At 68.9% G+C, this 41799-nt stretch carries 41 protein-coding genes and 2 pseudogenes; 19 read left to right on the top strand and 24 right to left on the bottom strand.

The genetic code is table 11. The features are described 5' to 3' along the window. The coding region (locus DM816_RS14745) for a glycosyltransferase family 2 protein (RefSeq protein WP_170318819.1) at window positions 1–317 on the bottom strand (317 nt) is incomplete at its 3' end. Between the two features lie 92 nt (window positions 318–409). Between DM816_RS14745 and DM816_RS14740 the strand changes: the two genes are divergently transcribed. Next, window positions 410–1444: an NAD-dependent epimerase/dehydratase family protein gene (locus tag DM816_RS14740; protein WP_117210800.1), complete on the top strand. Its 1035-nt coding sequence runs from the start codon at window positions 410–412 to the stop codon at window positions 1442–1444. On the opposite strand, the gene DM816_RS14735 is transcribed toward DM816_RS14740, so the two are convergent. From DM816_RS14735 to DM816_RS14705, 7 genes are all read right to left on the bottom strand, one after another. Continuing rightward, window positions 1380–2699 (bottom strand): glycosyltransferase family 87 protein, encoded by a 1320-nt coding sequence (locus DM816_RS14735; RefSeq protein WP_162907481.1) that lies wholly within the window; start codon window positions 2697–2699, stop codon window positions 1380–1382. The genes DM816_RS14740 and DM816_RS14735 overlap by 65 nt on opposite strands. After that, window positions 2696–3484: an S-methyl-5'-thioadenosine phosphorylase gene (locus DM816_RS14730; RefSeq protein WP_117210798.1), complete on the bottom strand. Its 789-nt coding sequence runs from the start codon at window positions 3482–3484 to the stop codon at window positions 2696–2698. The genes DM816_RS14735 and DM816_RS14730 overlap by 4 nt, the downstream gene beginning before the upstream one ends. Next, the gene (locus tag DM816_RS14725; RefSeq protein ID WP_246001943.1) at window positions 3481–4131 is read right to left on the bottom strand and encodes a class I SAM-dependent methyltransferase; all 651 of its coding nucleotides are present in this window, start codon (window positions 4129–4131) and stop codon (window positions 3481–3483) included. The genes DM816_RS14730 and DM816_RS14725 overlap by 4 nt, the downstream gene beginning before the upstream one ends. Beyond that, entirely contained in the window at window positions 4128–4784 is a 657-nt protein-coding gene (locus DM816_RS14720; protein WP_246001942.1) for a TIGR04282 family arsenosugar biosynthesis glycosyltransferase, read from the bottom strand. Before DM816_RS14720 ends, DM816_RS14725 begins: the two co-directional genes overlap by 4 nt. A 47-nt stretch (window positions 4785–4831) precedes the next feature. Beyond that, on the bottom strand, window positions 4832–5323 hold the full coding sequence (locus DM816_RS14715) for a DUF4383 domain-containing protein (RefSeq protein ID WP_117210797.1): 492 nt from the start codon (window positions 5321–5323) through the stop codon (window positions 4832–4834). A gap of 51 nt (window positions 5324–5374) precedes the next feature. After that, window positions 5375–6262, bottom strand: coding sequence for an alpha/beta fold hydrolase (locus tag DM816_RS14710; protein ID WP_162907480.1), 888 nt, complete (start codon window positions 6260–6262; stop codon window positions 5375–5377). Window positions 6263–6381: 119 nt separating this feature from the next. Further along, complete coding sequence (locus DM816_RS14705) at window positions 6382–6696, bottom strand: STAS domain-containing protein (RefSeq protein WP_162907479.1); 315 nt, start codon at window positions 6694–6696, stop codon at window positions 6382–6384. 368 nt (window positions 6697–7064) lie between these two features. Between DM816_RS14705 and DM816_RS14700 the strand changes: the two genes are divergently transcribed. The 9 genes from DM816_RS14700 (at window position 7065) to DM816_RS14660 (ending at window position 14365) form a co-directional block, all read left to right on the top strand. Beyond that, a complete protein-coding gene (locus DM816_RS14700) occupies window positions 7065–7361 on the top strand; it encodes a DUF3040 domain-containing protein (protein ID WP_162907478.1) in 297 nt (98 codons plus the stop codon). Then, on the top strand, window positions 7355–7729 hold the full coding sequence (locus tag DM816_RS14695; protein WP_162907477.1) for a hypothetical protein: 375 nt from the start codon (window positions 7355–7357) through the stop codon (window positions 7727–7729). The genes DM816_RS14700 and DM816_RS14695 overlap by 7 nt, the downstream gene beginning before the upstream one ends. A 206-nt stretch (window positions 7730–7935) precedes the next feature. Further along, complete coding sequence (locus DM816_RS14690) at window positions 7936–8895, top strand: IPT/TIG domain-containing protein (protein ID WP_117210792.1); 960 nt, start codon at window positions 7936–7938, stop codon at window positions 8893–8895. Next, the gene (locus tag DM816_RS14685) at window positions 8892–9770 is read left to right on the top strand and encodes a hypothetical protein (protein ID WP_117210791.1); all 879 of its coding nucleotides are present in this window, start codon (window positions 8892–8894) and stop codon (window positions 9768–9770) included. The genes DM816_RS14690 and DM816_RS14685 overlap by 4 nt, the downstream gene beginning before the upstream one ends. Window positions 9771–9828: 58 nt before the next feature. Next, window positions 9829–10083, top strand: coding sequence for a DUF6289 family protein (locus tag DM816_RS14680; protein WP_162907476.1), 255 nt, complete (start codon window positions 9829–9831; stop codon window positions 10081–10083). 102 nt (window positions 10084–10185) lie between these two features. Continuing rightward, window positions 10186–11055, top strand: a complete 870-nt coding sequence (locus DM816_RS14675) for an MEDS domain-containing protein (RefSeq protein WP_117210789.1) — start codon at window positions 10186–10188, stop codon at window positions 11053–11055. A 76-nt stretch (window positions 11056–11131) separates the two neighbouring features. Beyond that, complete coding sequence (locus DM816_RS14670; protein WP_117210788.1) at window positions 11132–12502, top strand: ABC transporter substrate-binding protein; 1371 nt, start codon at window positions 11132–11134, stop codon at window positions 12500–12502. 7 nt (window positions 12503–12509) lie between these two features. Further along, window positions 12510–13493 (top strand): carbohydrate ABC transporter permease, encoded by a 984-nt coding sequence (locus DM816_RS14665; RefSeq protein ID WP_117210787.1) that lies wholly within the window; start codon window positions 12510–12512, stop codon window positions 13491–13493. After that, on the top strand, window positions 13490–14365 hold the full coding sequence (locus tag DM816_RS14660) for a carbohydrate ABC transporter permease (protein ID WP_211588696.1): 876 nt from the start codon (window positions 13490–13492) through the stop codon (window positions 14363–14365). Before DM816_RS14665 ends, DM816_RS14660 begins: the two co-directional genes overlap by 4 nt. 24 nt (window positions 14366–14389) lie before the next feature. On the opposite strand, the gene DM816_RS14655 is transcribed toward DM816_RS14660, so the two are convergent. Next, entirely contained in the window at window positions 14390–15772 is a 1383-nt protein-coding gene (locus tag DM816_RS14655) for a pyridoxal phosphate-dependent decarboxylase family protein (RefSeq protein ID WP_117210786.1), read from the bottom strand. Between the two features lie 58 nt (window positions 15773–15830). Beyond that, on the bottom strand, window positions 15831–16508 hold the full coding sequence (locus DM816_RS14650; RefSeq protein WP_211588695.1) for an acetoacetate decarboxylase family protein: 678 nt from the start codon (window positions 16506–16508) through the stop codon (window positions 15831–15833). Between the two features lie 80 nt (window positions 16509–16588). Between DM816_RS14650 and DM816_RS14645 the strand changes: the two genes are divergently transcribed. Continuing rightward, window positions 16589–17239, top strand: a complete 651-nt coding sequence (locus DM816_RS14645; protein ID WP_246001941.1) for an MFS transporter — start codon at window positions 16589–16591, stop codon at window positions 17237–17239. Beyond that, window positions 17236–17823: a TetR/AcrR family transcriptional regulator gene (locus DM816_RS14640; RefSeq protein ID WP_117210783.1), complete on the top strand. Its 588-nt coding sequence runs from the start codon at window positions 17236–17238 to the stop codon at window positions 17821–17823. Before DM816_RS14645 ends, DM816_RS14640 begins: the two co-directional genes overlap by 4 nt. Here DM816_RS14640 and DM816_RS14635 read toward each other — a convergent pair. Further along, on the bottom strand, window positions 17772–18263 hold the full coding sequence (locus tag DM816_RS14635) for a DUF2269 domain-containing protein (RefSeq protein WP_117210782.1): 492 nt from the start codon (window positions 18261–18263) through the stop codon (window positions 17772–17774). The two genes, DM816_RS14640 and DM816_RS14635, sit on opposite strands and share 52 nt — an antisense overlap. Window positions 18264–18463: 200 nt before the next feature. On the opposite strand from DM816_RS14635, the pseudogene DM816_RS14630 reads away from it, so the two are divergent. The 4 genes and pseudogenes from DM816_RS14630 to DM816_RS14615 form a co-directional block, all read left to right on the top strand. Beyond that, window positions 18464–18871 (top strand): annotated as a pseudogene (locus DM816_RS14630) (response regulator transcription factor); the annotation flags it as partial. 11 nt (window positions 18872–18882) lie between these two features. After that, window positions 18883–19014 (top strand): ATP-binding protein, encoded by a 132-nt coding sequence (locus DM816_RS44435; RefSeq protein ID WP_117210780.1) that lies wholly within the window; start codon window positions 18883–18885, stop codon window positions 19012–19014. A gap of 201 nt (window positions 19015–19215) precedes the next feature. Further along, window positions 19216–19740 carry a hypothetical protein gene (locus DM816_RS14620; RefSeq protein WP_117210779.1) on the top strand — a complete coding sequence of 175 codons (525 nt, stop codon included), beginning with the start codon at window positions 19216–19218 and terminating at the stop codon, window positions 19738–19740. 2 nt (window positions 19741–19742) lie between these two features. Next, entirely contained in the window at window positions 19743–20834 is a 1092-nt protein-coding gene (locus DM816_RS14615; RefSeq protein ID WP_117210778.1) for a hypothetical protein, read from the top strand. Window positions 20835–20955: 121 nt separating this feature from the next. Here DM816_RS14615 and DM816_RS14610 read toward each other — a convergent pair whose 3' ends face one another. Next, window positions 20956–23691 carry a beta-L-arabinofuranosidase domain-containing protein gene (locus tag DM816_RS14610; protein ID WP_117210777.1) on the bottom strand — a complete coding sequence of 912 codons (2736 nt, stop codon included), beginning with the start codon at window positions 23689–23691 and terminating at the stop codon, window positions 20956–20958. Between the two features lie 279 nt (window positions 23692–23970). Here DM816_RS14610 and DM816_RS14605 point away from each other — a divergent pair, with 279 nt between their 5' ends. Next, complete coding sequence (locus DM816_RS14605; protein WP_117210776.1) at window positions 23971–24651, top strand: cation diffusion facilitator family transporter; 681 nt, start codon at window positions 23971–23973, stop codon at window positions 24649–24651. 6 nt (window positions 24652–24657) lie between these two features. Here DM816_RS14605 and DM816_RS14600 read toward each other — a convergent pair whose 3' ends face one another. From DM816_RS14600 to DM816_RS14565, 8 genes and pseudogenes are all read right to left on the bottom strand, one after another. After that, window positions 24658–26073 carry a hypothetical protein gene (locus DM816_RS14600; protein WP_211588694.1) on the bottom strand — a complete coding sequence of 472 codons (1416 nt, stop codon included), beginning with the start codon at window positions 26071–26073 and terminating at the stop codon, window positions 24658–24660. Window positions 26074–26565: 492 nt separating this feature from the next. Then, window positions 26566–29391: an AAA family ATPase gene (locus tag DM816_RS14595; protein WP_117210775.1), complete on the bottom strand. Its 2826-nt coding sequence runs from the start codon at window positions 29389–29391 to the stop codon at window positions 26566–26568. A gap of 24 nt (window positions 29392–29415) precedes the next feature. Then, window positions 29416–29652: a hypothetical protein gene (locus DM816_RS14590; RefSeq protein ID WP_117210774.1), complete on the bottom strand. Its 237-nt coding sequence runs from the start codon at window positions 29650–29652 to the stop codon at window positions 29416–29418. A gap of 231 nt (window positions 29653–29883) precedes the next feature. Next, window positions 29884–30711, bottom strand: coding sequence for a hypothetical protein (locus tag DM816_RS14585; RefSeq protein ID WP_162907475.1), 828 nt, complete (start codon window positions 30709–30711; stop codon window positions 29884–29886). Continuing rightward, window positions 30704–33019: a WD40/YVTN/BNR-like repeat-containing protein gene (locus DM816_RS14580; RefSeq protein WP_117210772.1), complete on the bottom strand. Its 2316-nt coding sequence runs from the start codon at window positions 33017–33019 to the stop codon at window positions 30704–30706. Before DM816_RS14580 ends, DM816_RS14585 begins: the two co-directional genes overlap by 8 nt. Window positions 33020–33136: 117 nt before the next feature. Then, window positions 33137–33937, bottom strand: a complete 801-nt coding sequence (ccsB, locus tag DM816_RS14575) for a c-type cytochrome biogenesis protein CcsB (RefSeq protein WP_117210771.1) — start codon at window positions 33935–33937, stop codon at window positions 33137–33139. Between the two features lie 43 nt (window positions 33938–33980). Next, entirely contained in the window at window positions 33981–34823 is an 843-nt protein-coding gene (locus tag DM816_RS14570) for a M56 family metallopeptidase (RefSeq protein ID WP_246001945.1), read from the bottom strand. A 23-nt stretch (window positions 34824–34846) separates the two neighbouring features. After that, window positions 34847–35185 (bottom strand): annotated as a pseudogene (locus tag DM816_RS14565) (BlaI/MecI/CopY family transcriptional regulator); the annotation flags it as partial. A gap of 200 nt (window positions 35186–35385) precedes the next feature. On the opposite strand from DM816_RS14565, the gene DM816_RS14560 reads away from it, so the two are divergent. Continuing rightward, window positions 35386–35895: a hypothetical protein gene (locus DM816_RS14560; protein WP_117210769.1), complete on the top strand. Its 510-nt coding sequence runs from the start codon at window positions 35386–35388 to the stop codon at window positions 35893–35895. Here the strand turns inward: DM816_RS14560 and DM816_RS14555 are convergent. From DM816_RS14555 to DM816_RS14540, 4 genes are read right to left on the bottom strand one after another with little or no spacing between them, the layout of a single operon-like run. Next, entirely contained in the window at window positions 35859–37067 is a 1209-nt protein-coding gene (locus tag DM816_RS14555; protein WP_117210768.1) for a zinc-dependent alcohol dehydrogenase, read from the bottom strand. The genes DM816_RS14560 and DM816_RS14555 overlap by 37 nt on opposite strands. Continuing rightward, window positions 37064–37651, bottom strand: coding sequence for an SRPBCC family protein (locus DM816_RS14550; RefSeq protein WP_117210767.1), 588 nt, complete (start codon window positions 37649–37651; stop codon window positions 37064–37066). Before DM816_RS14550 ends, DM816_RS14555 begins: the two co-directional genes overlap by 4 nt. Before the next feature lie 39 nt (window positions 37652–37690). Further along, on the bottom strand, window positions 37691–38254 hold the full coding sequence (locus DM816_RS14545) for a zinc metalloprotease (RefSeq protein WP_117210766.1): 564 nt from the start codon (window positions 38252–38254) through the stop codon (window positions 37691–37693). Beyond that, window positions 38224–39387 (bottom strand): PLL family lectin, encoded by a 1164-nt coding sequence (locus tag DM816_RS14540; protein WP_162907474.1) that lies wholly within the window; start codon window positions 39385–39387, stop codon window positions 38224–38226. The genes DM816_RS14545 and DM816_RS14540 overlap by 31 nt, the downstream gene beginning before the upstream one ends. 87 nt (window positions 39388–39474) lie before the next feature. On the opposite strand from DM816_RS14540, the gene DM816_RS14535 reads away from it, so the two are divergent. Next, window positions 39475–41748: an RNA polymerase sigma factor gene (locus DM816_RS14535; protein ID WP_162907473.1), complete on the top strand. Its 2274-nt coding sequence runs from the start codon at window positions 39475–39477 to the stop codon at window positions 41746–41748. Window positions 41749–41799 lie beyond the last annotated feature (51 nt).

Below are 41799 nucleotides of genomic sequence, written 5' to 3'. Positions count from 1 at the left end.
CGCCCGAGCACCAGGTCGGCCCGGCCGGCGAGCACCGGGCCGGACACGCGCGGCAGTTGGGCCGGGTCGAGCGAACCATCGGCGTCCACGATGCACACCAGGTCGCTGGTCGCGGCCTCCAGGCCGGCGTGCACGGCCGCGCCGAAGCCACGCCGCGGCACGTGCACCACGACCGCGCCGCGCTCGGCCGCGATCTCGGCCGAACCATCGGTCGAGCCGTTGTCGGCGACGATGGCCCGGTACCCGGAAGGAAGGCGGGAAAGCACCCACGGCAGGGCGGCGGCCTCGTCCAGGCACGGCAGGACCACATCGATCACGTCCTCAAACTACGCGCAAGGACGGCTTTGCGGTCATTAACACTCTCTTACGAGTCACGCGGCTGAGGCGGTTCGGCGCATAGGCTGGCCGGGTGAGAGTGCTTGTCACCGGGGCCGCCGGGTTCATCGGCGCGCATATTGCCGAAGCGCTGCGCGCGGGCGGCCATGACGTGGTGGGGTTGGACATGCTGCATCCGGCGGCCCATCGCACCAACGCATCCAGCGACCCGGACGTGATCGTGGGCGATGTGCGGGACGCGGGAGTCGTGCGTGCGGCTCTGGCCGGGGTCGGCGCGGTGTGCCACCAGGCGGCGATGGTGGGCATGGGCGTCGACCTGAACGACGCGCCGGAATACGCCTCGTGCAACGATTTTGGCACGGCCGTCGTGCTGGCCGAGATGGCGCGGGCCAATGTGGACCGGCTGGTGTTGGCGAGCTCGATGGTGGTCTACGGCGAGGGCGGGTATTCGTGCCGGGCCCACGGCGCGGTGCCGGCCCCGCCCCGCGCGGAGACCGATCTGGCGCAGGGCCGGTTCGACCCGCGCTGCACGCACTGCGGGTCCACCTTGGACAGCGAGCTCGTGGACGAGTCGGCCCGGCTGGAGCCGCGCAGTGTGTACGCCGCGACCAAACTCGCCCAGGAGCATCTCGCGGGCGCGTGGGCGCGAACCACCGGCGGCACGGCGATAGCCCTGCGATACCACAATGTGTATGGCCCACACATGCCGCGGGACACGCCCTACGCCGGTGTCGCCGCCATCTTTCGGTCCTCATTGGAGCGTGGGCAGCCACCGCAGGTGTTCGAGGACGGTGGGCAGATGCGTGACTTCGTGCACGTGACCGATGTGGCCGCGGCAAACGTGCTCGCGCTGGGTCACACTGACCCCGGCACGATAACGGCATACAACATCGCGTCCGGCGAGCCGCACACCGTGCTGGACATGGCACGCGCGCTAGCCGAGGCGATGGGCGGGCCGCAGCCCGAGGTCAACGGGCGGTTCCGGGCCGGCGACGTGCGGCACATCGTCGCCTCGCCGCGCCGGGCCCGCAAGGAGCTCGGGTTCACCGCGCGAGTCTCATTCGCCGAAGGGATGACCGATTTCGCCAAAGCGCCGTTGCGACAATGATGACCGCGGCGGCGCCGTACCCGTAACGCTGCGCTTCCCTGCCTGTGAGGTCCACATTAGACGCGTACTGCGCCAGGTATCCGGCCACCACGACCGTCAGATATTCCAGTCTGCCGCTGAACCCGACCAGCATCACGAGCAGCAGCGCATACCACGAGTATCCCGGCGTCGCGAGCAGCAACGCGGTGCCGACGAGCACCACGGCCCCGGCCCACGGGCGGTCGGGGTCGGTGCGCCACCACACCGCCACCGCCACGGCCGCGAGGATGAACGCGGCCACAAAGGTGGCGGCCTCGCTCGGTACCAGTAAAGTCAGTAGAGAAAATCGACTGCCACTGGTGTAACCCTCGTCGTTCAGATAGGTCGGCAGGAAGCCGAGCACCTTGGGCCCGACCGCGAGCACGTGCGGCAGATAGACGACCACAATCGCGCCGATAGCGCCGACCGCGACCGCCAAAGGCTTGCGGCGCAACAGCGCCGGCCCAAGCAGTGCCGGCGTGAGTTTGGTGGCGAACCCGAGCCCGAGAAACACTCCGGCCACCACGGCACGCTTGCGCGCGGCCGCAATCAACGCGACCGCACCCAAAAACGCGGCCAGCACATCGACATGCGCGTTGTTGCCGGTCTCCAAGGCAACAAACGGGCACCATGCCCAGGCCACCGCCATGCGCGGATCGAGCCCGAGCCGGGGCAGCATCACCACCAGCAGCACGGTGAGCGCAACGGCGAAGAACGCCGCGGCGAACTGGATCGGTCCCTCACGCGCACCGGCGGGCGAAAGCGCATGCACGGCAACGAAATACGCCTGAGCCACGGGCGGATAGATGGTGTTCACGGTCGGCCGGTTGATCAGCGAGCAGCCGTCGGACGGCACGCACCAGTTGGTCTCGTGCGGTGGCCACAGGAAGTCGTCGCGCAGCGGACGCAGCTGCGGGCTCGCCGGCGCATAGCTGTACGGGTCGATCCCGGCGGCCTGCACGCGGCCGTCCCAGATGTAGCGGTAAAGGTCGTCGCTGCTGCGCGGCGGCGCGAACCCGGCGGCGAGCGGCAAGCCTATGCCCGCCAACAGGATCAGCACGACGGCGAAGCGCTGCGGCAGGCGCAGCACGAGCCACACGCCCACGGCGAACAGGATCCACGCCGCCACCATGAGCGCCATCCAGCCCGCAACGTCCATCCACGACGGTGTGTGCGTCAGCCACCAGACCGCCAGCCCCAGCAGGCCGAGGCACACGCACGCGGCGACCCTCCTCACGGCAGCTCAAACGGGAGGGTCATGCCGTCAAGCGCGTTGCCACACCCGCAATTCCTCATGGGAGAAGCGGCGGCGACGGTTGCCAACAACAGTTCACGCATGCGCTCGGTGTTGCGGGCGAACACCGCGAACACCTCGTCCTGCGTGACACCGTGGTCGCCCTCCGCCCCAGCGTCCAAATCGGTCACGAGCGCGATTGTCGCGTAGCACAGCGCGAGTTCGCGGGCGAGCGCCGCCTCCGGCGCGGCGGTCATGTTGATGATCGTGCCGCCGGATGCGGCGTGCCAACGGGACTCCGTGCGGGTCGAGAAGCGCGGGCCATCGATGACCACGATGGTCCCGCCGTCGTGCAACGGCTGGCCGTGCGCCGCTGCCGTGCGCACGACCGCCGCACGCAACTCGGGACAGTATGGGTCGGCGAAGTTCACGTGCACCGCACCCTGGTCGTAGAACGTGCGCTCGCGGTTGGTCGTGCGGTCGATGAGCTGATCGGGCAGCACGAAACTGCCCGCGCCGAGCTCTCGTTTCAGCCCGCCGACCGCGCACGGCGCGAGGATGCGCCGGCAGCCCACCGCCCGTAACGCCCACAGATTGGCCCGGTAGGGGATGCGGTGCGCCGGGAACCGATGGCCCGCCCCGTGCCTGGCCAGGAACGCCACCTGCCGCCCGGCCACCTCGGCGACCGTCACCGGACTGGACGGCTCGCCGAAGGGCGTGCTCACCTTCTCCTGCCGCGCGTGTTCGAACAGCTCGTACAGCCCCGAACCGCCGATAATGCCAATCATCTGGGTACCTCTCCTACTTCAGCGAACGCGCGTTCGTGCACTGTCCACATGCGCAGCACCCGACCGCCGGCCCGATCCGCCACCGCCGCGAGGTCGTCGGCGTCGACGGCGGCCCACCAGAACAACGGGCTGCGCGCGGCGCCGTGGCGCAGCCGCACCTGGCCGCGCCACGATCCCGTGCCGGGCGGGCCGGTCTCCACGACCACCGTGCCGTCGTCTGCCGTCAACTCCAGGCAGCGGCGCAGCAGGCGCACCGGGTCACCGCCGATGCCGATGTTGCCGTCGGCCAGCAGCACGTGCTGCCACGTCCCGCCGCCCGGCACCGGCTCGAACACGTCGCACACCACGGCTGGTGCGCCCCGCTCCCGCGCCTGCCCGACCGCGACCTCGCTGATGTCGATGCCCAGCGCGGGCACCTGCCGCCGGTGCAACTCCGCCACCAGCCGACCCGGGCCGCAACCCACGTCCAGCGTGGCGCCCGTGCACGCATCCAGCATCGCATCGTCGCCCGCCAATGGGTCCGACCAGTCGGCGACATCCATGCGGGCCAGTGTGACACCGGCCGGAGTCAGCAGATCGATCGGTGCCGCCCTCCCCAGCGCCGCTTGGCGCAGTGCCCGGCCAAACGTCGGCAGCGCCGCCCTCAACGCAGCTCCAACCGGCGCACCGCCTGCGCGAACCGGTTGCCCGGTTGGCACTGCGCCGCGACCTCCGCCAGGTCATCGGCCGTGTCCACGTCGCGCAGGGCCGGCGCCATGGCCACCGACAACCCGGCGCAGCGAAGCGCTTCAAGCGTGCGGACTCCGGTGTCGGGTCGCGACATCGGCACGTCGGCGAGCAGGCCGCCGTGCGCGGGCTCGCGCAGCGCGAGCGCCCACCAGCCCCCGTCGACCGCTGGGCCCAGCACAGCGTCCACATCGGACAGCCGGTTGCACAGGTCGCGCAGCAGCGCCGCAGTGACCTGCGGCGTGTCCATCCCGATCAGCAGGGCCGGCTTGCCCCCGCCGGGATCGCGCGCCGCGTCGGCGAAGCCGTTGGCGAGCCGGTCGCCCAGGCCGTCGCCGCGCTGCGCGACCACGTCCCAGCCGTCGGGCGCGTCAAACTGCCCATCCAGCAACAGAATCCGCCGACCGGCGGGCGTCGCCGAGACAGTGTCCAGTGTGTCTTCAAGCGCCGCCAACGCCAGGCCCGACGCCTGCTCGGGGGTGCACGGCGGGCACAGCCGCGTCTTGACCTTGCCGGGCACGGGCTGCTTTGCCACGACCAGGAACTGAATTCGCGGCGGGTCTGCGGAATGCACCCCTACACGCTATGTCCCCTACCCGGGCATAGGTTCTTAACACACTCTTACGGATTGCTCCTGTATTGCTGCGTCGTCGCCGCGGTGCGACTGCGGCGGGCACTGCGTGGCGCCGGCAGTAGGCCCAGGGCCACCATGCCGAGCGCGAGCGCGAAGTGCAGCCAGTTGTCGGCGTTGTTCATCGGGACGAAGTTGGCGGCCGAGTCCTTGTCCACAATCAACCCGTAAATCCACAGGATGGCGTAGATGATGCCGCCGCCGATGAGGAAGCTTCGCGCGCCCGCGACGGTGCGGGCCATGGCGAGGCCGATGAGGCCGAACAGCAGATGGACGATGTTGTGCAGGATCGATACTTGGAAGATCCCCAGCAGTTTCGCCTGTGACTCGTGGCCCGCGAACCTCATTTCGCCATAGTCAGTGGTGATTCCCGGAATGAACCCGAGCACCCCGATGAGCAGAAACAGGAGGCTGACCAGGAGCGCGGCCGTTTTGACCGGCGAACGGGCATCCGACGTGTCCAGCTCGTGAGCTGCGGACATGATGTACTCCTTCCCCCGTGCAGGAGACCTGTATGCCCTGTTCAGCCGGGGTTAAACCCTGGCCGGATGCTCCGCGATGTGGGCGATGTGCGCGGCGATGATGGCGGCGACCCGTTGCGGCGCCTCAAGCTGCGGCAGGTGCCCCGTGCCGCGGACGACCGCCAGGCGCGCGCCCGGGATGAGCCTGGCCAGCCGGCGGGCGTGCCGCACGGGCACGGTCGCGTCACCCTCGCCCCAGATGATCGCCGTGGGCACCGTGATGCGCCTGGCCACGCGCCGCAGCGACGAACCGCCCGGGAAGTGGAAGCGCATCAGCGTGGCCGCGAGCGCCCGGAAGCTGCGCGACTCGGCCGTGATGCGCGCGGGATTCCGCAAGGCCTCACGCACATCGGCCACCGCCACATCGAAAACTGTCGCATCGATGCCTGACGAATCCATGCAGCATTCTTTCAGTACGGCGTCGGTGAGCGCCCGAGCGTCCTTTCCCGACAGTTGGCGACGCAGACCCGCGCCCCCGGCGCACAACCGGTACAGCACTGTCAGGCACTTGCGCATGGTCAGCCCGGCCGGAGACAGTGAGACGGCCGGGCTGATCAGCGTGAGCGAGCGCACGAGCTCGGGGTGCGTGGCGGCGAGCCACAGCGCGATCGTGCCACCGTAGGAGTTCCCGATGACGTGCACCGGCTCGTCGCTGATGGCCTCGGCCACCGCGGCGACGGTGTCGCCCATGGCGGTCGTGGAGTAGCACGCGGGCGGCGGCGTACGGCCAAAGCCGGGCAGGTCCATCGCCACGCATTCGAGCTGACCCGACAGCAACGCGGTCAGCCCGGACCACGTGCGCGACGAACCGAAGTGGCCGTGGACGAACAGCGCCAACGGTTTGCGGTCGTCGCCCGCACCGCTGTAGCGCACATGCACCGGGAGCCCCGCCGCCCTCACGAAAGCGCCTTCACGCCGGGGCGAGGGTACGAACCACCGCACAGCCGAGATTCCGACGTCCATGCGGCGAGAATTCCCATCCGATCTGCCGTTGAAACGAGTCGCTCGCGGGCGCCACGTCAGGTGGCTGGGCGGGTTTCGAGCACGCCGACGACGGTCAGCACGGTCCGGACCATGTCCCGGGCGTTGGTGACCCAGTAGGCCACGCCGTGTTCCTCGGCCAACCGGCGCCCGATCACCAGGGCACGTATGCCGGTGGAGTCGAGAAAGCCGACCGCGCCGAGATCGATGATCAGCTCGGCGGCGTTGCACGTGACGATCGCGTCGTGGATGGCCTCCGCGACCTCGTCGCAGGTGGTGAGGTCGACGTCGCCGGCCAGCTGCAGGCGCAGCACCCCGTCGTTGACCACATGGCGCGTCAATGTGAAGTCCACCGCATCCTCCCCGGGCGGGCACGACGTGGGCATGAGGTACCCGCTATTTGATCTGTGAAACCGGCTCGCGCGCTGGGTATCCCCTGGAAATGGCGAACCGGCTCGGCGTCGCCGCTCCCGCTCGCGGTCGTGCCCCTGCTCGCCGCCAGCCGGCACGCTGAGCAACGGCGGCTCAAGCGCATCGCGAAGCAGTCGCCCGCGTGGTGGAACCGGCGCCTGCAAACGGGCAGAAGGTCTCGTCTACTTTGGAGGACCGGCAGAAGCCGGCCGCGCTGCTGCGCGAGCGCGGATAGATCCGAAGTCTCCGTAGCGGCCCGGTGCGCCGGCCAGGAATTGGTCGCGGTTATTGCGGGTATGGAGGTGAGGTGTTGAACGAGTACGAGCGCTGCCGCCTCGGCGAGATCGAGGAGGCGCTCCGGGCGAGCGATCCTCGGCTGGATCGGGCTCTGCGCACGCTGCGGCCTCCCCGCCGGCGCACGCTGGGCTGGCTTTCGGCCGGCTGGCTGAGCGCCGTCGGCGCCGGTCTGGCCGGCTGGTGGATCATCGTCGTGGTCATGCTCGGCCCGCTGCTGGCCGCCACCCTCCTCGTCCTCAAGCCAGGCTTAACCGTCGCCGACATGGGTAGCTATACGGGCGAGGGACCCCAGTCGTGGCCTCGATGGTAAAGCAGGTGAGGGCCATGGATACGGATGACGGCGACCGTCAGGACAGCGTGGATCTGGTGGCCCTGGCCCGCCGGCAGGCGGAGCCCTATGTCGGCCCGACCGAGACCGTGGACGAGCTCGTCGCCGGCATCACCGAACTGGCCGGCACGGAACCCAGCCGGGCCCGGCAGTTGGTCGAATCGATCGCAGCCGCCGCGGACGACGCCACTCACGGCAAGCACACCGAACAACTCGACAGCGTGGAACAGCTGGTGCTGGACACCCTCGGCCTACAGGCCGAAAGCCTTGCGCACCCGCAACGCACCCCTCCGTGCACCCCTCCGTCCGATCCGGACAGCGGCGCCGAGGTGATCGACGAGGTCGATTGAAGAAGGCACATCCGTGGTGCGTCCCGGCACGGTACGCACCGCCGCGGCCGGTGTCCACTCCGCAAGCGGCAGCGTGGCATCATCGGCCGGCGGACCCTTGTGGGTGCGCGGTGACGGGACACCCTGCCGGGCAGGGCCAGCCCCATAGCCGCTCGGATTGGCCGAAAACGCGCCGCCGCAAGCGACTATGGTGCTGTACTGGAGCCATGGCCCGGCGGATGGGTTGGTACGCGGCCGCTTGCGCCGCCCTGGTGGCTCTTGCCGCAGCCCAGGGTTGCGTCAGGGCGCCCGGCCCGGAGGCCGAGCCGACCGTCACCGCCACGGAGACCTCGCCAGGCGCGTCCCCGTCGCCCGGAACCACGCCGGCACCGCCCGCGCCACCTGCCCCACCGGCCCCACCAGCTCCGCCCGGCGACGAGGGGTTCGCCTGGATCCCGTTCGGGCCCGCCGACCCGGACAGCCCCGGCGGCTGGTACCGCGGCCTGGAAGACGGCGAATGCGAGAAGGTGTCCAAGAACGAAGACGACACGCTGGTGAATGCGCTGGCCGCAGTCTGTCAGGTCGTGTTCAATCGGGACTCGTCCAAGTGGGCGAAGGCTCAGGAGCAGGCAGCGCTGCCACGTCCACAGCAAACCGACAGCCCGGAGTGCCTGCTGCAGGCGGCAGAGGAATTGCTGGCACGGGCGCTGGCCTGGCATGCGCGCCACCCCAACGGCATTCCCCGTGTGGCGAAGCCGACCAGCGCCACAGGCGTGGCCTGCAGCTTCGAGCTCGAAGGCGTGAACCCGGCGCAAGGCTCGGTCAAGGGCGGGGACACGGTCGAGCTCACCGGCAGCGGATTCAGCAACATCACCGTGTTCTTCGGCGACAACGCGGTTCAGGGGGAGATCCGATACCTCGGCAAGACCGGTGTCGGCACCAACGCCGTCGCGGTGGTCACCCCCGCGGCCACGCAGGCCGGAAAGGTCGACGTGAAGGTGCGCGGCCGTGCGGGCGAGCGGGTGTTGCGCTCGGCGTTCACCTACACCGGAGAGTCCACAACGGACAGTCCGTCGCCGTCCGGTCCACCATCGCCCAGGACTCAGTCGCCGCCACCGCCCCAGTCGCCACCGCCACCACCGCCGCCCCCGCCTGACGGCCCACCGCCGCCAGTCGAACCGTCATGACCCAACCGAGGCGGCGCGGGGCCGGGCAGCCGCCCGAGTCGGCGGTCAAGGCCCTGCTGTCGGTGTTCGCCTCGGTCGGCCTTCCGGTGACCGTGGTGTCCGCGCTGATGCTCTACTTCGGCTGGGCACGGACCAACGAGCAGGCCCGCTACATGGGCCTGCACGTGAGCCTGTTCGGATACACGGGCCAGGATTACATCCTGAGCAGCGTCAGCACCCTTTTCGTGCCGTTGATGGCGTTGGGCGTGCTCGGGTTGGGCTGGCTGGGCCTGCATCAGGGCATCCTGGGCTGGCTGGCGGTACCGCGAAAGCGCCCGGCACTGCGCACCGCGGGCCGCATCGCATTCGTGGCCGGGCTGGCGACCGCGGCGTGCGCTCTGCTCATAGCCGTCGTCAAGCGGCCAGCCACGCCGATGTTCATCCCGCTGGCGCTGGCGGTCGGCACGGCGATCGCCGGATACGGGCTGTGGCTCGCGCGTGCCGCGTCGCCGCCGTCGGCAGATCGCCCGCTGCCGGTGGGACACCGCGCGTTGCGGGCCCTGTTCATCGCCGGGATCATCGCGCTGGCACTGTTCTGGGAGCTGTCCAGTTTGGCCGCGGTGGTCGGCCGGGGCCACGCCCTGCGGCTGGCCTCGGGTGTGGGGTCGATGCCGCGGGCCACGGCGTTCAGCGGCGTGCCGCTGGGCATCGACGTGCCCGGCGTGCGCGAGGAGCGGATCGACGTGGATCCGCCTCGGTGGCGCACGACGGGCCTGCGCCTGCTCGCCCGCTCGGGTGGGCGCATCTTCCTGCTGCACGACGGCTGGACCCCGGTGCGCGGCACGGTCGTCGTCGTGCCCGACGGCGAAGGCGTGAGCTGGCAGTTCTCCCGCTGACCACATTGGACAGTTCGGTGGATGGCGCGCCGCCGTACCATCGCATAGATTCGAATTCATGATTCGTCGGGTTCTCATGGCGGCCGCATTGGCCGGCGCGGCCATCGTCGTGCCGGCCAGTCCGGCCCAGGCGCTCTATCCCTGCGCCGCCGGCAACTACTGCCTGCACACGTGGTACACGGACTCCAGCCGGACCCAGGTGCGCGGCACTTACAGCATCAACTGCGAAGGCACCGCATACCGGTGGGGCGTCCAGCAGGGCTACCTGGTGTACTCCGCCCGCCCGTGCAACGACCCGCCTCCGGAGGTGTGATCGCACCCGAAACTTCCGCCCCGCAACAGGTTAGAAGGCCCGCGAAGTTGGGTAGCGCGGCATTCGCCGCTGACGTGCTTCGTAACCTGTGAGGAGGCCCGGATGATCGCCGAGATCGTGGACCGTGTCCGGCTCGGCGATCACGTGTGCGCGTTTGCGGCCGGCGCCGACGATCTGGTCGACGCCGCCGCGGCGATGATCGGTGCCGGGCTGCGCTCGGGTGAGCAGGTGCTGGTGTTCACCGGCTCGCTCGTGCCGGCCGAGCTGCGCGCCGGGTTGCAGGCCCGGGGGCTCGACGTCGACGCGGCCGCGCGCGCCGGGAGCGTCCGGCTGATCCCCGCCCAGCAGGCGTTCCTGCCCGACGGGCGGTTCGACCCGCGGCGCACGCTCGACCGCGTCGGCCGTTACGTCGACGATGCCGCCGCGGGCGGATACACAGGGCTGCGCATGCTGCGTGACATCGCCTGGACGCCGTACACGCCGGCGGACGCCGAGCAGCTCACATGGTTCGAGGCCCAGCTCAACACCATCTACATGGAGGCACGCGCGCTGGGCGTGTGCCTGTACGACCCGAGCCGGCTGGACCGGGGCGTGCTGCAACGCGTGATCAGTGCCCACCCGACGACATCTCGTGCTCCGGCCAACGGCGCGGGATGGTCCCCGCTGTTGCAGATCCGCCGCACCATGGAGCCGCACGGGCTCCAGCTGATCGGCGAATGCGATTTCAGCAACCGGCGGGCGGTGCGCGCCGCCGTCGACGCGGCGCTGCGCGACCGGCCCGCACCAAGCGTGCCCATCGTCATCGATGTCTCGCAGCTGACCTTCGCCGACGCCGCCACGGGTGCGCTCCTGCTCGGGCATGCCTGGCACTCCCCGCCCAACGCGGCCATCGTCGGGGTCACGGGCACCCTGGCCACCGTGATCAGGTTGCTCGGCGGGCCCAACCCGCCGAATGTCCAGTTCGGATCATAGGGCCTGAGCTAGTAGCCGTTTGGCCCGGTGGGCTTCATGGGTATCAATGCGCCGCCCATGAGAGAAAGGACCCCACATGAGACACAACGGTGTGACCCTCGTGGCGGTGAACCTCGTCGCGGTGCTCGTCGCCGCCGCAGGCTGCGGTTCGGGTGACAACGGCGGCGGGCCCGAAGGCCCGGACTTCTCCGCCACACCGGCAGGCACGCTGCGGGCGTGGGGTTTCAACAGCACCGACGACGTCGGCCGGGCACGGCTCGCGCACGCCCAGGGCCTGCTCGGCGGGGTCACCATCGAGATCGACCAGACCGGCTTCGACGCGCAGAAGTTCACCACGCGCATCGCCAGCGGCAACCTGCCCGACGTGGTACAGATGGACCGGCAGTATGTGGCGACCTATGCCGCGCAGCGGCTCATCCTCCCGATGGACAGGTGTTACTCGGCCAAGAACGTCGATCCGAAGGCGCGCTTCTATCCGGCCGTGATCGGCGATGTGACGTATGAGAATCAGGTGTGGGCGGTGCCGCAGTTCTTCCAGCCGCCGACAATCCTGATCAACAAGAAGCTCACGGGCGCGGCCGGAGTTGCCGACGCCGAGTTCGACACGTCCAACCCGACCGCACTGCTCGGGGCGATTGCCAAGCTGTACAAGGAAAGCGGCGGTGTCCCGGCGACGCTGGGCTTCCATCCGGTGGCCACGGGGCAGACCAACCTGTGGATGCTGGGCCTCGGCGGCAGGCTGATCGATGAGAAGGGCGCACCGACACTCGACGACCCGGCCAACGTCTATCCACTTGAGACACTCAAGCGGATCCTCGACGCGCAGGGCGGTTTCGCGAAGGTCAAGAGCTTCGGCGATTCGTTCGACGTGTTCGGGCAGAGCAACCAGTTCGTCACGGACAAGGTTGCGGCCGAAGTGAACTTCCAGTGGTACGTTAACGTCCTCGCGCCCTATAAGGATCGGCTGGAGCTCAGCGCGGTACCCTTCAAAGGCAAAGATGGCAAGCCCGTAGCGATAGCCGCCGGCGCAACAGCGTTTGTCATTCCGGCCGGCGCGAAAAATCCAAGTGCCGCATGTGCTTGGGCGCTCGCGCTCACCAGCCAGGACAACTGGATGGCGGCAGCCGAGGCCCGAGCGGCAACGGTGCAGCAGCGCAACAGCATCTTTACCGGGCTGTTCACCGGTTCGCCGGACGCCGACCGGGCCATCCGCGAAAAATACGTCAAGCCAAGCGGCAACGCCGGATTCGACCAGGTGATCGCCACGTACTACGACGTCGTCGGCGCCGGGCGCAGCTTCGGCGCGTCGCCCGCCGGGCAGCAGATCCAGCAGGAGCTGATCAACGCGATCACGGCCACCAGCCTGGGTTCGAAGTCGGCTCAGCAGGCGCTCGCCGACGCGCAGGCGGCCGCCAAACGGGCCTACGACACCGTCGTACGCGGCTGAGATTGACATGAAGCGCCGGGAGGCGGGCGGCTTGGCGGGCGCCGCGGAAGGCCACACAGCCTCGCGGCAGGCCGCGGCGGGTGGGAGGCCGAGGGGAACCGCCCGCGGCCATGAGGCACTGGCCGGCTATCTGTTCATCTCGCCGTGGATCGTGGGGTTCCTGGTCTTCGTCGCGGGCACGATGGTCTACAGCCTGGTCATCTCGTTCAGCCACTACAACCTGGCAACGGGCGACCTGCGCCCCGCCGGCACGGCCAATTACGAGCAGCTGCTTGCCGATCCGCGGGTGGCGACATCGCTGGGCAACACGCTGTTCTACGCCGTGCTGGCCGTTCCGGTGGAAATCTGCTTCGCGCTCATGCTCGCCCTGCTCCTCCATGCCAACCGGCGTGGCACCGGCTTCTTCCGCACGGTCTACTACCTGCCCAGAATGACCCCGCTGGTGGCCACGGCATCGATGTTCCTGTTGCTGCTCAACGGAAACACCGGAGCCATCAACCAGGCCCTGCGGCTGGTCGGGATCGAAGGCCCGCAGTGGTTGGTGGATCCTACGTGGGTCAAACCGTCCATTGTGCTCATGACACTGTGGGCGGTCAGCGGCACGATGGTCATCTTCCTGGCCGCGCTGCAGACCGTGCCGCGCGAGCTTTACGAGGTCGCGGAGCTGGACGGCGCCGGGCCGGTGCGCAAGTTCTTCTCCATCACGCTGCCCATGATTTCCGGCGCGATGTTCTTCAACGTCATCGTGCTGACGATCGCCGCGTTCCAGGTGTTCGACCAGGCATACCTGCTGTTTTGGCGGGACCAGTCCAACACCGCGCCGGAGGCGTCGCTTTTCTACGCGGTCTACCTGTTCCAGCAGGCGTTCCGGCAGTTCGACTTCGGCTTCGCCGCCGCGATGGCCTGGCTGCTGTTCGTCATCCTACTGGTCCTGACCACCATCCAGGCCAAAATCGCCACGCGCCACGTCTACTACGAGGGTGCGCGATGAAGACCAAAATTCTTCTGACCGGCTTCGCCGTCCTTTTCCTGTACCCCCTGGCGTGGCTCATTGCCGCGAGCCTCAAGCCCAGCGGCCAGGTGTTCGACAACGCCCTCATCCCGCGCACCGTCCAGTGGCGCAACTACGTTCAGGTCTGGCAGGAGCTACCGCTGGTCAGCTGGCTGGTCAACAGCGTGGCGATCGCTTTGCTCGCCGCCGCCGCGGTGTCGGTGTCGAGCTCGCTGGTCGCCTTCGGCTTCGCCTACTTCCGGTTCCCCGGCCGGACGTTCCTGTTTGGACTCGTGTTGGCGACGATGATGCTGCCCGCCTCGATCACGATGATTCCCACCTACCTCATCTGGAAGCAGCTCGGTGTGCTCGGCACGTGGGTGCCGCTGTTCGGCGCCAACCTGTTCGGCTCCGCGTTCTACATTTTCCTGCAGCGGCAGTTCTTCCTGGGCCTGCCGCGGGAGCTGTTCGAGGCGGCGCGCATCGACGGCGCGGGCTACTGGAAAATGTTCTGGCGCATCGCGATGCCGCTGTCGATCCCGTCGTTCGTCATCGTGTTCCTGTTCGAGTTCCAGGCGAGCTGGAACAACTTCCAGGGGGCGCTCATCTATCTCAACAGCGAGGGCGTGGAAGACTTCACCGCGCCGCTGGGGATCGCCTACGCCATGACCAAATACAGCCCCACGGCCGGCGGGCAGGGCGACTACCAGTACGTCATGGTCGCATCCTTGCTCGTACCCTGCCCATGCTGGTCCTGTTCAGCTTCGGCCAACGCTATTTCATCAAAGGCGCCACCGCCCAATCCCCCCTCTCCCGCTGATACGATCTCCGCGTCGCCCCTCTTCGCGTTGATCATGAAGTTGGTGTCGTGACACGCCATCGCACATGGACTAAGTTCATGATCGACGCGGAGGGAGAGGTGGGTGGGCTAGGCGGATGATGGCTTCGGCACTGCGGGTGATGTCGGCTTCGGTGGTGGTGGCGTTGGATACTGAGATGCGCATGAGGCGGCGGCCTCGCCATGTGGTCGGGCCCATCCAGCAGGTGCCGTCGTCCTGCACGGCGGCGATGACCCGTTCGGTGCTCGCGTCGTCGCCGAAGCTCACCAGCACCTGGTTGAGCACGACGTCGTTGGCGATTTCGAACCCGGCCGCGCGCAGCTGCTCGGCGAACTGGCGTGCCAGGCGGCAGCAGCGCTCCACCAACTCCGCCACGCCATCGCGGCCCAGTTCGCGCAGCGCGGCCCATACGGCGAAGCCGCGTGCGCGCCGCGACGACTCAAGCGTGAAGTCCGCCGCACGATGCACGACTCCCGACCCGGTCAGATAGGGCGCCACATAGGACACTGCGGAAGCGTGTGTCACCGGATGCGCGCAGAAGGCAAACCCGCTGTCGTAGGGCACATTGAGCCACTTGTGCCCGTCGCACCCCCACGAGTCGGCCAACTCCACGCCGTCGACGAGATGCCGGATCGCCGGGCTCGCGGCCGCCCACAGTCCAAACGCACCGTCCACATGCACCCATCCGCCCCGCGCGTGGACGAGCTCGCACACCGTGCGCATGTCGTCGCACGCGCCGGTGTTGACGTTGCCCGCTTGCAGGCAGACGATCAATGGCCCATCCGTTTCCTCATCCAGTACCCGGCGAAGCTCCGCCACGTCGATGGCCCCATTCGCGTCGGCCCGCACGGCGCGCAGTGACTCGGTACCCAATCCAAGAAGGCGCAAGGACCGGTCGACAGTGGCATGCCGCTCCTCCCCGGCAACCACTTTGATCGGCGGCGCACCGATCAGGCCGCGGGTTTCCACATCCCACCCCGCCGCCGCAAGCACATGATGGCGGCCCGCCGCCAGCCCGACCGTGTTGGCCGCCTGCCCGCCGGTCACGAAGCCGACCGAGGCGGTGCCGGGCAGGCCGAGCAGTTCCTTGAGCCAGCCACCCGCGGCCTCCTCGGCGGCGATCGCGGCGGGAGAGAGCGTGGCGTTGAAGGCGTTCTGATCCCAGGCCGCGGCGAGCATGTCGGCGGCGGTGGCCGAGGGCAGCGATCCGCCAACGACGAAGCCGAAGTACCTCGGTCCGGCCGACGAGACGAGCCCGTGCGCGGCCGCCTCGGCCAGCTCCTCGATCACCCGGGCCGCCGGCGTCCCCTCCCGCCCGAGCTCGACCCCGAACAGTTTGCGCAGCTCCTCCTCGCCGGCCGCGGCCCGCACCGGACGTTCGTTGAGCGACCGGCGATAGGCTGCCCCGAGCTCGGCCGCGCGTAAAAAGAGATCATCCATAACTGGACCATAAGCCTGACTCGAGGCCGATCCGAGTGCCACCCCCGAGATCGTGGCCCTAGCCGGCCTTCCCGAGGACCCGCCCGTGCGGGAACGCGAACCGGCACGGCGCGAGCTCCATCGCGGGCAGCCCAGCGACAGAGCTGGTCGGCCCAGCGCCGGAGCTGGCCGGCCCAGCAGTCCCAGCCAGCGCGGGCAGGCGATCCGACCAGCCCATGATGTCGACCCGAGCCGGGGCAGGCCGCGCCACGCACCGGCCGCGAAGGTATGTGCGCTGGTCGTCGATCTGGCCGAACCCGGCCGCCGGAATCGGCATCGGTGGCAGCCGCCACCGCGCGGGCCGCAGCACGAGCTCCGCGATCAGGTCGTGTCCACTATGGACGGACACGCGATCGTTGTCGTGCCAGTCAAACCGCGCCATGAGTTTGGGGATGCCCCACAGGCGCCGCCCGCCCCACAGCGACGCGGGGTCGTCCACCCAGATGTGCTCGGTGAGCACCCCGACCCGGGCTCCGCGCCGCACCAGCGGGCCCACGGCAAACTCGTCATAGCGCAGCGTCCCAGCCTCGTACCGCACCAAGGCCACAGCGAGACGACGCCGCCCGCCCACGGGCGCGAGATCGGCGGGCACCGCGACGTCGGCGGCCGTGCGCACGAAGGCCATCCACAGCCGCCCGGTCATGCGCCATGGCGGGCTCGGATATGCCACCTCGGGCGGAAGCGCGTCATCGGTCATGCACGTCACACTATCGCAAGCACACATGTCTGCGTTACCTTCGCATCCTATACAATTATGTTCGAGTTAAGGAGCGTGGGTTGAGACGACGCTGGTGGGCACTGGTGCTGCTGTGCCTGGCACAGTTCATGGTGATCCTCGATGCGACGGTGGTAAACGTAGCGCTGCCGGTGATCGGCGAGCAGCTCGCGCTGAGCCGGGCCACCGCTACCTGGGTGGTGGCGGGTTACACGCTGTGCTTCGGCGGCCTGATGCTGCTCGGCGGGCGCCTGGCCGGCGCGCTCGGCCGGCGCCGCACGTTCCTGATTGGACTGTCCGTGTTCACGGCCGCCTCACTGGTCTCCGGGCTTGCCGCGAGCGCTGAGATCTTGATCAGCGAGCGGGCGGCGCAGGGCGCGGCGCTGCTCTCCCCCGCCGCGCTTTCCCTTATCACCACGGCCTTCCATGGCCGCGACCGCCACCGCGCGCTCGGGTCGGCGACGATCACCGCGCTGACCCCCGTCGACCCGCACGACGCCGGCGTGGCGTCGGGAACCATCAACACGAGCCACGAGCTTGGCGCATCCCTAGGTGTGGCAATGGTTTCGACCATCGCGGGCCGCGAACGGTTTCCACAACGCCTTCCTGGCCTTGTCCGTCGCCGCGCTCGCGATAGCCGTGGCGACCGCGATACTGCTGCCACCAGCCCACCACGGCCCCATCATGGCGCACTGATTGGAGCATCAACATGAGTCCCGCACAGCGAACCAAGCGCGCCGACGCCGAGCGCAGCATCGCCGCGATCCTCGACGCCGCGCTCGCCGAGTTCGTCGTCAATCCGGATGTGTCGATGAGCGACATCGCCCGCGCGGCGGGCGTCGGCAGGGTCACGCTCTACGGGCATTTCCCGTCGCGCGAGGCGGTGCTGGAGGCGGTCTTCACCCGCACCATCGAGCAGGCCGAGCAGGCGCTGGCCGAGCTCGACCTCGATTCCCTGCCCGCCGACCGGGCGATGGCGCACCTGATCCGGTCCTCGTGGCGGATCATCGATCAGCACCGGAGGCTGCTGGTCGCGGTCAACCGCCACCTCGGGCCCGAGGTGCTGCGCGCGCACCACGAGGCGCCGATGCGGCGCGTGCACGGCCTGATCGAGCGCGGTCGGGACGAGGGCGTGTTCCGCACCGACCTGCCGGTCGAATGGCTGGTAACGGTGTTCCACAGCTTGGCGCACACAGCCGCGATCGAGGCCGACTCGGGCCGCCTGCACCCCGTGTTCGTGGCCGACTACCTCGAGATCACGCTCGTGGGCCTGTTCAAGAGCCCGCGCGGCTTGTAGACCGACAGGACCACGGTAGTCAGCAACACGAGCAGCCCGCCGACCGAATGCGGCAGTGTGCTGGGCAACGTGCGGGGATCAGGAGTCAAGACCGCCAGGTCGGCCAGATAGGCGACCGTCCGTGCCTCGCTCAGCAACACGAGCGCGGCGATGACCGTGAGCACGAGCTTCGCCACGACCCAGTAGTGCCGCACCAGGCCCCATGTGGTGCCCAGCGCGTTGACGATCCCGATGAGCACGGCGGCCAGAGCGAGCGGCACGATCGCGCCCCGGACGATGACCCCCATGGCGATGTAGGCCCCGCGCACGGCCGTGACGTCATCGCTCGCCACGGTCGTCACATCAAGCGCCAGATAGGCGAGCACCGCACCGAGCCACCCGACAGACGTCGTCACATGCAACGTCAGGATGGCCTTGCGCAGCCTTGGCGGCATGATCATCGGTGCATGCCCGGCCCGTGTTCGACCCCGAAGAACCTGAGCGCCAAGCCGATCGCGATCAGGACACCGAGCACGATCGCCGGCCATTTCACCCACCGGGGCATCTCGTTCATGGGTTCAGTGCACACTACGGCGCGTTAGATGGCGGTTAGGACCGATCCTCACGGCGTTCCAACACCGCGAGCGGACATGATGGGACCGTGCGTGTGCTGGTGGTGGAGGACAAGCGGCTGCTGGCCGACACGATCGCGGGCGGGCTGCGCCGCCGGGCCATGGCCGTGGACGTCGCCTACGATGGGGACGCCGCGCTGCAGCGCCTGTCGGTCAACGACTACGACGTCGTGGTGCTCGACCGCGACCTGCCCGTCGTGCATGGCGACCAGGTCTGCGCGACGCTGGTCGAGTCCGGTTCACCCGCGCGCATCCTGATGCTCACGGCCGCGGCCGCCGTCGCGCAGCGGGTGGCCGGGCTCGGCCTGGGCGCCGACGACTACTTGACCAAACCGTCCGCGTTCGCCGAACTCGTGGCGCGCGTGCAGGCGCTGGGCCGTCGTGCCCGCCCGGCCGCGCCGCCCGTGCTGGAGCGCGCCGGCATCCGGCTCGACCCGACGGCGAGCGCATCAGCGGCCAGGGCGTTGGGCTGGGTCTGTCCATCGTGGCCGCTATCGCCCGCGCGCATGGCGGTGACGTGAAGGCGTGGCCGCGTGAGGGTGGCGGCCTGGTCGTGAAGGTGCGGCTGCCCTCCGCGTAGTTTGCCGGTACCGGGCCCGTACGCGGACTGGCATGGACCCAAGCCCGCAGAAGGTCTCTCACCGGTCGGGGCAATGCCTCAGGTCGGCGTTGCCGGGTGCTTCCATGGCCGTCATCTCGAATTTGCCGGCTGTTCATCGGCGGTCCGTGAGTTTTTGCCCAACTGTGGAACGATGGAAATCCATCGACCCGGAGGCAGTTCGTGACCGACTATACCCCCGCTGAGCAGGGCGAGATCAGGGCCGACATCGAGACGATGTACCGCTCGGGCAGGATCCTGCTGCCTGAGCGCGCCGAGGCCCTCGCCGCCGTCGCCGAACGGATGACCGACGTGATCGGGACCGTGAACTCCCGCTCGGCGCAGATGGGTGACCACCGGGTGCTGATCGACGTGCTGGACATGGCAATCGACTGCCAGGCCGGCGTCGCCCGGTCGGTACTGTCCCTCAACAACCTCGGCGCCGCCGTGGTCGCGATCGCCGACAGCTTCGTCGCCCGCGACGAGTTCGCCGCCAGCGTGTTCAACAGGCTGAGCGATGAGCTCAGGACGGGTGAGCCCCCACAGACACCCGTGCCGGACGCCCCGAACAAGGACAGCGTGCTCAACGAGGGCGACGGCTCCGAATACGAGGAGAACCCCGACGTGCAGCCGCCAGATGAGGAGCGGGAGGACCGCGACCGGGAGCTCGAGGACCGCCAGGACAACGTGCCCCTCCCGGAGGCGTGACCATGGGCGACTTCGACTACGGCGACTTCCTGACGCTCACCGCCGAGATCGAGCGGTACCTCGGCTATCTGAAAGGCAACGAGACCGTCGCCAAATACTTCCAGGACCACACGGCACACGTCGAGACAAACCTGCAATCGTGGGGTATCGATGCGGCGTGGAGCGGGACGATCGACTATCGGACGCCCGCCGCCGACGGCTTGTCCGTGGACTTCAGCATGTGGCACTGGGTGACCTACCCCTACGAGCCGTTCGACGCGCGGCGGTCGGCGTGGGCGGACCAGCTGCGCGCCGGAGCGAGCCAGAGCTGGGAGAACGGGAACGCCTGGGCCAACGATATCGGCGGCTACCTGCGCAACCTGCTGGCCGACATCACCCGTCCCGACGCCGGGTCGCTGCGCGAGTCAATCCAGGAGTTCTCCGAGGCGCGGATCGCGCTCGAGGGCGCCATGCCGGTGGACTGGACCGACCTTGACTTCAACAGCTGGATCGGCCAGTCGAGTGACGAGTGCCAGGATGTGGTCACCGAGCTCCACTCGTTCATCCGCGACCAGTACCTGACCTACTTCGCGCACGCCGAGACCCTCTTCGCCGGTGCCGGTGCGCTCATCGTGCAGACCCAGAACGGCCTCAACCCGATGCTGCGCGAGATCCGTGACGATCTGCGCGCGCAGCTCGAGGAGTGGGCCGCGACCGGCCGCGAGCCGCAGGACTACGCTGGAATGAACCCGTTGGTGCCGGACATCTTCAACATCGGCTCGCAGGTCGTCGACCTGGTCCCGGTCGTCGGCGACATCAAGGGCAAGGTCGAGGACGTCGGCGGCATCGTGCTGGACATCCTGGATCTCTTCGACGCTGCGCCACGGTTCCAGCCGCGGGAGGCGTTCGACGCCAAGAGCGCCGAGCAGATCTACAACGAGCTGACGACGCTGCTCAAGGACGGTTACCTCACGCCGTTCGAGGAAGCGATGCAGCGCCTGCAGAACGAGCGCTCGCGGCCGATACATGCCGCGCAGAACGGGGTCCACCCGTGGTTCCTGCCCACCCTGGACGGCGTCGCGAAGGAACCGTGGCAGCACGAGGCCGAGAGATGACCCCCTGCACCGGACTACCCGGCGGGGTGCAAACCGCGATCACAGGCCCGGCCGTCATCGGCCGGGCCTCGTCGAACACCGGATTGACGGGAACGCCGTCGAAAGCCAAATCGCTTTAGGCTCAGACGAACCGCCAGAGGTGGTCGTTGGTGCCGTTGTCGTCCCAGATGAGCACCTGTGCGCCCTGCGCGGTCGAGGCTCCGCTCACGCCCAGGACCCGGCCACCGTTGGCCGCCTGGATGCGGAAGTAGCCGTCGCGGCCATAGCGCAGACGCCAGCGGCGGTCGTTGGAGCCCGTGTCGGGCAGCTGCACGACCCGCGCACCGTTGGCCGTGCCCGAGTTTTCGACACCGAGCACCTTGCCGCTGTGGGCATTGCGCAACCGCAGATATCCGCCCGAGTCCACGACTGCGGTCCACAGGTGGTCGGCGGTGCCGTTGTCGCCCCACTGCACCACGAGCGCGTTGTCCGCTGTGGACATGTCGGTCACGCCGAGCACGAGTCCACTGTGGAGGCATTGGATCCGCCTGGCCCCGTTGGGGATGAACCGCCACTGGTTGTCGCGCGTGCCGTTGTCGGGGTCCTGCACGGCTCGGGCGCCCTCGGCGGTGGAACCGTTGAGGATGCCCAATAGCTTGCTGCTGTGCGCGTTGCGCAGCTTGTGCGTCCCGTCGCCGGAGTCGACAACGGTCCAGCGGTGATCGGCGGTGCCGTTGTCGGCCCACTGCACGATCTGCGCATTGTCCGCTGTGGACATGTTCGTCACCCCGAGCACCTTGCGGCTGTGGACGTTGCGCAGGCGGATCGACGACCCATCAAGGATTATTTCCCAATCGTGGTCGGCGGTGCCGTTGTCGGTCCATTGTAGAGCGATCCCACCGTCTGCCGTGGACATGTCCTGGATTCCGAGTACCAGTCCGGAAGCCGCGTTTGCCAGGCGGAAGCTCGCGGGGCCGGTGCTGCCGCCGGTCGCCCAGTAGACGGTGTAGTTGTGCCCGTGGGCGTCGTAGAACGGGCCCAGGTTGACGTTGGATCCGTTGGCGATAGCGGTGAACGTGAGCGCCGTGGCGCTGCTGCGGGTGACGGAGGCGGTGTTGAGCGCGGGCAGCGACGAGAGCGCGGTGCTGCCGTAGTTGCCCGACAGCACGACCGGGCCGTACGTGACCGCGGCGACGTTCGCGTTATCGTTGGCGGGCCTGATGTTCACCTGCATCGGCAGGCGCACGGTGATGGTGTCGCCCGATGCCCAGGTGCGGGTGAGCGAGGCGTAGGTGCCCGGCGTCGTCGCGATGTTCTGCGCGGTCCCGTTCACACTGATGGTCGCGCCCGTGGTCCAGGCCGGGATGCGCAGGCGCATGGTCCACGAGCCGGTGGGGTTTCCGGTCACGGTGACAGTGACGGTGTCGCTCGCCGGATAGGAGGTGGTCTGGGTGACGGTGATGCCGCGCTGGGTCCAGTCGAGCACCGACGGCAGGTAGAGGTTCACTGACAGAGTGGTGCCGTTGTAGAAGTAGATGGAGTCCATCAACGCGGTGTTGGACTCGATGGCGGTACCAAGGCAGCACCAGAATGTTGAGTAGTCGTTGCTCCATGTCCCGCCGCCCCAGGCCGGGCCCACGCCACGGCGGCCGCCCGGCCGCAGCGGCGTGAAGTAGGTGATGTGCCCGTGGCCGTCGGCCGGGTTCTGCGCGCCGATGAGATGGTTGAGCAGCGCCTGCTCGTAGAAGTCGAAATAGGCTGCGCGGTTTGGGTCCAGCACCCACAGCTCGCGGGTCAGTCTCAGCATGTTGTAAGTGTTGCAGTGCTCGCAGGTGTCGTTGGTCAGGTGAGCGGCGATCGCGTTCGGGGCGCGGAAATGCTCGGCCTGGCTGTTGCCGCCGATGGCGTAGGTGTGCGCGTTGACGGTGAAGTTCCAGGCGTTGGCGCCGATGTCGCGGTAGCGGGTCGTGCCGGTCGCCTTGTATTCGCGGATAGCTCCGATCCACTTGGGCACCTGGGTGTTGGCATGCAGCCCGTTGAGCTGGTCTTGATTGGCTGCGAGCGGGTCGAACACGGCGGCGTGGTCGAAGCGCCGGGCCGCGGTCAGCCAGCGCGAGTCTCCGGTGTATTGGTAGAGGTCGGTCAGCACGGCGTTCATCCCGCCGAACTCCACGCGCAGCACGGTCTGCATCTGGCTGTAGCTCAAGCGGGCCGTGCGCCAGTCGACCCATCCGGCGAAGCGCAACAGCACATCACGGGCTTGCGTGTTGCCGATGTAACGCCACACGTCAAGCAATCCGGCGAGTGTCTTGTGCAGGGCGTAGTAGGGCACGTTGCCGTTGGAAAGCGAGCCGGACTCCAGTGCGCTGAATTCGGATTCCGGAAAGCCGGAGAGGTACCCCGTATTGAATCCGGCCGCGGAGTTGTTCGCTTGGCACTTGGCCAATTCCGCCACCATGTAGTTGGCCTTGTCGCGGCATGTCGTGTCGCCGAGCACGGCGAAGGCTTGCGCCCAGGCCGTGAGGAAGTGCCCCTGCACGTGCGTGCGGAACGGGAACGTCGGGGCGTCCCAGCCTCCGCCGGCCGCAGCGCCCTGCGTGGACAGGCGGTGGTTGGCGCGGAAGTTGTACAGCAGCCGGTCCACGTTGATGAAGCGAAGGTACGACAGCGTGCGGTTTTGGTTGTCCATCCAGCGGCTCGCGGTCAGCCGCACCTGGCCCGGGTCGAACGCGTATGCCGACACGCCGATGTCGGCGCGCACCGGCGGCACAATCGCCGCGGCGGCCGGGCCACCGATCGCGGCACCGACCGTGGAGGCCACGGCGGCGGCACCACCGGCCTGCAGCAAATGGCGACGGCTCATGGATGAGGACGACATCAGGACCTCCTGGCAAGTCTCCGGGCAGCGTCTATCGGGTTTGGACGCGCGTCGCCGGCGACGCAAGACACTCACAGCCATCACTGTGAGCGCTAACATCGATCTTCGCGATCCATCCTTGGGACGAAAGGGGTCGGATTTTCGCGAACACGCGACGGCGCGCGGTTTGTGCGGTGGATAAACAAACTAATCGACGATCGAGGGTCGCCACAAGGGGACGACCCAAACCTTGGCCAATCCGGGTGGACGTTAGTTCAGCGTTCGCTGTATTGTTTTGGCGTGGTGACGTTGGCTCCCGCGCGGCGGGCGTTGTTGAATCGGCGCAGTCTGCTGCTTGCCTATGCGACTGCGGGCTACAACCTGCTGGAAGGCGTCGTGGCGGTGGCTGCGGGCGCGGTGGCGTCGTCGGCCGCGCTGATCGGGTTTGGACTCGACTCGTTCATCGAGGTCTCGTCGGCGCTCGTGGTGATCTGGCAGTTCCGCTCGCGCCTGCCCGAAACGCGGGAACGCTTGGCGCTCAAGCTTATCGCGCTCTCCTTCTTCGCCCTCGCCGCCTGGGTCACCGTCGACTCGGTGCGGCATCTGCTCGGCTCGCAGCAGGCGGAGCCGTCGCCCGTGGGCATCGGCCTGGCCGCCGTGTCCGTGGTGGTCATGCCGCTGCTGGTGTGGGCCAAGCGGCGCACCGGGCGGGAGCTCGGGTCGGCCACCGTGGTCGCCGACAGCATGCAAACCATGCTCTGCACCTACCTTTCTGCGGTGTTGCTGGTTGGCCTGCTGCTGAACTGGGCGTTCGGCTGGAGCTGGGCCGACCCGATCGCCGCGCTGGCGATTGCCGGTGTGGCGGTCAAGGAGGGCGTGCAAGCCTGGCGCGGCGACCATTGCGACGATTGCGGTCCGGCGGCCTTGGGCTCCGCCGGCCAAGACGACGACGATTGCGCGGACGGCTGCTGTGCCGGCTGACCCGAGTCAGGTGTTCAGCGGCATGACGCGGGCGATCCGGATCGAGGTGTTGGTGCTGCCTGCCGCCGGGTACGCGACACTGCCATCCGGGTATGCCTTGAACGCCAGATAGTTGTGGTCCCGCACGCCAACGGTGAACTGGCTGCCGACGGTGTCGCCGCTGCCCGCGTCGTATGCCTGCGCGGCCATCGACGAGCCGGACTCCCACGCCAGCAGCATGAGCCCGGAGCTGTAGCTCACCAGGTGCGGATGGCTCGACCGGGCCCCGGTCCGGATGGTGCCGTCCGACGCGCCGGTGGTGAAGTGTTCGAGGCGCACCTGTCCGCCCTGGCTCCACGCGGTCCAGTATCCGGAAGACTTGGCCAGCACGAGGTCGCCACCGAACAGTGTGCCGTCACAGGTACCGGAAGCAACTGTCCTATATGGACGAGGCTGCGCGATGCGGCAGTTGTTGTCCGTGGCGCAGACCATCGCGAACCGGCTGGTGCGCGGATCCCACACGATGCGCGTGGTCCAGCTGTGACTGCAGCCCACGTCGAAGCTGTCGCGAAGCCCGGAGACCAGCGATCCATTCGCGCTCACCACCTGCATCCTGTCGCCTTGGTGAATGTCGACGCAGCTTCCATTTTGGACGGTGATAGCGACACCGAAGTATGCCGCGTAGTTGCTGCCGTCGGAGGCGAGCCGGCCGTGGTGCTGGTACCACCAGATGAACCGCGCGCCATTGTCGTACCCCGCCCGGCTGCCGCTCAGATTGGTGACCTGCCGTTCCCACACCTGCTGACCGGAGTCGTCGAACCGGATCATGTGCATGGTGTTACATGGGCTGGACGAGCCGCCGCACAACTGGCCGTTGCCGCAATTGCCCCGGCGCGTGAGCAGCACGACGCCACCGGTGTCGTCGGCCTGGACGTCTTGCAGGTCGATGCCGTCGAAGCTGGTGGGCGTGCCGACCAGCTGGTCGTTGCAGTCCAGCCTGCCCAGGTAGACCCGGTTGTTGGTGCCCAGCCACGCCAGCCACGAGCCGCCGTCGGGCCTTGATGCGATCGCCATGGGCAGCGGCTCGGTGTCCGACTCCCGCCCGTACCCGGTCACGCGCACGCCGACGTTGACATCGGTGACCCGGACCTCGGGCGAAGCACTGCCGGGCCGGGAGCACTTGCCGTCCGGGGGCGACGATGTCGCGGGTGAAGCGCTGGGCGTGGCTTCCGTGCTCGGCGTGGCTTCCGGGGCGGTGCTGCTGGAACTGGACAGGCTGCCCGCTTGCACGCCCGACCGTGGGCTCAGGACATCGGTCGTGAACGCGGCAGCCGTGAGCGCCGCGACAGCGACGGTGCCCACGATGACCGCGATGGCGATGCGCCGCCGGGCCGGCGAGCTCTGTGCGCGGTGACTGATAGGAGTTGGCGGACCCTCACTCATTGCCTCATGCCTCACATGTCGTTCATATGGATCCATATGTCGTCATGGATGCGGTGCCCGGTTCCGCGTCCGACCGACTCTACCGAAGCGAGAGCTTGCGCGGCGGATGCGGTACCGGCGCCAAGGCAGGAACGACGGAATTGCGGGACTCAATCTCCTTGGTAGCGCGCCGAATAGCAGACCCGGGCGGGATCGCAGCCGCCACCACGATGAGTCCAATTCGGACGGCAGCACCGCGGTGGTCGTGCTGCTAAAACATTTGGTACCGGGCACAGCCCGCACGCACCGGGCCCCGGCAAGCGAGCACGGCGTTTGGATTACCCGCCACGCCTCAACAGCGTCAGGGCGCGGCCTCGTGACTCGGCCGCCCGCTCTGCCGCGACCAGAATGGCATCGATTTTTTGCGCTCGCGGGGCTCGGCCGTCAAGGCCCCACCGGGTGAGGAAAAACGCAGCGCGGGACCGGCTTAGGACACGCGGCAGGCAGGCTGGATTAACGGTCAGCCAGGGCCCGATGGCGGGACGCGGTGAGCGCGAGCTCGATCCGCGACCCTACTTCAAGCTTGCTCAAAATGTTGGACACGTGCGTCTGGACGGTACGCCGCGAGAGGAACAGCCGGTGGGCGATCTCCAGATTGGACCGGCCCTCCGCGACCAAGCCTGCGACCCGGTGCTCGGTCTCGGTGAGCGCCTCCCACCCCCGCTTGGGCCGGCTGCGCGGGCCGCGCACGCCAAGCCGGACTCCGGCCTGCCGCAGCCTTGCCGTGCCACGCACGATGTCCCATGCCGCATCGAGCCCGCCGTACAGCACCACCGCCTTGCCCAGCGCCACACGCGCCTCACCGCTGTGACCGACCCGGGCAAGCGCCTCGGCCGCGTCCTCGTAGGCCTGCCCCTCGTACAGCGGCCAACCCACCTCATGGAACGCCTCGGCCGCCGCGAGCAGGAGGTCCGGCTCCGACCGCGCCAACCCTCGGCACAGCTGCGCGACAGCGGCGAGGCTTGGCGTCGGCTGGGCCAGGACGAGCTCCTCGGTCGTGTCGACCAGCTCCTCGCTGCGATTCGTGTCGCCGACGGCCGCGGCCAGCCGCGCCAGGTCGGGGCAGATGCGGTAGATGATGCGGCGATTGTCCAATCCCCACGCCTGCAACCAAGCCGGGTACAGCAACTCCAGCGCCCGCCGCTGGTCGCCCTGGCTGACCAATAGCAGAGCCTGCGCCCACCGCATCAAATAGCCGTACTTGCGCCCGCCCAAGCTGGTGTCCGGTTCCGGAATCCGTTGCGCCCCATCGCCTTGCGCATATGTCCCACGATGGATCGCGATCAGCGCCGCCAGCGCCTGCAAACCGGGCGCCTGCATCAGCGCGTCCGGGCTGTCCAGTCCGGTGTTGATTTCTGCCAGCGCGTCGTCCCAGCGCCCGTCCAAAAAGCGCAACCGGGCCCGCAGCGCGTAGCACAGCGTCAGGTAGACCCCACCCGTGTCCTGATTGTGCTTGACCGCCATGGCGAGCGTCTCGTCCGCTTCGCTCAAGCGATCCAATTCCAGCATGCAATACCCGCGCATCGCATATGGATCCGCTTGCACATCCGGCTGGATTCCGTGCTCGAACGCCGGTACCGCCAAATCAGAAAATCGTAATGCCTCGACCACGTCGCCGTGCGCGAACCGGGCCGCAGCAAGGGCCAGATGCCCGAGCGCGCTCGCCTGCGGCTCCCCGTGTTCCTGCCCGATCGCGATGGCCTCTCGCGCCCACCGTTCACCCTTTTCGAGCCGCTCCAAATAGAACAGACACGTAGCCCCGAACCCGTGCAACCGGCCCGCATCAACGGGGCTCAGGTCCGGCGAGGCCAGCGCCTCGTCGATCGCCTCGACGGTGTCGGCGAGCCGGCCCTGCCGGTAGAGCGCCTGCACCAACAGCCACCGCAGCCCGCCCGCCCATGCGGGATCACGCAATGCCGCCAACGCATTGCGCGCCTCCTGCTCCGCCTCGGTCAGTTTGCTCAACCACAGCAACGCCCGCACGAGGTGGTACCGCAACGCATCGCGCGCCGTTTCGCCGGCGAGCGCGAGCACCCGCTCCAGCATGCTCACCGCGATCTCCGGCGCCCGCACGATCAGGTCATCGGCGTTGTCGAGCACCCACTGCACGCACCCCGGGTCGAGCTCGGCCCCGGCGAGCAGATGCTCGGCCGTCCGCTCGACCGGCGCCCCGGTCGTGCCGGCGAGCATCTGGCCCGCCCGCAGGTGCAGCGCAGCTCGTACCGAATAGGGAACCTGGTCGGCAAGCACCTCGCGGATGAGATCGTGCCGGAAAAGCAGCCGCTGTCCGGTATCGGCCAGCAGGTCCGCCTCGATGGCCCGGGACAGGATGCCGGTCAGCTCGAACATCGGCAGGTCGAGGACCCGGTGTAGCTCGGTGACGTCGATTTCGGGCCCCAGCACCGCCGCCATCTGCAGCACGTCCCGGGCCTCGCGCGGCAGGCCGTGCAGCCGCTGCTGGATCACATCCACGAGCGAGCGCGGCACCTCGACCGAAGACTGGTGCACCTCGGCCCGCCCACCGGCCGTGTGGATGGCGCCTTCCCGCGACAGCACCGTCACGAGTTCGTTGATGTAGAACGGATTGCCGCCCGCCCGCGAAACCAACCCCAGCAGGTCTTCGTCGACCGACGCCGCGAGCAGCCGCTCGACCAGTCCGGCCACCGCCGGATCGGGGAGCGGTTCGAGCCTGAGCAGTTCCGCGCCTCGCGCGAGCAGGGTGTTGGCGAGCCCCGCGGTCGCCTCCTCGTGGGTCAGCGAGGGGGCCGCGATGACGAGCACGAGCGGCTGCTGCACGGTCTCACGGGCCAGCCGGTGCAGGGCCAGCAGGCTGGACGGGTCGGCCCACTGGGCGTCGTCGAGCAGAAGCGCCACCGGGCCCGCCGCGCACCAGCTGTCGATGAGGTCGCCGATGGCCTCGATGACGGCGAATTCGTGGTTGGCGGCGGCGATGCTCTGCCCGAGCACGCTTGCGCCGCCGAGCAGTCCGGCCAGCCGGGCCAGTTGCGGGTCACCGGAGCCCGCGTCCGGGCCCAGGCAGTTGGCGATCGCCGTGAACGGCAGGCGCCGCTCGAAGTCTTGTGCGCTGCCGAGCCGGGTCTTGATCCCGAGCCGCTCGCATTCGGCGGCCATCGCGCGCAGCAGTGTGGTTTTGCCGATTCCCGGTTCGCCGTCGACGAGCACGGTCGCGCCGCGGCCGCCGACCGCCTCGCGGGCGATGCTCTGGAGTCGCTGGACTTCGGCTTCGCGTCCCACTGGCGACGCGTCGGCCGCCCTCATGGGTTTCAGCCTACTGCCCGGGCGTCATTGCCTGGCGTAGGCCTCCTGGATCGCCTCGCGCGCCCAGCGCATCCGCAGCACCGCGGTCTCGGGGTGGTCGCCGAACTCCTGCGCCACGCGGGCGGCGCAATCGTTGACGCCGAGGTTTTGCAGGGTGCGGCGCACCGCTGCCCGCACCGCCGGGGCGGCCGGATGCTGCGACGACTGCAGGTTCGACACGAACAGCGCCTCGCAGCGGGTGTCCATGGTCAGCGTGCTCATGATCGCCTCCTGATCTATTATCCCGTATTCCGCTGGCTCCTTGTGTGGGAGCGATCCCCCGGGGGTGTAGGGATCACTCCCACGCACCAACAACGATCCCGCCGCCGCGCGGCCGAAACATCCGCCACCGCACGTAATTGGCCCCCGCAAAAGTGGGGTCAACGGGACGATGAGCCCAGAGGTCGCAGCGGGGCCAGCGGGGTCTAGACCGGCCACCGGCATCGATCGGGCTTAAACGTCCACCTGAGCCCGGACACCACGGATGACCGCGGCCCGCGAACCCTTCACCCGGTCGGCCAGGAACCCCATTGCCGCGACTGCTTCCGCCCGCCGAGCATCGGGCGCCAAGCGTAACGCGGCAGTCAGAAGATAAGCGACATCACCGGACAGATATGGCGTGGGCGCCCCGGAAAGCTCCGGCTCGCGCATCCTGCGGGCGCAGGCGAGCACCTCGTCCAGCGCCCAATCGGCGTGCCCGGCGCACACCGCCGCGACCGCCTCCGGCCAGCCACCCGGAGCGATCGCGTCATCGCCCAGCAGGCCCAGGGCAAGCGTCCGGGTGATCGACGGCGCGGCGGCCCGCACGGCCGGAAGCGTCGCATCCACGAGCGCCGGAAACCATGACACGAGCCAGATCGCGGCCTCGGCGGTCACCGGGTCCGCGTGCCCGGCCAGCGGCACCAGGCTCGGCACCTCCGCCTGAACGGCTTCGTATGCCGCGATGTCAGCACCACTGCCCAGACCCTGCGCCTCGAAGCTTCGCGGGAAGGTGTGCACATCGTCGTCGCCGATCGCCAGGTAGCCCAGCGACATCAGCACGGGCATGACCAGCGACGGTCGCCGCGCGAGCCCGGCCAGATAGGGCACGGCCGCGGCGCTGGCCGAAAACCGCCGACCCTGATGGCAAAGCGCGCCGAGCAGATCGCCGAACGACTCGTCGTCGTCGTCGAGCGCGCGCAACAGGTCCGGCACATCGGCCGCGTCGCCGTAGGCGTGCTCCAGCCCCGCCCAGTCCACCAGGCCGAGTTCAGCCAGCTCCCGCACCCGGGCCCTAGCCAACCGTGGTCTTCAGGATGCTGCGCCCGAACGTGGCCGCAAACAGCGTGCCGGTCGGCGCGTGATAGTGGATGTCGGTGACCGGCACGGCCGGGAAGCTCTTGCCCACCTTGAGCCACGTGCGGCCCAGGTTGGGGGTGAAGAACACGCCCATGTCGGTGCCGATGTAGAGCCACTTGCGGTGCTTGGGGTGCCGGATGACGTCGTTGACCGGGGCCTGCGGCAGGTTGCCGGAGATGTCGGTCCAATGTGCTCCGCCGTCGGTGGTCATCAGCACGTGCGGCTGGGTCTCGCTCTCCCACTTGAACCCGGAATACGTCACCCACGCGGTGTTGGCGTCGTCCGGGTCGACGGTCACCCGGGTGACCCACCGCTGCGGCAGACCCGGATCGGTGAGCTGGGTCCAGGCGCCGCCGCCGTCGCGGGTCACCCACAGCCTGCCGTCGTCGGTGCCCACATAAACCGTTTCCTTGTCGCTGGGCGCGATGCCGATGGTCGTGATGGTGCCGAACGTGCCGCGCGGCGACGGGCCGCCGGTCAGGTCGGGGCTCACCGCGCGCCAGGTGACGCCGCGATCGTCGGAGCGGTTGAGGATGTTCGATCCAAAGTAGACCGTGCTGGGGTCGCCCGCCGCGATTTCCAAGGGAGAGGCCCAATTGAATCTGGTACCGGCGAAGCGCGGCCGGATGTTGGTAATGGTGTTACCGCCGTCGTCGGAGCGGACGCACGCTCCGTTTTGCGCGCACGCGAAGACGTTGTTGTGGTCCACCGGGTTGATCCGGTTGAACATCCCGTCGCCGCCGCGATAGGCGTTCCAGTCGGTGCCGCCCCACGAGCGCAGCGAGTTGTTGTCCTGCGTGCCGCCCGAAACCCGGGTCACGTCCTGCACGCTGACGTCCATGGCGTAGAACTGCATGTAGGGCTGGTAGCTCGCGGCGGTCCACGTGCCCGTCACGTCACCGTTTTGGTCCGACCAATACAGGCCGCCATCGTTGCCGATGTAGACCCGGCCGGGGTGGTGCGGGTCCCACGCCATCGCGTGCTGGTCGACGTGGAACCGGCCACCCGGGCTGGCCACCCAGTTGGCCCCGCCGTTGCGCGACTCCATCATCGGCACGCCCGCCGAGAACAGGTGATCGGCGTCGTTGGGGTCGACCCACAGCCGCGCGAACCACCACGCGAACCCGCCGTCGCCGCTGTCGAGGGCGGGCTCGCCGGTCATGGGCCGGATCCAGGTGGCACCCGCGTCGTTGGAGACGAAGAACCCGGTGAGGTTGCCGATGCGGTCGTTGGTGATGGCGTATGCCCGGTTGGGGTCGCTCTGCGCGAACGCGACACCGATGCGGCCCGGCTCGGTCTCCGGCGCGGGCAGCGGCGCGCCGATGCGGGCCCACGTCTGGCCGCCGTCGGTGGATCGGTAGACGCCCGAGCCCGGGCCGCCATATTCGCGCCCGTCGGGGAAGCGCAGCTTGTCCCACATCGCCGCGAGCACGATGTCGGGGTTGGCCGGGTTGATGGCCAGATCGATCGCGCCGGTCGAGCTGTTCAGGCCGTCGAGCACCTTGCGCCAGCTCTTGCCGCCATTTTCCGACAGGTACACACCGCGCTCCCCGCCGGTGTCGAAGAGCCTGCCCTGTGCGGCCACGAAGATGCGGCGCGGGTCGGCCGGGTCGATGCGGATGCGCCCGATCGCGCCCGTGTCGGAAAGTCCGAGGCTGTGCCAGTGCGCGCCGCCGTCGGTCGAGCGGTAGACACCGGTGCCGTAATAGGACCCGCCGCCACCGTGGTCGGGCTCGCCCGTGCCGGCGTAGAGTGTGCCGTCGGGCGCGATGGCAAGCGCCCCAAGGGATTGCGGGAGCCGGTCGGGCCACACGCTGCTCATGGTGACGCCGCCGTCAGTGCTCTTCCACACGCCTCCGGTGCCGGCTGCCACGTACACAATCCCGGGGGTTTTGGGGTCCAAAACGAGATCGATGAGCCGGCCGCCGATGTTGCTGGGGCCCAGCAGTTGCCATCGCGCGCCCGAAAGCTGTGGGCCGACCGCGTCGGTCTCGGCCTCAATCCGCTCGACCTGGGCGAGCGCGTCACGATAGGCCGTCGGCGGGATCGAGCCGTCGGCATTGGCCCGCTGCAGCCACATCCACTCATAGGGCTCGGCCGGGTTTTCCACCTCCGGCGCAACCGCATTGTGCGGCGCAACCGGGCTTCCCGCAAGGGATAGCAGGCTTGCCACCAGTGTCACGACGGCGGCGCCCGCGAGCACGCCGACCAAACGAATCCGCAACCGCCTCGACCGAACCCACCGATTCATCCGCATAGCGTAACCGTGCATCGATCGACTTGGAAGGTGCCGATTGAGCCACCCCCTTTGCGTTGATCATGAGCTTAAGTCCATGTTCGACGGTGTGTCACGGCATCAACTCCATGGTCAAAACCCGGCGTAGGAATGCAGGCCGGAGACGAAGATGTTGACGACGAACACGTTGATGAGCATGCTGGCCCATGCAGCACAGGCGATGACCGCTGCCGGACGGCCGCGCCAGCCCGCCGTGGAGCGGGCGTGCAGATAGCTGGCATAAAGGGTCCAGCTGATGAAGGCCCACGTCTCCTTGGGATCCCAGCCCCAGTACCGTCCCCAGGCCGCCTCCGCCCACACCGCGCCGGTGGCGACGGCGAATGTCCAGATCGGAAACGCGATCTGGTGCATGCGCGCGGCCAGCCGGTCCAGAGTGGACAATTCAGGAAGGTGATTGGCTCCGCGCAGGCGGGCAAGATACAGGGCAGTGGCGACGAACCCGACCAGGAACAGGCCCGTCGCCAGGGCGGCGGTGGCGACGTGCACGCGCAGCCAGGGCGACTGCAGCGGGGGTGGGAGCGCATTGGCCCGCACATAGACGCGGCCCGCAGCGCCCAGCGCGAGAGCCAGGGTGAGTGTCACGAACAGGCCGAGCGGGCGCAGGCGGGGGCGCGTGAGCAGGACCAGCCAGGTGAGCGCGCCGGCCAGGGCGGCGGTGAGCAGGAACTCGTACATGTTGCCCCATGGGACCCGGCGGGCCTCGGCGGCGCGGGTGAGCACGCACGCGGCGTGGACGATGACGGTGAGCACGGTGGCCACGAGCGCCGCGACCCCGAGGGCTCGGGCCCGTTGCGGGACAACCACCTCGGCCGTGTGCAGGGCCATGGCGACCACGTACCCGATGATGGCCGCGATGAGCAGGGTTTCGGACATGTTCGCCTCCGCGTTCTACTACATGTTGTAGTAGAACACACCGTCACCACGGGTATGCCAGCAGGCTCCACGGAGTCGACGCCACGGTCAGCACGGCCAACGCCACGACGATCGGCGTGCGTCTGCGCACGGGCTGCGGCGCGCAGGAGGCTCGGGCAACGCGCACGGGATGGGCGCCGACGGCCGCCAGCGCCCGGTGCAGGGCCTTGTGGCCGGCGTGCCGGGAGGCCCGGTCGTCGGCACGGCACTCGACCAGCAGGGCCACAGCGGCACACGCGACGGCCGCGCCCGGCAGGCGGGCCGCACGCAGCGCGGTGAACGGCAGCAGCACGAGATCGTGCCGTTCGGCGGCGTGGGCTTGTTCGTGGGCGAGCACGGCCTCCAGGCCGCGGCTGTCCAAAATGGCCAGTGCACCGGTGCTGACAACCGTGCGCGGCGGCCTTCCCGGCACGCAATAGGCGACCGGCAACGGGTGCTCCAGCGTGATGAACCGGTCGCTCACCCGCTCACCGGCCAGGTCCAGCAGATGGCGGTGGCGGTTGCGGGCGGCCGCGGTGGCCACGGCACACCGCCCGAACACGGCGGCGAGCGCGACCGTCAGGAGCGCGGCCAAGCCGAGCACGGCCCACTGCGCCGTCGAGAGCGGGGGCCGCCTGTTGGAGAAGAGAAGCTGCCACAGGCCCGCCAGCTCCCCCGTGCCGTACCCGGCCAGGGCGATCGACAGCGCCAGTCCGACGACCGCCGAGCACACCGAGATCAGGAGCGCCTGCCATGTGGCAATGCCCAGCGCCGGGTGCCGCAGCGGCCAGCGCGCTTTGCTCAGCGGCCCGATCGCGAGCGCACAGATCGCGATCACCGCCAGATAGTGGCTGCCGTGGCTGAGCACGTGCCTCAACGGGAGTCCTTGCGCAGGGCGGCGCGCAGGGCACCCGCGTCCTCTTCCGACACCATGTGGGCGAAGTGCGCCAGCACGGCGCCCCGATCACCGGCCTGGTCGAGTGCGTCGCGCATCAGCTCGGCCAGGAACGCCTCCTTGGGCGCCGCCGCCTCGTACAGCCACGCCCGGCCCTCGCGGTGGCGCGTCACGGACCCCTTGCCCGCCAAGCGATCCAGCACGGTCATCACGGTCGTGTACGCCAGCTCGCCGCCCAGCCGCTCGGCGACCACGCGCACGGCAAGCGGCCCCTCGGCCGCCCACAGCACATCCATCACGGCTCGTTCGAGCTCACCGGTACCGCGACGTCCCACGACGTGCAGTACATCATGTAGCCGTGGACGACTACGAACGGGACCAGCACGCCGAAAGCCCGACATCGGCCATGCCGCACGCGCGCTGTCCGACGGCCACACCGCGGGTGGTCATGTGATCGACTTTGTGTGACGTAGTTGACCCACGCCGCCGGGTCCGCGATTCTATTGCCAGATGCCTATCTATCGAAAGGATCGGCATGAACGCACTACGGACGGCTTTCCTTGCCGTCACCACGATTCTCGCGCTCGTGGCCACGCCCGCCGCGCCGGCCCACGCGAGCGCCACCTTCCCGTTCGCGGCCCCGTCGGGAGACAACTGCCGCTACGCCGCCGCGAAGGGATCATTGACCTGGGGCTACAGCACGACCGCCCCGATCCGGCCGACCTCGGTGGACATCCGCGGACGGCTGGTCGACCACCCGCTGCCCGACGAGTGGGGGTTCCTCTGCCGCGATGACAGGTTTTACGCGGTCACGACCTTCACCGCTTACGCGGGCAGCAGCATCCTGCGGGCAGAGGTGTTGGCAGACAACGAAGTCGCCGACATCACCATCACCATCAGGCCGACCGCGACGGCGGCCGGGATAAGCCGGCTCACGGTCCAGGTGTGCCGGCACCCGCTGCCGGTCACGCGACCACCGGCGCCCGGCTACTGCGGCCCGCCGCAGCACTACGCACCGGTGGTGTACGACCCGCCGTCCAACTGAGTGTGCGGCCGGAACACGGCCCGCAGGCACCCATCCCGCTTCTGCTCGAACATCCGGTACCCGTCCGGCCCCTCATCGAGCGGGAGCGGGTGGGTCGCCAAATAGGAAGGATCGATCTCGCCCTCGGCGACCCGCTCCAGCAGCATGGGGATGTAGCGCTGCGCATGCATCTGGCCCATCCGCAACGTCAGGGCCTTGTTCATGGCCGCGCCCAACGGGAACTTGTCCACGAACCCGCCGAACACGCCCACGATCGACACGGTCCCGCCCTTGCGGCAGGCCAGAATCGCCTCGCGCACGGCCGAAGGCCGATCGGTCTGCATGCGCAGCGCGTGCTTGGCCTTGTCGTAGGCGCCGACGGCACCCGTCTGGTGGGCCTCCATGCCGACCGCCTCGATGCACACGTCCGGCCCACGCCCTCCGCTCAGTTCGCGCAACGCCTCCTGCACGTCATCGGTCGTGTAGTCGAGTGTCTCGACACCCAGCTGGCCGGCGGCCGTGTCGAGCCGATCCGGGAACCGGTCGATGACCACGACCCGGCCCGCGCCCTGCAGCTGCGCGCTGCGGGCCGCCATCTGGCCGACCCCGCCGGCGCCCCACACGGCGACGACGTCGCCGCCCTTGATGCCGCCCATCTCCGCGGCCATCCAGCCGGTCGGTACGGCGTCGGAGACGAACACCGCCGCCATATCCTCAACACCTTCCGGTATCCGGAACGAGCCGATGTCGGCGAACGGAACGCGCACATATTCCGCATGACTGCCGGCGAACCCGCCGGCGGCTTGCGAATAGCCGATGATTCCGGCCGGGGCGTGCCCCCACAGCTTCTCGGTCATCACCGGTTGCGGATTGCTGTTGTCGCACAGCGAGAACTCCTCATTGCGGCAGTACCAGCAGCTGCCGCACGCGATCACCGAGCCGACCACGACGCGGTCTCCGGGCGAGATGCGCTTGACGTCCGGTCCGACGTCGACGACCTCGCCCATGAACTCGTGGCCCATGATGTCGCCCTCGCGCATCGCCGGTAGATATCCGTTGATCAGGTGCAGGTCCGACCCGCACACGCTGCTCGCCAGCACTTTGATGATCGCGTCCCGTCCGTCCAAAATGGAGGGCTCCGGGACGTCGTGCAGTTTCAGGTTACCGACGCCATCCCAGCACAATGCCTTCATGGCCGCCCTCCCGTCACCAGCCTGTGCTGCACCACCCGGGTGATCCGCTCCTGCAGCGGGCCGCGCCCGGTGGGCTGTCCGTCGGTCGTGGTCACGATGCCGCACTCCAGCAGCTGCTTGATCCGGCGCAGAAGGGTGCGCAACACCGAGTCGGGCTCGTCGCCCGTGATCGGCCCGCCCGGCAAGTCGTATTTCAGTGACACATGCATCTCGGTGCCCCGGCCACCGGGCGCCTCGATCAGGTCCATCCGTCCCGTATGAGGCACGATGCCGTCATCGACGCGCCACGACAGCATCCGGTCCGGCTCCTCACCGGTGATTTCCACCGTGAGCCGGCCTCCTCGCACGGCCCACCGCGACACCCTGTCGTCGACCACCTCGACCGTTGCCTCGCGGTCCAGCGCGCGGGCGAGGCCGGGCAGGTCCCGCCAGAATCCGTAGACCACCGAAGCCGGCCGGTCCACCGTCACGCTCCGCATGGTGACCCGCGGCCCGCTGAGCCGCTGCCGCGTGCGCGCGGTCACCACGACCGCTGTGGCCGCGGCGGCTGCCGTCGCCGCGGCCACCACCTTCTTGTTCACCATCAGGTGCTTCTACCCGGCCGGGTACGGTCCTACGCGTGTTCAGGAGTTGGTGTACGGGCTCAGATACATGATCGCTTTCTGGGTCGCGGTGAGGTCGGGCTGAGGCTTGCTGAGCTTGGAGTCATCCGGCCACATGAGGTTGTCGTGCCAGGGCAGGCACTGCTCAAATATGCAGTCCGGATGGCTGAGGCCGAGCACGTGCCCCAGCTCGTGCGCCATGGTCCACCGGTTCGTGGGCGTGTGCCGCATGATCAGGCCAGGCCGGCCGGCCGGGTGGTTGGCGCAGCCGAGGACCCCATCCCGGGACGCCACGATTCCCTTCACCACGTAGATGACGATTTCCGACGGGCGCACGAAGTTCCGGTGCTCGAACAGCTTGGCCTGCTCGGTGGTCAGCTCGTGCTTGCGTGCCGCGGGGCAGCTGCCGACCTCCACCTCGTCCATGCCCGGGACGTCGATGCGCTCGATCGACGCGAGCGAGATGCCGACCTCCGCCTTGAAGTAGAGCTGCTGCGCGTCCGACAGCTCCTGCACGATCGGGTTGAGGTCCGCACCGGGCTGGTTGACCACCTTCAGGTGCACGCTGATCCGCTCCGCGTCCACCAGTTCGTGCCGATCGCCCGATCCGGGCGGACCCAGAACGCGTCCAGGTGGTGCACCCGGCGGCCGACCAGGCCGACCGCGCCCGGCACGGCCTTGCCCGGACCGGTAGCCGTCAGTCCCGCCCATCCTCCGGTGAGGCGCTCGTCGAAGCCCAGCTGCTGGACGAAGCCCTCGTTGGAGATCCACGCCAGGTCCAACTGGCCGGGCGAGCGGCTGGCGGCAGCGATCGCGCCGGGTGCCGCCGCGCCGGGCCAGGCGATGGGCCACGGCGCGGGCCAATCGCGATGCGGGTTCCATGCCGTCGTACCGATGCCGCCATCAGGCCCGATCCAAAACACGTCGAGCTGGTCCGGCCGGCGCGCGATGGCGGTCAGGGCAGAGCGCCGCGGCTCCCGGGACGATCCGATCAGGACATGCCCGGCCGGCGCGATCGGGCGCCAGGGCCAGTTGGCGGCGGCATTCCACCACGCGGTGGTGACGCCCCCGTCGGGGCGCACCCAGAACAGGTCGAGCTGATCGCGCGTCCGCGAGACGACCGACAACGCACCGCCCGGGTAGTGGGCGACGCCCGGCCCGGTGATCGACCACGGCGGGAGCCAGTCGCGCCAAGGGTTCCACGCGGCCGTCCGGATCGCGCGGTCCGGCCCGATCCAGAACACATCCAGCTGATCGGGGTTGCGCGCGGCCACGGTAAGCGCACCGGGCAGGGCGTCGCGGGCCGGGGCGATGGACCGGGGCGCGGCCCAGTTCCAATGTGGAGTGCCAGCGTGCCACCACGACGTGGACACGCCACCCTCGGGCCGGATCCAGAACACGTCGAGGTGGTCGGGATTGCGGGCGATCGCGGCCAGCCCGCCGGCAAGCTTGCCGGGCTGCGCCGAGCCGGGCGGGGCGACGACCCACGCCTCCCAGCGCGGGTTTGCCTCGCTCCATGTGCTGTTCATGACCGCGCCGTCGGAGCGGATCCAAAACACGTCAAGGACTTCGGGCCTGCGCGCGAGCGAGACGACGCCGCTGCTTTCCGCGTCGGCGGGCACTGCGTAGTCCCACCCCCACGCATGCACGGGCGGGGCCGGTGAGGCAAGCACGGCCAGCGATGCCAGGACCGGGACGATTATGCGCATTGGTCTCATGCGTGTAAGTACATGAGGCGCGCGGTCGCTCATGCCATGGGGCGGAACGATCTGGAACAGGTTTGCGTTGCCGCCTACGATTCGTGCGTGACCACCATGGATCGCGACTTCGACGAGCTCGCCGCCCAGGCGGCGGTGACTGGCGACCGGCAGGCCCGAGAGCGGGCGGGCGACACTCTGGTAGGCCTCGTGCGGGCCGGCGGGCGGCGGGCCGAAGCGGCGTTCACGGCGCTGTGCGAGGCCGAGGTGGACCGGATCTTCCACTATTTCGCGTTGCGGGTCGACGACGAGCAGGACGCGCTCGACCTGTCGCGGGATCTGATCGCGCGGGTGCGGCAGGCCCACGGCCGCAACGGGTTGGAGTTCGCCCATGGTGTGCGGTCGTTCTACGCGTACGTCTACACGGCCGCGCGGCGTGACGTGCAGCGCTACGCGGAGCGTCGAGCGCGGGCGGTCCCCGCGCCGACGGCGGATTTCGATTTCGGCGCGGATCCGCGGCAGCACACGCTCGACGAGCTGGCCGGGGCGAAGGAACTCGGGCAGTGGCTGCGGCAGGCGACGCACGACATCCCCGCCGAGCTCGACCTCGTGATGCTCGCCTACACCCAGGATCTGGGGCGCGAGGACGTGGCGGCCGTGGCGGGAATCGAACCGTCCAAACTCGACAAGGCGGTGCACGCCGCCAAGGGGAAGGTCATCGATAGGCTCTTAAGCCTTTATCTGGTACGGATGAACGCGTGCGCCGAGCTCGTCGGCTCCGTGCAGTGGCAGCCGGGTGGCGCGTCCGGTTTCACGACAGCCGTTTACCGCCGGGCCAAGCGGCACATCAAGGCGTGCGAGACCTGCCGTGACCGGTACGAGGACGCGCGGCGTACTGGAATCTCCAAGGATTTTCTCGGCATCCCGATCGCGGCAGCGCCGGAAGTGTTGCGCAGGTTCGCCGATTCGCCTCCGCCCGCCATGGACACGCTGCCAAAGGGCGGCGGCGGTGGCGGGAGTGCGGTGCTGGCGCGGCTGTATTCGGCGGCCAACGCGACTCCGGGGCTCGGGCGGATAGTCGAGGTCGTGCAACAGAATCCGGCGATCGGAGCGGTGGCACTGGCCGTGACGGCGGTCGCGGCAATCGTCGTGCCGCTCGCGGTGTCCGATCCCGCACCGGGTGGGGCCGAGGCGCTGCCATCGCCGTCCGTAGTCGCCACGACGGCTGGGCCGCCGGCATCATCGACGCCCACTCCCGCGCCTGGTGCCGGTCCTACAACTGCTCCGCGGCCATCCGGAGTGCCTGCCGCACCGGGCAATCCGACCGTGAGCCAGCCGCGATGGGGATACGTGTATGTGAACATGGCGACCGAGGAGGAGGCGCCCATCGGGACGCCGACCAAGGTCGCGCCGCAGACGCAATGGACAACCGGGGCGGGCTTCCCGGGTCAGCGGGGGCGGGAGGCAACGGTCGTGCACACCGGGACGGGCAGCTACACGGTTCGCATGCCCGATGTGGCAAACGATTTCGGCATCGTGCACACGACCGCCTATCGCACGCGCTATCGGGCGCGGGTGTGCGGGGTGACCGGGTACCGGCCGGACGGGCCCGACGAACTGGTCGACGTGCGCTGCTTCGACGACAAGGGAGCGCCGGCCGACTGGTGGTTCACGCTCTTCTTCGCGGCGCCGCCAACCGGGTCGTCGCCCTATGCCACTATCTGGTACCGGGGGCCGGGCGCGGGAGACGGTGGGGTGATCGACAACCCGGGCACGTTCAACTCCGCCGGACGGGCCAACCGCGTGGCGCGCGACGGCGTAGGCCGGTATCGCGCAATCCTTGAGGGCACGGTCTTTCGCCCCGGAGCCGGGTATGTGCAACTTACAGCATTCGGCGGGAGCGCGGCCATCCAGTGCGCCGCAAGCGATACCGTCGCGGTGTCAGGCGGTGTCGAAATCGGCGTCTCCTGCCACGCCCTCACCGGTTCGGCCGTGCCGGTCCCGGCCGACACCGGATGGCTGATGTCCTATGTGGATGGAGTCGGGCTGGCGCGTGCCGCCGGCACACCCGCGGCGTACGCGATGACAACCGGCGACCCGGTGAACCCGTCCATTGACCGGGCACACAGTTACGCCAGCAACGGTGAGGTGCCGAGCGTGACCAGGATGGGCACCGGATGGTACCGGCTAATCTGGAACAACCTCGGCAAGTTCGGTGACAGCGTCCAGGTCATGCCCCGTTCGCCGGGGACATTCTGCCACCTCGGCGCGATAAACTCCCACAGCCGCCCACCCGAGCTCCTCATCGACGTCTACTGCCACGCTCCATCCGGCCTACCGACCGACACCCACTTCGGCCTCACCTACCTCCGCACCCCCTAACCCCTCCCTCCCCTTCCCTTCCCCCATCCATCCCCCTCCCGCGCTGCCCCT

Source organism: Allorhizocola rhizosphaerae, assembly GCF_003426775.1.
Lineage (GTDB): Bacteria > Actinomycetota > Actinomycetes > Mycobacteriales > Micromonosporaceae > Allorhizocola > Allorhizocola rhizosphaerae.
Note: the sequence above shows the minus strand (reverse complement) of the source record. Positions and strands in the feature narration are given on the sequence as shown.

What these genes read in the sequence shown, in the direction of transcription:
- DM816_RS14730 (WP_117210798.1), bottom strand. Translation starts at nt 3,484, where the DNA reads ATGATTGGCATTATCGGCGGTTCGGGGCTGTACGAGCTGTTCGAACAC.
- DM816_RS14715 (WP_117210797.1), bottom strand. Translation starts at nt 5,323, where the DNA reads ATGTCCGCAGCTCACGAGCTGGACACGTCGGATGCCCGTTCGCCGGTC.
- DM816_RS14695 (WP_162907477.1), top strand. Translation starts at nt 7,355, where the DNA reads ATGGTAAAGCAGGTGAGGGCCATGGATACGGATGACGGCGACCGTCAG.
- DM816_RS14690 (WP_117210792.1), top strand. Translation starts at nt 7,936, where the DNA reads ATGGCCCGGCGGATGGGTTGGTACGCGGCCGCTTGCGCCGCCCTGGTG.
- DM816_RS14685 (WP_117210791.1), top strand. Translation starts at nt 8,892, where the DNA reads ATGACCCAACCGAGGCGGCGCGGGGCCGGGCAGCCGCCCGAGTCGGCG.
- DM816_RS14680 (WP_162907476.1), top strand. Translation starts at nt 9,829, where the DNA reads ATGATTCGTCGGGTTCTCATGGCGGCCGCATTGGCCGGCGCGGCCATC.
- DM816_RS14675 (WP_117210789.1), top strand. Translation starts at nt 10,186, where the DNA reads ATGATCGCCGAGATCGTGGACCGTGTCCGGCTCGGCGATCACGTGTGC.
- DM816_RS14670 (WP_117210788.1), top strand. Translation starts at nt 11,132, where the DNA reads ATGAGACACAACGGTGTGACCCTCGTGGCGGTGAACCTCGTCGCGGTG.
- DM816_RS14665 (WP_117210787.1), top strand. Translation starts at nt 12,510, where the DNA reads ATGAAGCGCCGGGAGGCGGGCGGCTTGGCGGGCGCCGCGGAAGGCCAC.
- DM816_RS14660 (WP_211588696.1), top strand. Translation starts at nt 13,490, where the DNA reads ATGAAGACCAAAATTCTTCTGACCGGCTTCGCCGTCCTTTTCCTGTAC.
- DM816_RS14655 (WP_117210786.1), bottom strand. Translation starts at nt 15,772, where the DNA reads ATGGATGATCTCTTTTTACGCGCGGCCGAGCTCGGGGCAGCCTATCGC.
- DM816_RS14650 (WP_211588695.1), bottom strand. Translation starts at nt 16,508, where the DNA reads ATGACCGATGACGCGCTTCCGCCCGAGGTGGCATATCCGAGCCCGCCA.
- DM816_RS14640 (WP_117210783.1), top strand. Translation starts at nt 17,236, where the DNA reads ATGAGTCCCGCACAGCGAACCAAGCGCGCCGACGCCGAGCGCAGCATC.
- DM816_RS14635 (WP_117210782.1), bottom strand. Translation starts at nt 18,263, where the DNA reads ATGATCATGCCGCCAAGGCTGCGCAAGGCCATCCTGACGTTGCATGTG.
- DM816_RS14615 (WP_117210778.1), top strand. Translation starts at nt 19,743, where the DNA reads ATGGGCGACTTCGACTACGGCGACTTCCTGACGCTCACCGCCGAGATC.
- DM816_RS14610 (WP_117210777.1), bottom strand. Translation starts at nt 23,691, where the DNA reads ATGTCGTCCTCATCCATGAGCCGTCGCCATTTGCTGCAGGCCGGTGGT.
- DM816_RS14600 (WP_211588694.1), bottom strand. Translation starts at nt 26,073, where the DNA reads ATGAGTGAGGGTCCGCCAACTCCTATCAGTCACCGCGCACAGAGCTCG.
- DM816_RS14595 (WP_117210775.1), bottom strand. Translation starts at nt 29,391, where the DNA reads ATGAGGGCGGCCGACGCGTCGCCAGTGGGACGCGAAGCCGAAGTCCAG.
- DM816_RS14590 (WP_117210774.1), bottom strand. Translation starts at nt 29,652, where the DNA reads ATGAGCACGCTGACCATGGACACCCGCTGCGAGGCGCTGTTCGTGTCG.
- DM816_RS14580 (WP_117210772.1), bottom strand. Translation starts at nt 33,019, where the DNA reads ATGAATCGGTGGGTTCGGTCGAGGCGGTTGCGGATTCGTTTGGTCGGC.
- ccsB (WP_117210771.1), bottom strand. Translation starts at nt 33,937, where the DNA reads ATGTCCGAAACCCTGCTCATCGCGGCCATCATCGGGTACGTGGTCGCC.
- DM816_RS14560 (WP_117210769.1), top strand. Translation starts at nt 35,386, where the DNA reads ATGAACGCACTACGGACGGCTTTCCTTGCCGTCACCACGATTCTCGCG.
- DM816_RS14555 (WP_117210768.1), bottom strand. Translation starts at nt 37,067, where the DNA reads ATGAAGGCATTGTGCTGGGATGGCGTCGGTAACCTGAAACTGCACGAC.
- DM816_RS14550 (WP_117210767.1), bottom strand. Translation starts at nt 37,651, where the DNA reads ATGGTGAACAAGAAGGTGGTGGCCGCGGCGACGGCAGCCGCCGCGGCC.
- DM816_RS14540 (WP_162907474.1), bottom strand. Translation starts at nt 39,387, where the DNA reads ATGAGACCAATGCGCATAATCGTCCCGGTCCTGGCATCGCTGGCCGTG.